This is a genomic window from Nocardioides luteus (assembly GCF_015752315.1).
In the GTDB taxonomy this organism is placed as follows: Bacteria; Actinomycetota; Actinomycetes; order Propionibacteriales; family Nocardioidaceae; genus Nocardioides.
Genome location: NZ_JADOVJ010000001.1, coordinates 4,422,339 through 4,480,009 on the forward strand (window position 1 = coordinate 4,422,339; position 57,671 = coordinate 4,480,009).

Sequence of the window (57,671 nt, forward strand, 5' to 3'; positions counted from 1 at the left end):
CAACGTCCATGCCTCCGGCGTGATCCCGCAGATCAGCCTGATCATGGGCAACTGCGCCGGCGGCCACGTCTACTCCCCGGCCGTCACCGACTTCACGATCATGGTCGACAAGACCTCCGGCATGTTCATCACCGGCCCCGACGTCATCAAGACCGTCACCGGTGAGGACATCACCATGGAGGAGCTGGGCGGCGCGCTCGCCCACAACTCCAAGTCGGGTGTGGCCCACTACATGGGCTCCGACGAGGAGGACGCGATCGAGTACGTCAAGGCGCTGCTCTCCTACCTCCCCTCCAACAACATGGAGGAGCCGCCGGCCTACGAGGAGGTCGCCGACCTGGAGATCACCGACCTCGACCGCGAGCTCGACACCTTCATCCCCGACGGCGGCAACCAGCCCTACGACATGCACGAGGTCATCTCGCACATCGTCGACGACGAGGAGTTCCTCGAGGTCCAGCCGCTGTGGGCGCCCAACATCATCATCGGCTACGCCCGCATCGAGGGCCGCCCGGTCGGCATCGTCGCCAACCAACCGATGCAGTTCGCCGGCACCCTCGACATCGACGCCTCCGAGAAGGCCGCCCGGTTCGTACGCACCTGCGACGCTTTCAACGTCCCGGTGATCACCTTCGTCGACGTCCCCGGCTTCCTGCCCGGCACCGACCAGGAGCACAACGGCATCATCCGCCGCGGCGCGAAGCTGATCTACGCCTACGCCGAGGCCACCGTCCCGCTCGTCACCATCATCACCCGCAAGGCCTACGGCGGTGCGTACGACGTCATGGGCTCCAAGCACCTCGGCGCCGACATCAACCTCGCCTGGCCGACCGCCCAGATCGCGGTCATGGGTGCCCAGGGCGCGGCCAACATCGTTCACCGCCGCACCCTGGCCGAGGTCGAGGCCGCCGGGGGCGACGTCGAGGCCAAGCGCGCCGAGCTCATCGACGAGTACGAGACCACCCTCGCCAACCCCTACATCGCCGCCGAGCGTGGCTACGTCGACGCGGTCATCCCGCCGCACGAGACCCGCGCCGAGGTCACCCGCGCGCTCCGTCTCCTGCGCACCAAGCGCGAGACCCTGCCCGCGAAGAAGCACGGCAACATCCCGCTCTGAGTGGGGCCCGAAGGGTCCCGCGAAGAGCGGATAGCGCCGAGTCGGCGCAAACGGACCGAAGCGAAGCGAAGCGAGCGAGGACCGGATTGCGCCGACTCGGCGAAAACCCGACGTAAGCCGAACCGAGAACGAAAGGTGGTCACGGAATGACCAGCCCCGAAGAGCAGAAGCCCCTGCTCAAGGTCATCGACCAGAACGCCACCCCCGAGGACGTAGCCGCGATCGTGGCCGTCTTCGCGGCCATGGGGTCGGCGGGCGATGCCCCGAAGAAGAAGGAGCGCTCCCTCTGGGCCACCCCCCAGCTGCGTACGCCGCTCCACCCCGGCCCCAACGCCTGGCGCGCCAGCGGCCTGCCCCGCTGACGAGGATCGCAATGTCATGATCGCTGCGTGATCACCTTCTCTCGGCGATATCTCCTGGTCACCCTGGCTTGGCTGGTGACCCGGGGATGGGTGGTGGTCCTCTACGGCTTCCCGGCCGCGGCCGAAGGCCTGGTCGGCTGGTGGGGCATGGAGTGGGGCGTCGTCGGCGACGTCAACTACTACCGCGACAGCCTGGACGCACTGGCCACGGACGGGGTGGCGGGGACGCTGGTCGAGTATCCGGTGCCGGCGCTGCTGCTGCTCTGGATCCCGTACGCCGCGATCGACCTGCTCCGCCTCGGCGCGGACGCCTACATCGTGGCGGTGCTGGCGATGGCCGCGCTGACCGACCTGCTCTTCATGCTGCTGATCGTCCGCAACCGTCGCGGGGAGCACCCGAGGCTGGGGGTCTCGGGCGGCGAGGCGCTGTGGCTGGCCGCCCTTCCGGCGCTGGGGGCGACGGCGTACGCGCGCTTCGACCTCTTCCCCGGGATCACGGTCGGCCTGGCGGTGCTCTACGCGGTCCGGAGGCCAAGGGTGGCGGCGGTGTTCGCGGCCTTCGCGACCGGCGCGAAGTACTGGCCGATCCTGGTCATCCCGGCCCTGGCGGCGAACCGCGCCGCCCGACGCGGGGTCATCCTGGTCGTCGGCGCCACCGGCATCGCGCTGGCCGGGCTGAGTCTCGTCCTCGGTGGCTGGGACCGGCTCTGGACGCCGCTGAGCTACCAGGGCGAGCGGGGCCTCCAGATCGAGTCGGTCTTCGCGACGCCGGCGATGTTCGAGTGGGGCCACGGCGGACCGGCGAGCGGCTACGCGATCGACTACACCGAGTGGAAGGCGTACGACATCAGCGGGCCGATGGTCGAGGCGCTGCTCCTCGCGGCGACGATCGCCTCCGTGGTCGTCGGGGCGCTCGTCATCGTCTGGTGGGTGCTCGCCTGGCGTCGTCTGCCCGGCGGGGAGAGGACCGAGGAGACGATCGTGTGGCTGGTGCTCGCGACCGTGGCCGCGTTCCTGGTGACCAACAAGGTGCTCAGTCCGCAGTACATGCTCTGGCTGCTCCCCGCCGCCTCCGCCGGGCTGGTCCTGCTCCGCGGCCGCGCGCGCCGACAGCTCGGGATCTGGTCGTTCGTGCTGGTCGCGGTGACCCTGCTGACCCACGAGATCTTCCCGCGGATGTACGGCTACATGCTCACCTTCAACGACATCGGCTCACCGTGGATCACCGAGGTGCTGGCCTGGCGCAACGGCCTCCTGGTGCTGCTCTTCCTCTACGCCGTCTGGCGCACTACTCGGTTGCTGGCCGCCCTCCCCGAGCGGGGGCGGCCAGCAGCCGAGGGTCAGGAGAGGCAGACCTTGGCGACGTCGCCCTGAGCCGAGTAGATCGTGACCGGATCCTTGGCGAACACCGGCCGGCAGGCAGCCGCGCTGAGCTCGTGCACGGTGAGCCCGTCGTAGAACCCGTGGTCCTCGCAGTTCTCGTAGTTGACGTAGACGTCACCGGGCTTGCCGTCGCGGAAGATCCGCAGGATGACGTACGCCGTGACCGGCTGCCCCGCGGCGCAGTTCTGCGGCGAGTTGGGGCCGGAGCGGGCCGGCGCGTCCCGGATCGCCTCCACGAGGCCGGAGGCGTCGGAGCCGGTGATCTCTCGCGAGCCGGTCAGCGACGCCGAGGACGGCTCGTACTCGCAGATCGCGATCGACTCCGGAGCATCGCCCTCCAGCGGTGAGGTCTCCGGCTCGGTCGTGGGCCGCACCGGGTCACCCGCGGCCAGCGGCGAGGCCGTGTCACAGCCGTAGGGGTCTTCCGGCGTCGTCCTCAGCGAGGCCTTGATGTCGGCGTTGACGTCGTCGTCGCCGGGACCGGTGAGGATCGAGGCGTACGCATCGTCGACCCGGACCCTGGTCAGCAGCCAGCCCTCGTGCTCCCAGGAGCCGGTCTCGAAGGTCTCACCCTTGTCGGGCTTCTGGATCAGGACATAGGGCTGCCACAGCGCGAACGGCACCTTGCCGAACTCTGCCGGGAAGTCGCGGTCGTTCGTCTCGTTGCAGGCGATCGCCGGGACGGGCTGGTTGGTGATGTTGGCGACGTAGGGAGTCCGCGGCACGGTGTCCCACTGGTCGCCCGGCTTCACGATGCACTCGGGCAGCGCCGGCGCGTTTGCGTCGGCCCACTCCTGGGGCACTTGGAAGGCGATGTCGTAGCGGACCGCCCAGCGCTTCCCCTCCGCGGGCGCGCCGAGGTCGGTGCGGCCGCCCTCGTCGTAGGTGCCCTCGGGGGCCGCTTCCTTCCCCGCGAACGGCTCGGGCGCGTCGCCGGCACTGTCCTGCTCCCCGACGGTGTCGCTCGCCGCCGTGCTCTCGTCGCTGCTTCCGTCGGGCTGCAGGTTGGCGATGACGCCACCCAGGCCGACGACGGCCAGCACCGCGGCTGCCGCGGCCAGGATCCAGGTGTACCGGCGGCGTACGGGTGCCTTCTCCTCGGCCGTCTCCGTCTCCGACTTCACTGACACGGCAGCCGGTCCGGACTCCTCAGCGTCCCCGGGGATCGCGAGCTCCCGCGGCTCGAAGCCGTCGGCGGCACGGGCCAGGGCGGCCCGGAAGGCCCGCTCCTCGCGCTCGAAGTCACTCATTGTCAACCCCCTCGTTCAATCGTTCCCTCAGCTTGGCCAGCGCCCGGTGCACATGGGACCGGGCGGTCGCCTCGGCGCAGTCGAGCACCGTCGCGATCTGTGCGAACGACAGGTCCTCGTAGAAGCGGAGCACCACGGCCGCTCGCTGGTTCGACGGCAGCGTCTGCACCAGGGCCCACGCCTCGTCCGCGTCGCGTTCCTCGGGGCCGGGCTCGTGCCTGGTGGCCATCGGCTCGACGTCCTCGACCAGCACCAGACGGCGCCGCTTGCGCCATCCGCTGATCGACCCGTTGACGATGCTCCTCTTCACGTACGCCTCCGCCGTCCCGGACGCCGCCAGCGACTCCCACCGCGGCAGCGCTCGGGTGAGGGCGTCCTGCACCAGGTCAGGAGCGTCGGCGTTGTTGCCGGTCACCAGGTAGGCGAACCGCTGCAGCGCAGGACCCCGCGAGGCCACCCAGGCACCGAAATCCGGCTCTGTCGCCTCATGGTCGGCATCCACAGACACCTCCTCTGGCACGTTCACACCCCCTCTACGCGAAGTCTGTCGAGTTCGTTGCGTGTAGCCAGGAATTGAGTTGCCCCAGCACGTCCCGGTCCTATGGTTGGCCGGGTGACCCGTGAAGTAGACGCCCGCACCGACCGCTATGTCGAGGAGCTCTGCGCTCTCGACCCGCTGACCGCAACCTACGTCGGTGTCGCCGGCCACGACGCGGAGCTCCCCGACCTGTCTCCCGACGGCATGCAGGCGGTGGAGGACCTCAACCGGGCCGCCTACGCCGACGTCGCCGCGATCAAGCCGGTCGACGAACGTGAGCAGGTGGCCAAGGAGGCGTTCCTGGAGAGGGTCGGGCTCGACATCGAGTTCGCCGAGGCGCAGCTGGACCGGAAGTTCGTCTCCGTCATCTCCAGCGGCATCCACAACCTGCGCGAGGTCTTCGACCTGATGCAGACCGACACCGAGGACGACTGGGCCGCGATCGGGTCCCGGCTGGCCGGGATGCCGGACGCGGTCGCCGGCTACACCGCGACCCTGCGCGAGGAGGCCGCCGCCGGCCGGGTCTCGGCGACGGCCCAGTATGCGAAGGTCGCCGACCAGATCCTGGGCTGGACCGGCCAGAAGGGCGCCGGTGACTTCTTCAGCGGCCTGGTCGCGCGCGCCCCGGAGGCCACACCCGCTTCGCTGCGCGCCGAGCTCGAGGCGTCGGCCGCGAAGGCCAACGAGGCGTTCGCCGAGTTCGGGCGGTTCATGGCCGACGACCTGGTCCCCAACGGGCTGCCCAAGGAGGCGGTCGGGCGCGACCACTACCGGCTCGCCTCCCGCCGCTACCTCGGCGCGGAGATCGATCTGGAGGAGACGTACGCCTGGGGGTGGGAGGAGCTCAAGCGGCTCTCCGACGACATGGAGGCCACCGCCGACCGGATCCTGCCGGGATCGAGCGTCATCGAGGCGGCGGCGCATCTCGACAACGACCCCGCACGGCAGCTGACCTCGACCGACGCGCTCAAGTCGTGGATGCAGAGCAAGGCCGACGAGGCGATCGCGGAGCTGGCCGACGTGCATTTCGACATCCCCGAGCCGGTCCGGCGGATCGAGTGCATGATCGCCCCGACCTCCGACGGCGGGATCTACTACACCGGCCCCTCCGAGGACTTCTCCCGACCCGGCCGGATGTGGTGGTCGGTGCCCGAGTCGGTGACCTCCTTCGGCACCTGGCGTGAGCTGACCACCGTCTACCACGAGGGCGTACCCGGTCATCACCTCCAGGTCGCCCAGACCGCCTATCGCGCCGAGCTGCTCAACCGCTGGCAGCGGCTGATGTGCTGGGTCTCCGGCCACGGCGAGGGCTGGGCGCTCTACGCCGAGCGCCTCATGGACGACCTCGGCTACCTCGACGACCCCGGCGACCGCCTCGGCATGCTCGACGGCCAGTCCTTCCGGGCCGCACGGGTCATCATCGACATCGGCATGCATCTGGAGCTGACCATCCCGGAGGACAACCCCTTCGGCTTCCATCCCGGCGAGGTCTGGACCCCTGAGCTCGGCCGCGAGTTCATCGGCCAGCACTGCCTGATGGAGGACGCCTTCCTCGATTTCGAGGTCGCCCGTTACCTCGGCTGGCCGGGCCAGGCGCCGTCCTACAAGGTCGGCGAGCGGATCTGGCTCCAGGCCCGCGAGGACGCTCGTACGCGGGCCGGGGCTGCCTTCGACATGAAGGCCTTCCACCGGGCCGCGCTCGATCTCGGGTCGCTCGGGCTCGATCCCCTGCGGGCTGCTCTTGGGCGGTTGTAGCTTCGGGGTTGGTCAGGGGCATTTGGTCGTTTGCGCGGGGCGCCCTTTTTGGTGTGGGCACTGTTCCCGCGGGGCTGGTCTGGGCCGCCGACCCTGCTCTCGAGTATTTCTCGACCTGCCCCGGAGTCAAGGACGGCCTGCGGCCGCCGGCTACGCCGGCCGCTTCGCGGTCCTTGACACCGGACCATGTCGAGAAAGATTTGGCTGGCTATCAGGGGCGGCGGCCCCAGTGTGGCCGGGAGACAGTCGCTCCTCGGGAGGTAGACGCTCCACGGTGAACGAAAATTCATTCACCCCCGGGGAGAAGACGCTCTCCTGGGTGAACGAAAATTCGTTCGCCCACCAATCCGCCCAGCCTCCTCCGTGTGAAAGAGAATTTTCTTTCACGGGCCGAGCCACCCTGGGGCCCGGTCGCGACAGCAGTGAACGAAAATTCGTTCACCCCAGATCCAAGCCCCTGCCCAACCCAGATCTCCGCGCCAAACCCCTGCCGCCGACCCGATAACCAGCCAAAAATTCTCAGCGACGTCCGGTGTCAAGGACCGCGAAGCGGCCGGCGAAGCCGGCGGCCGAAGGCCGTCCTTTACTCCGGACGCCGCTGAGAACACCCTCCCCGAAAGGGTCGGCGGCAAACACCGACCACAAAACACAGCAGCCAACGCGCGCCGAAAGAAGTCGCTAGCTCCGCCGAGTCAACACCCGCTGCGCGACAACAAACACGAGCACCAACACCCCGATCGTGATCCGCGTCCACCACGACGACAGCGTGCCGTCGAACGAGATGAACGTCTGGATGGTGCCGAGCACGAGCACCCCGAGCAACGAGCCGATCACGAAGCCACGACCGCCGGTGAGCAGCGTGCCGCCGATGACCACGGCGGCGATCGCGTCCAGCTCCATGCCGACGGCGTGCAGCGAGTAGCCCGAGAGCGTGTAGAGCGCGAACAGCAGTCCGCCGAGCGCCGCGCACAGCCCGCTGATCGCATACACCCCGACCTTGGTCGCCGCCACCGGCAACCCCATCAGCAGCGCCGACGGCTCGCTGCCGCCGAGCGCGTAGACGGTGCGGCCGAAGCGCGTCGAGGAGAGGACGTACGCAGCGACCGCGACGATCACCAGCGCGAACACGGCGGTCCACCCGAGGTAGTAGCCACCGGGCAGGGTGATCGAGCCGAACGCGATGGCTGAGAAGGTGTCGTCCTTGATCGGGATCGAGTCGACGCTGATCAGGTAGCACAGGCCGCGGGCCAGGAACATGCCCGCCAGGGTCGCGATGAACGGCTGGATGTCGAAGTAGTGGATCAGCAGTCCCATCGCGGTGCCGAGCAGGGTGCCGGTGAGGAGTACGACCCCGATCACCGCCACCACCGGCCAGCCGAGCTCGAGCGTCCTCGCCGCGATCAGCGTCGAGAGGGCGACGTTGGAGCCGACGGAGAGGTCGATCCCGCCGGTGAGGATCACGAACGTCATCCCCACCGCGAGCACGATCAGGAACGCGTTGTCGAGCAGCAGGGTCAGGAAGACCTGCGGGTCGGCGAACCCCTCGTAGCGGAGCCCGCCGACACCGAACATGCCGATGAACAGGGCGAACGTGCCGAGGACGGGGAGGTAGCGCCGCGGCGGGCTGAACCGCGCCACGTTCGCCAGGACACCCTGCGTTGGTGCGATGGTGCTCATGCGACCGCCTCCTCGCGGCTCGGGCCGGTCGGCGTACGGTCGCCGCGCCGTTGCAGCACCGCTCGCGCCTTCGGCGACTGCAGCAGGCACACGAGCACGACCACCAGCGCCTTGAACAGGTAGTTGGCCTCGGCCGGGATGCCGATGTTGGGGATGGTCCGGGTGAGGGTGGCGATCAGCATCGCGCCGACCAGGGTTCCGGTCAGCGAGAAGCGGCCGCCGGCCAGCGACGTACCTCCGATGACGACGGCCAGGATCGCGTCGAGCTCGATCCACAGCCCGAGGCTGTTGGCGTTCACCGAGTGGGTGTTGGCGGCGATGATCAGGCCGGCGGTGCCGGCGCACAGCGCCGCGAAGACGTATACGGTCCAGATGATCGTGCGGGAGCGCACGCCGACCAGCCGGCTCGCCTCGGGGTTGATCCCGACCGACTCGATGAGCAGGCCGAGCGCGGTGCGGCGTACGACGATCTGGGTGGCTGCGAAGACCCCGAGCGCGATCAGCGCGGCCACCGGGAGGGTGAGCAGGTGGCCCGAGGCCAGGGCGGCGAAGGTGTCGTTGTTGACGGTGGTGATCTGGCCGCCGGTGACCAGCATCGCGATGCCGCGGCCGGCGACCATCAGGACGAGCGTGGCGATGATCGGCTGGATGCCGATCACCGAGACCAGGAAGCCGTTCCACAGTCCCAGCGCGACGGAGACCGCGAGCGCCATGGTGATCGCCACGACCGCGGTGCCCGCGGCGCCGTCGACCGGGCTCTTGACGATGTAGACGCACGCGACCGCACCCGCGATCGCCGCCACCGCGCCGACCGAGAGGTCGATCCCGCGGGTCGCGATGACCAGGGTCATCCCGACGGCCACCAGCAGCACCGGAGCGCCGTTGCGGACGATGTCGATCAGGCTGCCGAAGAGGTGCCCGTCCTGGATGCGTACGTTGAAGAACGTCGGTGTCGCGATCAGGTTGACCACCAGCAGCGCAGCGAGCGCGGTCAGCGGCCAGAAGAGGTGGTGGGCCATCACGCGGGCCCGGAGGGCCTTACCCGTTCTGACGGTCTCAGGCATCTGCCCGCTCCTTCTCGGCCAGGCCTCCGGGCTCGCCGGTGATGATCTCGAGTACGTCGTTGACGTCGATGTCGCGGTTGGGCCGCTCGGCGATCTTGCGGCGGTCCTTGAGGATCACCAGCCGGTGGCTCAGCCGCAGCACCTCCTCGAGCTCGGCGGAGATGAACACCACGCTCATCCCCTTCTCCGCGAGGTCGGCGACGAGCTGCTGGATCTGGGTCTTGGCGCCGATGTCGATGCCGCGCGTGGGCTCGTCGAGAAGGAGTACGTCGGGCTCCGTGATCAGCCAGCGCGCCAGCAGGACCTTCTGCTGGTTGCCACCGGACAGGCTTCGCATCGGCAGGCTCGGGTCGGTGGGCCGGATGTCGAGAGCGGTCATGAACTCCTTGACCAGCGACGCGCGGGTGGCGGTCGGGATCGGCCGCAGCCAGCCGCGGCTGGCCTGCAGCCCGAGCAGCATGTTGTCGGCGACGGAGAGCTCTTCGAAGACCCCCTCGGCCTTGCGGTCCTCGCTGCAGAAGGCGAGCTTGCGGTCGATCGCGTGCCGCGGGCTCCGCAGCCTCCGTCGGCTCGACCCTCTCACCGTCAGCTCGCCGGTGTCGGGGGTGTCGGCACCGAAGAGCAGCCGGGCCAGCTCGGTACGCCCCGAGCCGAGCAGGCCGGCGATGCCGACGACCTCCCCGGCGTACAGGTTCAGGTCGGTGGCCTCCAGGTTCCCCTTCCGCCCCAGACCGACGGCGCTCAGCACCGGGAGACGCTGCTCGCCGGAGGCCTCCTCCGCCGCCTCCTGGACGGCATGGTCCAGACGGTCGAGCGCCTGGAGGTCGCGGCCGATCATCAGCTGCACCAGCTCCAGCTGGGTGGTCTCCGCGACCAGCCGCTCGCCCACCACGCGGCCGTTGCGCAGGATCGTCATCCGGTCGGAGATCTCGAAGACCTGGTCGAGGAAGTGGGAGACGAAGACGATGGCGGTGCCCTGATCGCGCAGCCTGCGCATCACCTCGAAGAGCCTGGCCACCTCGTCGGCGTCGAGGCTGGAGGTCGGCTCGTCGAGGATCAGCACCCGGGCATCGGTGTCGACGGCGCGCGCGATCGCGACGAGCTGCTGGACCGCGATCGGATGGCTGCCGAGCTCGGAGCCGGGGTCGACGTCGATGCCCAGGGCCAGGAGCGAGGTCGCCGCCCGCCGGTTCATCTCCCGCCGGTCGATCCGGCCGAGCCGGCGCGGCTCGCGGCCGAGCAGCATGTTCTCGGCCACGGTGAGGTTGGGCACCAGGTTGACCTCCTGGTAGACCGTGCTGATCCCGGCGTGCTGCGCCGCCGCCGGGGTGGCGAACTGGGTCTCGACCCCGGCGATCTCCACCCGACCGGAGTCGATCGTGTAGACCCCCGTCAGCGCCTTGATCAGCGTCGACTTTCCCGCCCCGTTCTCCCCCATGAGCGCGTGCACCTCCCCCGGGAGGAGACGAAGCGAGACGCCGTCGAGCGCTCGCACCGCCCCGAACGTGATGGAGACGTCGAGCATCTCCACCACCGGTCCGGGTGACTTCACTTCTGCCTGACTCATGTCGTGCTGGCTCCTGGGGGATCGGGGCGGCTGCGGCGGGTCGGATGCCCACCGAGGTATCTCGGTGGGCGCGCGCTTCCTTCGCGGAGTTCCACGAGGGAAGCGGCGCCTGACCGAGATAGCTCGGTGAACGGCGTCAGTACTTCCGGTCGGGCAGCGCCTCGGCCGCCTGCTCCGGGGTGAAGGTGGTCTCCACGGTGACGATGCGCTCGGGGACCTCCTCGCCGGCGACGACCTTCTCGGCGACGTCCATCAGCTGCGGGCCGAGCAGCGGGCTGCACTCGACGATGAAGTTGATCTCGCCCGCGGCCAGCGCGGTCATCCCGTCCTTGACCGCGTCGACGGTGATGATCTTGATGTCGGTGCCGGGCTTCTTGCCGGCTGCCTTGATCGCCTCGATGGCGCCCAGGCCCATGTCGTCGTTGTGGGCGTAGACGACGTCGATCTTCGGCTCGGACTGCAGGAAGGCCTCCATGACCTGCTTGCCGCCGTCACGGGTGAAGTCGCCGGTCTGGGAGGCGGTGATCTTGATCTTCGAGTCCGAGGAGATCACGTCCTCGAAGCCCTTCTTGCGGTCGATCGCCGGGGCCGATCCGGTGGTGCCCTGCAGCTCCACGACGTTGATCGCACCGTCCTTGTCGACGTCGGAGGCGTCGGCGTTGTCGACCAGCCACTGGCCTGCCTTCTCGCCCTCCTCGACGAAGTCGGAGCCGATGAAGGTCACGTAGAGCGAGGTGTCCTCGGTGTCCACGGCCCGGTCGGTCAGCACCACCGGGATCTTGGCCCGCTTGGCCTCCTGGAGCACCGCGTCCCAGCCGGTCTCGACGACCGGGCTGAACGCGATCACGTCCACCTTCTGCTGGATGTAGGACCGGATCGACTTGATCTGGTTCTCCTGCTTCTGCTGAGCGTCGGAGAACTTGAGCTCGATGCCGGCCTCCTTGGCCGACTCCTGGATCGAGGTGGTGTTGGCGGTGCGCCAGCCGCTCTCGGCCCCGACCTGGGCGAAGCCCATCGTGATCGAGCCGTCGTCGGCACTTTCGCTGCTACCGCACGCGCTGAGCGACATCCCGCCGATGGCGAGCGCGCACAGGGCGGTGAGGGTTTTCTTCACTGTCGTCCTCCAGTGTTCCCCTGCGGCGGCCAGTGTGACCGCCGTCACGATGCGACTCAGTGTGAGCGTTAACATCGGCGCGGTCAAGCGGAATCGGAAGATCGGTACGAATCGGCAGCAGGTCGTCCGGAACTCCCCATAGTGTGACGACCATGACGCTCACCCTGGCTCCGGAACAGGCGCGCCGGATCGCGGTCCGGGCGCAGCTTCTCGACGCCCGCCGGCCGGTGTCGCTGGTCGCGACCGTCGATCAGCTGACGCTCCTGCAGATCGACCCGACGAAGGCGATCGCGCCGAGCGCGGATCTGGTGGCGTGGTCGCGGCTGGGGGATGCGTACGACCATTCGGACCTCACCTTCGCCCTCGAGCAGGAGCGTTCGCTGGTGGAGTTCTCCAGCTTCATCGTGCCGATGGACGAGATCGAGACCGTCCTGGCCCTCTCCCCCGGCCGGATCCACCCCACGGCGGTCGAGTGGGTGGAGGCCAACAAGAGATTCCGTACGCAGATCCTGGATCGCCTGCGAGCCGACGGCCCGCTCGTGGCCGGCGAGATCGAGGACACCTCCGAGGTGCCGTGGGCCTCGACGGGGTGGACCAACGACAAGAACGTCCTGCGGATGATCGAGCTCCTCAACCGGATGGGCGAGGTCGCGATCGCGGGCCGCCGTGGCAAGCTCCGCACCTGGGACCTCGCCGAGCGCGTCTACCCCTCCGACCTGCGGCTGCCCTCGCCCGAGGAGGCGCTGAAGGTCGAGACGGTGCGCCGGCTCGCCTCGCTCGGGATCGCCCGCCCCGGACGGAAGGAATCCTCCGGTGGCGAGATGCTCGGCGCGGGGGACATAGGCGTCCCGTGCACCGTGACCGGGGTCGACGGCGAGTGGCGGGTCGACCCTGAGGCACTGGCCGCTCTCGAGGACGAGTTCGCGCCGCGTACGGCCCTGCTCTCCCCCTTCGACCGCCTCGTCTACGACCGCGACCGGGCGTTGGACCTGTTCGGGTTCGAGTACGTCCTGGAGATGTACAAGCCGGCCGCCAAGCGGCGCTGGGGCTACTTCGCCCTGCCGATCCTGCACGGCGAGCGGCTGGTCGGGAAGCTCGACGCGAAGGTGGACCACAAGTCGGGGCTGCTGAACGTCTTCGCCGTCCACGAGGACTTCCCGTGGACCCCGGAGATCGGGGACGCGGTGGACGCCGAGATCGAGGCTCTGGCGGCCTGGCTCGGCGTCGATGTGGCCCATCCCTGAAGTGGATGAGGCGACGCGGATTGCTCTTCTCAGCACCATGGCGCGCGCCTAGTGTGGGCAGCGGGGTCAGACATCGATCGAAGGAGATCAGCATGGGAACGCTCAACCCCTACATCAGCTTCAACGGCCAGGCGAAGGAAGCGCTCGAGTTCTACAGCTCGGTGCTCGGCGGCAAGGTCGAGATCATGACGTTCGGCGACATGCCCGAGATGGGCGCGCCCGCCGAGGCCACCGACCAGGTCATGCACGGCTCGCTCACGTTCGACGACGGCCGGGTGCTGATGGCCTCCGACACGCCTCCGGGCATGGACTACGTCGCGCCGACCGCTGGCGTCACCATCGCGGTCACCAGCTCCGACCCCGCCGACCACGAGATCTACGCCGACCAGTTCGCCAAGCTCTCCGAGGGCGGCACGGCCGGGATGCCGTTCGACCTGGCTCCCTGGGGCGACTACTTCGGCCAGTTCGACGACAAGTTCGGCGTGAGCTGGATGTTCGACGTCGCCGGCCCGGAGTCGGCGCCCGCCTAGTCAGACGAAGGTCGAGGTGAAGATCGTCCTTTCGTAGGAGGTGCGGTCGGCGACGGCACCGTAGCGTCTGAGGCATGCTCATCGCCGAAGACCTGCTGCTGCTCGTGCTCGACGACGAGAAGGGCACCCTCGCCTCGTCCTGGGTCCAGCAGGCGTTGGGCGGAGCGATCCTGACCGAGCTCGTGATGACGGGCTCGGCCCGAGTGATGCCCAGCTCAGGTCTCACCCCGGCCAAGGCCGTGGCGGTGCCCGGGCACCGGCCGGACGAGCCGGTCCTGGCCGCTGCGTACGACTCGCTGGCAGCCAAGCCGCTGGCGGCCAAGAACGCCGTGATCGACCTCGGCAAGGGCCTCCACGAGGCCCTTGCCGCTCGGCTCTGCGATCGCAACATCCTCAAGCGCCGCGACGAGAAGATCCTCGGCATCTTCCCGCGCACCACCTGGCCGGCAGCGGACTCGACCCACGAGAACGCCGTACGCGACCAGCTGGTCGCCGTCCTCGTCCAGGGCGCCACCCCGGACGCCCGGACCGGGCAGCTCATCGCGCTGCTCTCCTCCATCGACCTCGCCCACAAGGTGGTCGACACGCGGACGGTCGGCGCCGGAGCGGTCAGGAAGCGGGCGAAGGAGATCGCCCGGGGCGACTGGGCAGCCAAGGGCGTCAAGGACGCGATGGACGAGGTCACCGCGGTCATGACCGCGGTGATGGTCGCCACCACCGTCACCACGACGACCGCCTGAAAACGTGCTCGAGGATCGCAGCCGTGGGGGGACTGCGATCCTCGAGCTCTGCCCGGGCCTGTCAGGCGAAGAAGGCCTTCAGGTCGGCGGCGACGTCGGCGGGACGCTCCAGAGCCGCGAAGTGGCCGCCCTCGGGGAACTCCGACCAGTGCTGGATGTTGGCGTTGTCCCGCTCGGCCAGCGACCTGATGGTCTGGAAGTCGTCCTTGAAGACGGCGACCCCGATCCGACCCTGGGACACCTCCGGCTCACGCTCGGCGTGCCCCTCCTCGTAGTGGTAACGGGCGGCCGAGGCGTAGGAGTTGGTCAGCCAGTAGAAGGTCGCCTGCTCGATGACCTGCTCGGGGGTGACCAGCGAGGTGCCGTTCCCGAAGGACTCGAAGAGCTCGCTGTAGGCCAGCGTCCCCACCGGTGAGTCGGCCAGCGCCGCGCCGATGGTCTGCGGACGGGAGCCGTTCATGGCGTTGTAGCCGCCGACCGACTGGAACCACTGCATGTGCTCCAGCGCCGCGTACTCCTTCGGGCCGAAGCCCTCGAACTCGCTCGGGTCGCCGGACGGGAACGAGAAGAGCTGCAGGACGTGCGCGCCGAGGAAGCCCTCCGGGTTCAGGATCGCCAGCTCGCGGCCGACCATCGCGCCGCCGTCGCTGCCGTGCACCCCGTAGGAGTCGTAGCCGAGCCGGCGCATGAGGACGTCGTACGCCTCGGCGACCCGCTTCATCGTCCAGCCGGTGTCGACGACCGGCGTCGAGAGCCCGAAGCCCGGCATCTCCGGGATCACCAGGTGGAACTCGTCGGTCAGGGAGTCGATCATCGGGAGGAACTCCAGGAACGAGCCCGGGTAGGTGTGGGCGAGCAGCAGCGCCTTGGCGTCCGGGTTCGAGGAGGGTACGTGGACGAAGTGGATGACCTGGCCGTCGATCTCGGTCAGGTGGTTCGGCACCGCGTTGATGCGCTCCTCGACCGCCCGCCAGTCGAAGCTCTTCCAGCGCTCGACCATGTCGGCGAGGTAGGCCGTCGGGGTGCCGTAGTCCCAGGAGTCACCGGGCACGGCCGGGGCGAACCGGGTGCGGTCCAGGCGGGCGCGGAGGTCGTCGAGGTCGGCCTGCGGGAACTCGACGGTGACGGTGCTGATCTCGGCCTTGATCTGGTTGCTGACCTGGGTGTTCATGACTTCTCCTTGGTGGTTTCCGACCTTGTGAGACCTACGTTATGAACGGTTCCGGCAAGCCTGATTCCGGAATTTCGCTGGCTCGAGAATTTCTTTTGGAGCACTCTGAGTCCGTGCTGGAAACCTCCGCGAGACTCCTTGCGCTCCTGGGCCTGCTGCAGTCCTCGGCCGGCTGGACCGGCATCGACCTGGCCACCCGTCTGGACGTCTCCGAGCGCACCGTGCGCAACGACATGACCAAGCTCCGCGAGCTCGGCTATCCGGTGGAGTCCGTGCGCGGCCCGGGCGGCCGCTACCGGCTCGGTGCCGGCGGCAACCTCCCGCCGCTGCTCCTCGACGACGAGGAGGCCGTCGCGGTCGCCGTCGGGCTCCGGGCCGCGACCGGCATCGCCGGGGTGGCCGAGACCAGTGCCCGGGCGCTCGCCAAGCTCGACCAGGTCCTCCCCGACCACCTGCGCCGCAAGCTGGCCGCGGTGGTCGACGCCATGGAGGCCGGTCCGGTCAACACCGACAGCAACGTCCCCGACCCGGACGTCGACGCCGGCACCCTGCAGGCGCTGGCGACCGCGATCCGCGACGGTCAGGGCGTACGCGCCGACTACCGCGACGAGCCGATCGAGGTCGAGCCCTACCGGCTGATCTCCTGGCAGCGCCGCTGGTACCTCGTCGCCCGCGACCCCCGCGCCGACGCCTGGCTGTCGCTGCGCGTCGACTGGCTGCGCCTCAAGGTCCCCGGCGGCCGCCCGTTCCGTCCGAGCGACCCGGGCTTCGACCTGACCGAGTTCGTCGTACGCGAGGTCGCGCGCACCGGCTGGGCCGTCCACGCCCGCCTGGTCATCGCCGCCCCCGCCGACGAGGTCATCGCCCGCATCAACCCCGCCGTCGGCACCGTCGAGCCGATCGCCCCCGACCGCAGCGTCCTGGTCACCGGTGGCGACAGCCTCGAGGTCGTGGCCGTCTGGATCGGCATGCTCGGCCTCGACTTCACCGTCGAGTCACCCGCGGAGCTCCGCGACCACCTCGAGATCCTCGCGAAGCGCTACGCCTCCGCGATCACCCCACCCGAATGACGACGCCGTGCTGATCGCGGAGGACCTCGTGCTGCTCATGCTCGAGGACCTCAGCGGGCGCCCGGTCGGCGGGCTCGACATGGGGACGCTCGACCTCCTGGTGGGCGGTGCGCTGGTATCCGAGCTGGCGCTGTCCGGTGCGGTCCACCTGGTGGCGGAGCCCGTCGGCGGCACCATGGAGGTCCATCCGACCGGAGTCCGCGTTCCCGCAGATCCCTGCCTCCAACGCTCGCTCGTGCTCGCCGGCGGGCGAGCCCGCCCCGCTCCCCTGGTCAGGAGCTGCGGCATCCAGATGTTCGCGCATCTCGCCGACCGCCTCGTGCACCGCGGCCTGCTGCGTGGCGAGACGGAGCGGCGCCACCTCATCACCCGGACCATCTGGCCCGCCACCGAGATCAGCTACAAGCAGGACGTACGCCACCACCTCACCGCCGCCCTGTTCCACGGCGCGCAGCCGAGCCGACGCACGGCAACCTTGATCGGCCTCATCGCCGCCGCCGACCAGGTCGACCTGTTCTTTCCCTCCGCCACCGTGCCCCTGACCGAGGTCAGACGCCGCGCGGATCACATCGCTGCGGGCGACTGGGCCGCGACCACCGTACGCGGGATCCTCCGAGCCTCCCGCAGGCGCCGTGACTGGTTCGGCTGGGGCGACGGCGGCGGCGACGGTGGAGGCTTCTTCGGTGGAGACGGCGGGGGTGGCGGCGACGGCGGGGGTGGCGGCGGCGACGGCGGTGGTGGTGGTGGGGGCTGACGTCAGCTACGCGATGGCCCGCCCGAACCGCGCCACGTAGTGCCAGACCCGCTTGACCGACTGTGGGTCATGGTCGCCCGACCGTGCGGCGTCGCCCAGAAGATCAGGCGTGAGTACGTCACCCAGCGACCGTGCCAGGTGGACGTACTCCTGACCGCGGTAGCTCGGATCGAGGCCATCGGTGGCGACCCGGAACCCGCGATGCCACTCCACCGCGCAGCCGAGGTCACGAGCCGCCGACTCGACCTTCGTGTCCCGGAAGCACGGGTCGAGCACGACCGCCTCGACGTCCCGCTCGATCACGACGCCACCGTGCACGTGTGCCTCGACGCACTCGTCGAGGTCGTCGAAGCCTGAGGCGTCGGCCATCGCGGACAGCTGCGGCAGCACCTCCGGGCCACCGAAGTCGGTCGGCTCGAGGACCGAGTCGGGGAAGCAGAAGGTGCACCGCTCCAGCACGTCGGGCCGAAGCCGGAGGTAGGCGGACCCGAACCGGATCGCGCCGCCGTACGGATCCTCACGGCGGTTCCACGCTCCGTAGACCGGCCGCTCACCGGCCGGCGCGTCGTCGTAGCGCCCGCCGAACAGCCGGCTCTCCCAGCGCCACCGGTCCCCTCCCCGATGCGCGGTCAGCCCGCCGTTCGACGTGCCGGTCTCGAACTGCGACCGGTACCTCCCGTCGCGTGCCAGCGACTCGATCACCAGCCCGCCGGCGTACGGCCAGTCGGGGTGGAACTGGAGCGTGACGCTCATCGTCGGGCCACGACCGCGCTCACGAACGCTCGCACCAGCGGGTGGACCGGTGCGCCGGCCAGGGCGCCGATGTGGGGCTGGAACATGCTGGTGACGTAGAACGGGTGGTCGGGGAACTCCAGGACCTCCGCACCGGCGTCGTCCGCCGTGGCGCCGACGACGACACCGATCTTCTCCAGCGCGGCGACCGCGTCGGCGGTCGGGGCGTAGTTGCAGAAGTGCATCCCGACGAACGGCTCCGGCTGCCACCCGGCGAACCGGGTGCCGGGGACAGGGGTCACCAGCCGCTCCTCGCCGTAGAGCGAGCAGGCCAGCGCGGCCACGGCGTTGTCGTCTCCGGCACCGTCGGACTCGGCGTGGGTCGCCGCCGATCCGAGCACGTTGCGGGTCCACTCCAACACCGCGTACTGCATCCCTGCGCACACCCCGAGGAACGGGATCTCCCGCTCCCGCACCACGGTGAGAGCGTCGATCACCGCGGCATCGGAGGCGTAGGGCGAGCCGGGAACCAGCCAGACCCCGTCGTAGGCCGTGACGTCGAACCCGGAGTCGGTCGGCACCCACTCCGTCTCGACCCCGAGCTCGACCAGCTGCGGCCGCAGCGCGTTGAGCTCCTGATGACTACGGTGTCCCCGGTCGTCGCCGAGCAATGCGATCATGCGCCGAATCGTCGCAGCCACGCGGGGCTCGATCCAACCGATTACTCCGGCTTGACGCCCAGCCGGTCGAGCTCCTCGTCGATGACCGCGGGGTCCAGCTTCTGGAAGACCGGGGTGGGCTTGGCGACCGGGGTGCCGACGACGATCGGCTGGCGCTGCCAGGCGGGCGCGCCGGAGTAGTCGCCGGTGATGATCGGGTAGGGCTTGCCGGTGTCGAGGTCCTCGACCTCCTCGACGCGGGGCATCGGGGCCACCTCACCCTTGCCGCCGAGGGCCTTGTCGATCTCGTTGGCGGAGAACGGCAGGAACGGGGACAGGATCAGGTTGAGGTCGGCCACGCACTGCGCCATCACGTGCAGCACGGTGCCGAGACGCTCGCGGTCCTCGGGGGCCTTGGCGAGCTTCCACGGCTCGAGGTCGGTGACGTACTTGTTGACCTCGCCGACGGCCCGCATCGCCTCGCCGATCGCCTGCTTCTGCCGGTGGCGGCCGATCAGGTCACCGACCGTGGCGAACGCACCGCCGACGGTGTCCAGGATCGCCTTGTCCGCCTCGGTCAGGGTGCCGGCGGGCGGCAGCTCGCCGAAGTTCTTCGCGATCAGGGTGGCGGTGCGGTTGACCAGGTTGCCCCAGCCGGCGACCAGCTCGTCGTTCGTACGCCGCACGAACTCCGCCCAGGTGAAGTCGGAGTCGTTCGACTCGGGGCCGGCGGCGGCCACGAAGTAGCGGAACGCGTCGGGCTGGTAGCGCGAGAGGAGGTCGCGCACGTAGATCACGATCTTCTTCGAGGAGGAGAACTTCTTGCCCTCCATCGTCAGGTATTCGCTGGAGACGACCTCGGTGGGCAGGTTGAGGGTCTCGTAAGCCCCCGGCTGACCGCCCTTCGACCCCTGACCGTTGTAGGCGAGCAGCTCGGCCGGCCAGATCTGGGAGTGGAAGACGATGTTGTCCTTGCCCATGAAGTAGTAGGACAGCGCCTCCGGGTCGTTCCACCAGTCCCGCCACGCCTCGGGGTTGCCGGAGCGTCGGGCCCACTCGATCGAGGCGGACAGGTAGCCGATGACGGCGTCGAACCAGACGTACATCCGCTTGGTCGGGTTGTCGCGCCAGCCGTCGAGCGGCACCTTGATGCCCCAGTCGATGTCGCGCGTCATCGCGCGCGGGCGGATCTCCTTGAGGATGTTCTGACTGAACCGGATGACGTTGGGACGCCACAGGCCGGTCTGCTCGCGATCGTCGAGGAACGCGTGCAGCGCATCGGCCAGCGCAGGCAGATCGAGGAAGAAGTGCTGGGTCTCGATGAACTCGGGGGTCTCGCCGTTGATCTTGGAGACCGGGTTGATCAGCTGGTCCGGGTCGAGCTGGTTGCCGCAGTTGTCGCACTGGTCACCGCGGGCCCCGTCATACCCGCAGATCGGGCAGGTGCCCTCGATGTAGCGGTCCGGCAGCGTCCGGCCGGTCGACGGCGAGATCGCGCCCTTGGAGGTCTGCTCGACGAAGTAGCCGTTGTTGTAGACCCCGAGGAACAGCTCCTGCACCACCGAGTGGTGGTTGGCCGAGGTGGTGCGGGTGTAGAGGTCGTACGTCAGACCGAGCGAGGTCAGGTCCTCGACGATGATCCGGTGGTTCTTGTCGACGAGCTCCTGGGGCGTCATGCCGGCCTCGTCGGCGGCGATCAGGATCGGGGTGCCGTGCTCGTCGGAGCCGGAGACCATGAGCACGTCGTGGCCCGCCATCCGCATGTACCGACTGAAGACGTCGGAGGGCACGCCGAAACCGGCCACGTGGCCGATGTGGCGCGGGCCGTTGGCGTACGGCCAGGCGACTGCGGACAGAACATTGCTCATGGGCAGCATCCTAGTGAGCAGACGCCAGAGGGTTGATTCGCCGCCGCGTCAGTTGAACATCTGGTCGCGCTGGTAGGCGTACTTCCGGATCCAGGGCAGCCACTTGGCGAGCTGGGCGCCCGGGCAGGAGGTCTCGTTGGTGTGGAAGTGGCCGTCGATGACCCAGACCCGTACCCGCCGGCCGGCCGGGAACCGGTCGCTGCCCTGGGAGACGGTCTCGAGCGTGCCGCGCTCGTCGCGGCCGGCCATGTCGAGCTTCCAGGCCGCCATCCGCTCGGTCTTGATGAGGGCGTCGTCGGAGGGACGTACGTTCTCGAAGTTCCCGATCAGGGCGATGCCCATCGACTGGTGGTTGAAGCCACGCGTGTGCGCGCCCTTGACGAGCCGGTCGATGCCGCCGGAGCGACCCTCCCAGGCACGGCCGTACTTGTCGATGAGGAAGTTGTAGGCGATGTCGAACCACCCCAGTGACCTGGTGTGATAGCTGTAGATGCCGCGGATGATCCCCGGCACGTCGCCCTTGGAGTAGTTGTTGCTCGTGGCGGTGTGGTGGATGTGGACCTGCTTCAGCGAGCTGTTGTACTCCGGGCGGCCGTTGCGCCAGGAGTTGTTGGCGCCCCACTGCGACCGGGTGTAGATCACCGGCTTCGGCGCCCACCGCGGCCGCGACCGGGCGACCCGGCCGTTCACGGAGCTGCCGTCGGAGGCGCTGCCGTAGCCCAGGTCGTCGGACTCCCGCCTCGGCGCCTTGACGTCCTCCTGCGGGCCGGTGTTGATCAGGGTCAGCCGCAGGTCCTCGGGCTGCGCGCCCTCGACCCGCACCTGTACGCCGCTGGCCCGGCCGGTCCACACCGGCTGGGTGCCCCGGCGCTCGACCTTGCCGCGCGCGGCCACGGCCTCCTCGGCACCGTCGGGCAGGTCCTGCTGCAGCGGCAGCGGCTGCCACTCGCGCCACCGGTCCGACTTGCTCACCCGCACCTCGACCTGCGGCGTCTCCGCGCCGGTCCAGGACACCCCGACCATCGAGAACGTCGTCGTGTTCAGCTTCTCGGTCGCGGCCGCGCCGGCGGACCGCTCGGTCAGCCGCGGCGGCAGCTTCACGTCACGAGTCGCGATGCCGTCCTCGAGCCGCGGGAGCTTGATCAGCTTGCTGCCCTCCGCGGCTGCCGGATCCATCGACGACCCGATGGCAGGCACGAGCATCGACGCGCCGAGAACGACAGCGGTCAGGGTCACGGTGATGACGCGGGGGAAGCGGGCCATACCCTTGATTTTGAAGAACCGGCAGCCCGACATGCCGCAAACGCCTGTGTTCGGTGTGTCGTTTGAGGCCGCTGTGACTAGTGCGACGGTGCCGATCTCAGGGGCTCGCCACGAAACGGCACCGGCCGTCCGGCGTACGCCGCCAGGTGCTCGTAGGCATCCGACCCCTCGGGCGCCGAGAGCGCGTTGGCGAAGGCCCGCCCCTTGCGCTCCGGGCCGAGGATGCGGTCCATCGCGACGACGGCTCGCTGGGCGACCGCCTCGTCGAGGCCGTCGGTCGTCCGTCCGAGAGAGACCGCCAGGTCCCAGGTGTGGACCGCGATCTCGGCCGACTGCCAGTCGGGGTCGACCATCACCATGTCGTCGGGGCCGACCTCGCGCCACAGGTTGATCAGCGCGTTGCCCCGGGTGCGCAGCTCCTCGCCGAGGTTGACCGCGTAGTCCTCACGCCCGTCCCATCCGGGAGGCGAGCCCTGGAGCATCGTCACGAAGACCCGCGGCTGGGCGATCATGTGGTTGGCCAGCTTGCGCAGATCCCACTCCGGACACGGCGTCGGCCGGGTCAGGTCGTCCGCCGTGACGGTGTCGAGAAGCTCCGCTGCCTGCGTCAGTGCTCGCTGCAGCGCGAACACTCCCATCTGGTCAACCACACGACCATGGTCTCAGGAGACCTGCCGTCCGGCGAAAGCAGCCAGCCGCTCGTACGCTCCAGCCCCCTCGGGCGCCGTCACCTCGGGGCCGAACGCCCCTGAGCGCATCTCCGGCTTCAGGGTCGCCTGCATGAACTCGAGCCCCACCTCGGCCACCTCCGGGTCGAGCTGCGAGGACGGGACGCCGAGCGCCTGCGCCAGGTCCCAGGAGTGCACGGCGTACTCGGCCACGAGCAGACCGACCGGCACCGACGCGCCACCCTCTCCGCCGCCCGCGCCGGGGCCCTGGTCCCAGGCATGCAGCACGTCGTCGGCACCGACCCTGAACGTCGGCCCCCAGCTCTCGCCGACGTGTGCGGCCGGCGCGCTCCAGTCGGGCTGCCCACCACGAAGCATCGTGACGAAGTTGGTCCCGTCCGCGATCACGTGGTCGGCCAGCGTGCCGACGTCCCACTGCTTGCACGGCGTCGGCCGCGAGACGGTCTCGGCGTGCACCCGGTCGAGCAGGTCGCCGGTCTGGTCCAGCGCCCGCGAGAGAATCCCTGCCTCGTCAGTTGTGGCCATGCAGCCAACGTACGTCTTCGCGTCCAGCCCCGTCACCGCCAAATGCTCGGCTACTGCATGTTCTCGAAGTCGATCTGCTGACGGGGCTTCGGCGCGACGATCTTCGTGGGCTCGTCGAAGCCGCTGAAGGTCAGATCGGCCGCCTCCTTGCCGGTGCTGGACACCTTGACGACGTAATGAGGCTCCTCGGCCTGGACGTAGATCGTGCCCTGCTCGCTGCTGCGGTCCTCGAGCTTGATGACGGGCTGCCCGTCGATCTGGTCCTTCGACTTCTTGATGGTCAGGCCTTGGATGGTGCTGGGGACCAGGAACTCGAGGAACTCCTCGGAGAGCTCGTCCCAGTCGCAAAAACTGGTGAGGTCGCCGAGGTCTTCACCACCGGCGACCCACTTCTTCCCGACCATCGCGAGAACCGCGTCGGCATCGCTACCGGCGTTGGTCTTCCAGAACTTCCGGTCGGCCTTGAACCAGGCCTTGCCGCCGACGACGAGCAGGGTCATCTCCCCGTCGGGCGTACCGATGGTGCCGGTGCAGTCGCCCGCCGTCGAGACGGTCATGTCGATGCTCATCTCGTCGCCGTCGTCGAGGCCGGTCCCCGAGAGGTGGACCGACTCCAGCGAGCTCATCGACGCCTTGGCATCGGCAAGGATCTTCTTAGGGGACTCGTCGGCGTACGACGTGTCCTTACCCGAGGATGCAGTGCCTCCGCAGGCGGTCAAGCCGCCCAGCAGAGCAGCCAGTGACACGGTCAGTGTCATCCGGCGGCGCAATCCGTTCCATGTCATACGCGATGGTCCCACCGCCCCGACCCACCGGCGACCTCATATTCGGCGCCCTCAGCTGAAGTCGAGGTCGTGGACCCGGGCGCGCTTCAGCTCGTAGACGTAGGGGTAGGCGGTGATCAGCTGGAACCCGTCCCAGAGCTTCCCGGCCTCCTCGCCCTTGGGCGCCTTGGAGATGACCGGGCCGAAGAAGGCCGAGCCGTTCATCGCGATCGTCGGGGTGCCGACGTCGTTGCCGACCTGGTCCATGCCCTCGTGGTGGGACTTCGCGATGGCCTCGTCGTAGCCGGAGTCGTCCATCGCGTCCGCCAGCTCGACGGGCAGCCCCACCGAGGCCAGCGCCTCCTCGATCAGGACCCGGTCGAAGTCGCGACCCTCGACGTGGCGGCGGGTGCCGAGCGCGGTGTAGATCTCGGCCAGCTTCTCCTGCCCGTACTCGTTCTGCACCGCCATGCAGACCCGCACCGGGCCCCACGCGGTGGAGAGGAAGTCGCGGTACTCCTGCGGGATGTCCTTGTCCTGGTTGAGGTACGCCAGGCTCATGATGTGCCACGTCACCTCGACGTCGCGCACCTTCTCCACCTCGAGGATCCAGCGCGAGGTGATCCAGGCGAACGGACAGGCAGGGTCGAACCAGAAGTCGGCGGCGGTCTTCTCAGCGGTTTCGGACGGCGCAGCGGGAGTGGTCTGTGTCATATAGACACCGAACCACTCCCGCCACGGATCTGTTCCTGCCGTCAGCTGACGGTGGTGAAGTCACCCCCACTGGCCCAGTAGGCGACCTCGTCGCCGCTGTAGGCGGCGGTGACGGCGTACTCGCCCTCGGGGAGCTTGACGAACGTGACCCCTGCCGCCCCGCCGCTGAGCGTCTTGGTGACCGTACGTCCCCCGTTGGTCGTGATCTTGACCGTCCCGGTCGGCTGGTAGCCCGGCGCGGTGACCTCGACGGCCACCTCCGCCTGACCGGAGCCGCCGGTCGCGGTGACCTCGACGCTCGGCTTCACGCGCACCCGGCCGCTCGGGCCGTACGTCTCGGTGAGCGTCTCGCCGTTGCGGGAACGGGCGACCACGGTGACGCTGAGCCGGTGACCGACGTCGGAGGCCGTCGGGTAGTACTTGTGGCTCGTCGCACCGTCGATCGGCGTGCCCTCACGCGTCCACTGGTAGGAGAGGTCGACCTCCTCGCTGTAGCTGCCCGGGTCGACCTGCATCAGGCCGCCGAGACGGGTGCCGCCCTTCACGAAGCCGGCTGCCGTCTGGGCGAGCGTGCCGCCGGGCGGCGGCTCGACCGGCTCCATCGGCTGCTGCGGGGCCTTTCCACCACCGACCAGGGTGTCGGCGAAGGCGTACGACTGCTTCGGACGGTAGCCCTCCTGGACACCGACGACGACCGCGCCGATCCTCTTCCCGGAGGCCGTTGCGGGCACCTTCAGGAAGCGGGACGTGCTGCGGGAGATCAGGGTCTTGTCGGCGTACCACCGGATCTCGCCGATCTTGGCCGACGGCTCGTAGTCCGCTCCGCCGACGGCGACCGTCGAGCCGACCTTCTGGGTGCCGGTGATCTTCGGCTGCGCCAAGACCTTGAACGTGCCCTGCTTGATCGGTGGCAGAATCTCGCTCATCGTCTTGGCCTCGCTGTAGTCACGGCGGACGCCGGTGAGCACCGCCGCGATCTGCTTGCCGGCGAGGTAGCCGGGGATGCGGAAGGTCTTGTTGGTCGCACCCGGGATCGGCTTCTTGTCGACGATCCACTGGTAGCGGATCTTGTTCGGGTTCGGGCTCCACGAGCCGGTGTTGACCGTGACCGCCTTGCCGACCTGCGCCGTGCCCTCGATCGTGGGCCGCTTGGTGACCGAGAGCCGCTGGTCGTTGAAGTGGATGAACCCGGTCGGGTAGTTCACCGAGTCCTTGCCGATCCGGCGCCAGCTGATGTCGCTGCCGTAGTTGGACTCCGAGATCGTGATCGAGTTCTCGCCGACCCGCTCGACGATCGCGACGTGCCCGAAGCGACTCGCGCTCGGGTGCGAGGAGTGCCACCAGGCGACCGACCCGACGGTCGGGGTCCGGTTCGTCAGCCTGCTCAGCGCGATGCCCCAGTTGGTCGCGTTGCCCTCGCCCGACCAGGGGCGAGCGTTCGGCAGACCGGTCTGGATGAGCTTGTACGCGACGTAGTTGGTGCAGTTGCGACCGGCGTACATGCGCCAGTACATGCTTCCCCAGGCACTTTCGTAGCCGGCGGTGGAGTAGCCCTTGCTGCGGCAGTCCGAGAAGCCGGAGCAGAGCGTGATGGAGCCCGCGTGCGCCGGTGATGCCAACTTAGGGATGACTTGTACACCGAGGCCGACGAGCAGCAGGACCGCGCCGGTGACCAAGGTCCGGCGCAGCGCCCCGCCAGGCTTCCCCACCCGGCGCGGCTTCTGTGAATACTGGTGTTCCTGTGACTTGAGGGGCACAAGAGCACCCTAGAGAAAGTTGTCAACCATTGATACCGGTGTGTCGGAATTACAACACTGTATTTTTACTTTCCACGCTCAGGGACTCCCAAGAACGGGCAACAAGCGCGATATAAATGTCTCGAATTCCGGGCAGAATGAGAGGATCCAGCCATGCCTGGAACCAATCTGACGCGCGCCGAAGCCACCGCGAGGGCCGCACTTCTTGACGTCCTCTCGTACGACATCGAACTCGACCTCACCACGGGCACCGAGACCTTCGGTTCGACGACGACGATCACCTTCACCTCCACCGAGGCCGGCGCCTCGACCTTCGCCGACCTCGTCGACGCGACCGTCCACGAGATCACGCTCAACGGCGTCGCGCTCGACCCCGCGGTGGCCTACCAGGACTCCAGGATCCAGCTCGACGGCCTCGAGGCCGAGAACGTGCTGGTCGTCAAGGCCGACTGCACCTACTCCCACACCGGCGAGGGCCTGCACCGCTTCGTCGACCCCGCCGACGACCGCGTCTACCTCTACTCCCAGTTCGAGGTCCCCGACGCCCGCCGCGTCTACACCACCTTCGAGCAGCCCGACCTCAAGTCCGTCTTCACCTTCCACGTGACCGCCCCCGAGGGCTGGAAGGTCGTCTCCAACGCCGTCACGCCCGAGCCGAAGCCGCTGGGCGACGGCCGCGCGACCTGGGACTTCGAGCCCACCAAGAAGATGTCCACCTACATCACCGCGCTGATCGCCGGTGAGTACCACGAGGTCCAGGACGTCTACGAGGGCAAGTTCGGCACGATCCCGCTGGGTCACTACTGCCGCCAGTCGCTGGTCCCCTACCTCGACCGCGACGAGGTCGTGAAGATCACCAAGCAGGGCTTCGAGTTCTTCGAGGACGCCTTCGACTTCCCCTACCCCTTCGGGAAGTACGACCAGCTCTACGTGCCGGAGTACAACATGGGCGCGATGGAGAACGCCGGCGCCGTGACCCTGCGCGACGAATACCTGCCGCGCTCCAAGCAGCCGCGCTCCTTCTACGACTTCCGCGCCTCGGTGATCCTGCACGAGATGGCGCACATGTGGTTCGGCGACCTGGTCACCATGAAGTGGTGGGACGACCTCTGGCTCAACGAGTCCTTCGCCGAGTGGGCCTGCTACCACGCCCAGGCCAACGCGACCGAGTTCACCGACGCCTGGACCGGGTTCACCAACGCGCGCAAGCAGACCGGCTACCGCCAGGACCAGCTGCCCACCACGCACCCGATCGCCGCGGACAACTACGACCTGCAGGCCGTCGAGGTCAACTTCGACATGATCACCTACGCCAAGGGCGCCTCGGTCCTGAAGCAGCTCGTGGCGTGGGTCGGCCTGGAGCCGTTCCTGGAGGGCCTGAAGGCCTACTTCAAGGAGTTCGCCTACGGGAACTCCGAGTTCAAGGACCTGCTGCGCCACCTCGAGGCCGCCTCCGGCCGTGAGCTGCAGGGCTGGGCCCAGGAGTGGCTGCAGACCGCCGGCGTCAACACCCTCGCGCCCGAGTTCACGCTCGCCGAGGACGGCTCCTACGCCTCCTTCGCCGTCAAGCAGACCGCCGCTGCGGACTGGCCGACCCTGCGCCGCCACCGCATCGGCCTCGGCCTCTACGACCTGGTCGACGGCGCGCTCGTGCGTCGCGACGCGTTCGAGATCGACGTCACCGGTGAGCTGACCGAGGTCCCGCAGCTGGCCGGGGTCAAGCAGCCCGACCTGCTGCTGCTCAACGAGGGCGACCTGACGTACGCCAAGATCCGGCTCGACGAGCGTTCGCTGGCCACCGCGCTGTCGTCGCTGTCGGCGCTGGACGACTCGCTCTCGCGCGCGCTGATCTGGGGTGCCGCGTGGGACATGACCCGCGACGCCGAGATGCGGGCCAGCGACTTCGTCGAGCTCGTGCTCGCCAACATCGGCCAGGAGACCGACGCCTGGGGCGTCACCCGGATCCCTGTCTTCGCCGCCCAGGCGGTCAACTCGTTCTCGGCCCCGGCCAACCGCGACGCCCTCAAGGCGCGCTGGGAGAGCGGGCTCAAGAGCCTGCTGGACAGCGCCGCGCCGAGCAGCGACCACCAGCTGACCTTCGCCCGGACGTACGCCGCGGCCGCCCGCTCCGAGGCCGCGATCGCCGACCTCCAGGGGCTGCTCTCCGGCGACCTGGCCTACGACGGTCTCGAGATCGACCAGGACCTGCGCTGGGCGCTGGTCACCGGTCTGGCGGCCTCGGGCACCTTCGGTGAGGCCGAGATCGACGCCGAGCTCGAGCGCGACAACACCATCTCCGGCAAGGAGAAGGCCGCCGCCGCCCGCGCCGCGCAGCCCACGGCCGAGGCCAAGGAAGCCGCCTGGGACGCGGTCGTCGTCCGCACCGACGTCGCCAACGAGACCGCCCGCTCGATCGTGCTCTCGTTCCAGCGCAGCGGCCAGGACGAGGTGCTGGCGCCCTACATCGACCGCTACTTCGAGGCCGCCGACACCCTCTGGGACCACCTCGGCACCCACCGCGCCTCGACGGTGCTGGAGTTCATCTTCCCGAAGCCCGCCGCCTCCCCCGAGCTCCTGGAGAAGGCCGACAAGTGGCTCGAGACCTCTCCCGCCGAGCCCGCCGCCAAGCGGTTCGTCCGCGAGGGACGTGACGAGGTCGCCCGCGCCCTCGCCGCTCAGGAGCGCGACGCGCAGTAGATCGCACACGAAAGGACCCCCAGGCGCAGGTCGCCTGGGGGTCCTTCGCGTCTGCGGCGAAAACCACGAATGGAAGGGATCTCTCCCTTCCACTAACAACTTTATAGCGCAGATAGGGGCTTGCCGCAAGGCCCCCGGATTGGGGCAGAATCTCCTCCTCGAACAGGTAAAGTGCCTGTTCAGACAGGGGATTCAACGTTGCAAGCATTCGATCTCGCGGGCCGTCACGATGCCAAGGCGGACCCGGCACTGATCGCCGATGACGAGCAGCACTTCGCTGCCATCGGGCAGAGTCTCGAGGAGCAGATCTCCGAGCTGAACGAACGGCTGGACGACGTACGCCGCCGGCCGGGTGGGCACGGGCAGGAGGCGATGGACCGCGATCTGGAGGTGCACCGGATCGGCGGGCAGCTGCGGATGCTGCGGAGGTTCAGCCTGGATCTGTGCCTGGGGCGGATCGTCACCGAGTCCGGCAGCACGATCTATATCGGGCGGCTCGGGCTCACCGCCAGCGACGGCCGGCGGCTGCTCGTCGACTGGCGCTCGCCGGCCGCGGAGCCGTTCTTCGCGGCCACGCACGCCGATCCGCGCGGGCTGCTGAGCCGGCGCCGCTACCGCTGGACCAACGGCCGGATCACCGACTACTGGGACGAGGTGTTCACCGCCGAGGGGCTCGAGGGGCACGCCGCGCTCGACGACCAGTCGGCCTTCATCGCGACCCTCGGCAGCAGCCGCTCCCCGCGGATGCGCGACGTCCTGGGCACGATCCAGTCGGACCAGGACGCCATCATCCGGGCCTCGTCCCGGGGCGCGCTGGTCGTCGACGGCGGCCCGGGGACGGGCAAGACCGTGGTGGCGCTGCACCGCACCGCGTACCTCCTCTACTCCGACCCGCGCCTGGGCGAGGGCAAGGGCGGGGTGCTGTTCGTGGGACCGCACGAGCCCTATCTCTCCTACGTCGCCGACGTGCTGCCGAGCCTGGGCGAGGAGGGTGTACGCACCACCACGCTGCGCCGGATGATCCCGGAAGGCGACGCGCTGGCGCCCGAGACGGATCCGGAGGTCGCCCGGCTCAAGGCCGATGCCCGGATGGTCGCCGCGATCGAGCCCGCGGTCGCGCTCTACGAGAAGCCGCCGTCGAAGCCGACCCTCGTCGAGACCCCCTACGGCGACGCGGTGATCAGTGTCAGCGACTGGGCCGAGGCGATCGCCGCCGCGGAGCAGGGTACGCCGCACAACGACGCCCGCGACCAGGTCTGGGACGCGCTGCTGAGGATCGTCACCGACAAGATCCAGGCGAACGCCGGCGACGACCCCGACCGCGACTACGACGCAGACGCCGACCTCGACGACTGGGGCGACCCGGACCCGGAGGAGGACGAGTTCGACGCGTACGGGCTGGTCGACGAGGACGCGGTCGACGCCCTCCGCGCCTCGCTGGAGACCAACGCCGGGCTGCTCGACGTCTTCGGCCAGGTCTGGCCGCGGCTGCGGCCGGCCGACATCGTCGGCGACCTGTGGGAGGTGCCGGCGTTCCTGCGGCTGTGCGCGCCGTGGCTCACGCCCGAGCAGGTGAAGCAGCTGCAGCGGGAGGACCCGCAGGCGTGGACCGAGGCGGACCTGCCGCTGCTCGACGCCGCCCACCGCCGGCTCGGCGATCCCGACGCCTCCCGACGCCGCAGCGCCAAGAAGGCGGCCGCGGCCGCCGACCGCAAGGCGAAGGCCGAGATCGTCTCGGACCTGATCAGCCACGACGACTCCGAGATGAAGGTGATGTCGATGCTGCGCGGCCAGGACGTGCGCACGGCGCTGCTGGACGACTCGGTGCGTGAGCCCGAGGAGCTCGACCCGTACGCGGGGCCGTTCGCGCACATCGTCGTCGACGAGGCCCAGGAGCTGACCGACGCCGAGTGGCAGATGCTGATCAGCCGCTGCCCCTCGCGCAGCTTCACGATCGTCGGCGACCGCGCCCAGGCGCGCCACGGGTTCACCGAGTCGTGGCAGCAACGGCTCGAGCGCGTGGGGCTGGACCGGATCGAGATGGCCGGCCTGAGCATCAACTACCGCACGCCCGAGGAGGTGATGGCCGAGGCCGAGCCGGTCATCCGCGCCGCACTCCCCGACGCCAACGTGCCGACGTCGATCCGTGCCTCCGGCATCCCGGTCGCCCACGGCCCTGTCGCGGACCTCGACACGATCCTGGACACCTGGCTAGCCGAGCACGACGAGGGCATCGCCTGCGTCATCGCGGCAGGTTCGAGCGACCAGAACGAAGGCCGCGTCCGCCGGCTGAGCCCCGAGCACGCCAAGGGGCTCGAGTTCGACCTGGTTGTGCTCATCGACCCCGAGACGTACGGGACCGGGATCGAGGGTGCCGTGGACCGCTACGTCGCGATGACCCGGGCCACCGAGCAGCTGGTGATCCTCACGAGCTGACCCGTGCGCGAATTGCGAAGCAATCGCCAACGACCCAGCGCTGTAGCGCTCCTCGTCTGGACGCAGCGCAGTGAGGAGCGCAGCGACGAACGGAGCGGAGGAAGACGAGGATCAAGCGAAAGCGCTGCGCGAATTGCGAAGCAATCGCAAACAGCTCAGTGCGTCGCGGCGGGGAGGTTGTCGTCGGAGGGCTTGTGAGGCTTCGGCAGCAGCCCCTCGCCGCGGAGCACGCCGGGCAGGAGCACGACGAGCGAGATGACCACCATCAGGATCACCGGGATGAGCAGGATGAGCAGGAGCAGACCGGAGGCGGTCATGTCCTCGGCGATCGGCCAGCCGTTGGGAACCTCGGCGCTGGCGGGGCCGGCGGTAGCAACAGAGGCGACGACGGCGGCGGAGGCGGAGGCGCCGAAGAGGCCGGCGCGGCGCAGGATCTGGTTGCTCACGGGGCAGATACTAACCGGCGTACGTCAGGGTTCTCATCTCTGCCCTCACGTCTGGGACAGCAGAAGTTGCCCGCCGGGGATTGGCAGCCGACCTTGAAGGCGCTGGATACTGGAACCCATGTCCATTCCCCCGAACCCCCCATTGCTCTCGGTCTCCTGGTCGAAGCTCGGCGAATGGGTGATCGGCATCCCGCTGCGCATCCTCGGCCTGATCCTGCTCGCCGTCGTGCTCCGCTGGGTGCTTCACCGGGTGATCGACAAGGTCGTCCACCGTGCCGTGGAGGCACCGGCGCTGGCCGGGAAGATCACCAAGATGCACGAGCCGGGCGAGGAGATCCACGCGAGCTCCCGTCGCAGCCAGCGTGCCCAGGCGATCGGCTCGCTCTTCAAGAGCGTGGTCACCGGCGTCCTGGTCGCGGTCTTCGCCACCATGATCCTGGACCAGCTCGGCATCAACATCGCCCCGATCATCGCCTCGGCCGGGATCGTCGGTCTGGCGCTCGGTTTCGGCGCGCAGTCGTTAGTGCGCGACTACCTGTCCGGCATCTTCATGATCATCGAGGACCAGTACGGCGTCGGTGACAGCATCGAGGTCAACAACATCAGCGGCACCGTCGAGGCGGTGACCCTGCGGATCACCCGGCTGCGCTCGCTCGACGGCACGGTCTGGTACATCCCCAACGGCGAGATCCTCACCGTCGGCAACCACAGCCAGAACTGGGCCCGCGCCGTCATCGACGTCGGCGTCGGCTACAACGAGGACCTCAACAAGGTGCAGCGCGTGCTCCGCGAGGTCTCCCACGACCTGTGGATCGACGAGGACTTCAAGGGCCAGATCATCGAGGAGCCCGAGGTCACCGGCGTCGAGGCGCTCGCCGCCGACGCGATCACCGTGCGGGTGCTGGTCAAGACCCTGCCGCTCAAGCAGTGGGCGATCGCCCGCGAGATGCGCCAGCGGATCAAGGCGCGCCTCGACTACGAGGGCATCGAGATCCCCTTCCCGCAGCGGGTCATCTGGCACCGCGAGGAGAAGAACGCCGCTGCCCAGGAGCAGAAGGCCAACGCCTGACCCCTCCGTTTCGTCGGTCGAGCCGCGAGCGCCAGCGAGCGTGTCGAGACCAACACAGTCCTGTCGAGCCCTGATGGGACCGTGTTGGTCTCGACACCGGCTCGCTGGCGCTCGCCGGGCTCGACCAGCGGTGGATCAGGCGAGGGCGGCGTCGAGGGTGATCGTGGTGCCGGCGAGCGCCTGGCTGACCGGGCAGCCGGCCTTGGCGGCCTCGGCGAGGCTGACAAAGGTCTCGTTGTCGAGGCCCTCGACCACACCGCGGGTGGTGAGCTTGATGCCGGTGATGCCCTTGCCCGGGGTGAACTCGACCTCGGCGCTGGTCTCCAGGCTGGTCGGCGGGGTGCCGTTGTCGGCGAGGCCGTTGGAGAAGGCCATCGAGAAGCAGGACGAATGGGCGGCGGCGATGAGCTCCTCGGGGCTGGTCTTGCCGCTGGGCTCCTGCGAGCGGGCCACCCAGGTGACGTCGTACGTCCCCAGGCCCGAGGAGTCCAGCGTCACCTTGCCGGCGCCCTCGAAGAGCGAGCCCTCCCAGACGGTGGTGGCGGTGCGGGTGGTGGCCATCTTCATCTCCCAAAGATCGAGTGTGTGCGTACGCCCCCGATCCTGCCACGGGCCCGTGGAAGACGCAGCGTGGAAGGCCGCGTGGAACAATGGTTCAAGTGACGTTCTATGAGGAGATCGGCGGGATGGACACCATCCGCACGATCGTGGCCAAGTTCTACGAGGGCGTGGCGACCGACGAGCTGATGCGGCCGATGTATCCCGAGGAGGACCTCGGTCCGGCCCAGGAGCGGCTGACCCTCTTCCTGGCGCAGTACTGGGGCGGCCCGACGACCTACTCCGAGCAGCGCGGCCACCCGCGGCTGCGGATGCGTCACGCCCCCTTCGAGGTCACCTCGGAGGCGCGTGACCGCTGGCTCCAGCACTTCCGCGAGGGCCTCGACGCCGCCGGGCTGACCCCCGAGCAGGACGCGCAGTTCTGGGCGTACGCCGAGCATGCCGCCAACTTCATGATCAACACCCCGAGCTGAGCTGACCCCGGAATGGGCGCTCAGCCCACGTGGACGTGCGGCCGCCGTGACCTGTCCGGCTCAGCGCGGCGGAGCACCTCACGGGTGGTCGGCGCGACCTCGCCGCCCCCGATGAACAGGAACCGCAGCAGGTTGACGACCGGGTTGCCCTCGGTCCACTCGAAGTAGATGTGCGGCACCACGCCGGTGACGTCGCGAATGTGGAGCAGCAGGGCCGCCAGCGCGTTGGGCACGGACGGGGCCTCCAGGCGCAGCACCCGGCGGCGTCCGGTCACCTCGCCGCGTACGGTCAGGGTGCCTTCGAAGTCCGACGGGTCGGTGACGAGCACCTCGACGAAGATGAGGTCGGTCTCGTCGGCCAGGTCGTTGTCGGCCACGATCTGACGAAGCTTGTCCTCGTACTCCTCGGGACCCTCGGTGCCCTCGTGCTCGTTGGCGATCAGCCGGATCTGGCGGCGGGCACACTCGCGCAGGAACGACTCGGCCCTCCTGTCCAGCTCGACGCCGGTCACGCGCAGCTCGAAGGAGCGCATGATCCGGGAGACCAGCGAGACGCCGATGATCGCGGCGATGAAGCAGGCGGCGATCTTGACGCCGTCGGGCCGCTCGATCACGTTGGAGACCGTGGTGTAGGCGAACACGGCCGCGATCAGGCCGAACAGCACCGTCCGGACCCGTTGGCCGGCCTTGCGCGCGGCCAGGGTGACCGCCACCGCGGCCGACAGCATCAGCACGAGCACACCCGTCGCGTACGCCCCGCCCTGGGCATCCACGTCGGCGTCGAAGATCCAGGTGATCAGGAACGCTGCCGCGGAGATGGTCACGACCAGCGGCCGGGTCGCGGCCGCCCACTCCGGTGACATCCCGTAACGCGGCAGGTAGCGCGGGATCAGGTTGAGCAGGCCGGCCATCGCCGAGGCGCCGGCGAACCAGAGGATGAGGATCGTCGAGATGTCGTACGCCGTCCCGAACGCGCTGCCGAGGTAGTCGTGCGCGAGGTAGGCCAGCGCCCGGCCGTTGGCCTCGCCGCCCTCCTCGAACGCCTCGGCGGGGATCAGCAGGGTGGTCACCCAGGAGGAGGCGATCAGGAACACGCTCATCGTCAGGGCGGCCGCGGTGAGCAGCTTCTTGGTGCCCCGGACCCGGCCGGCCGGGTCCTCCTCGGTGTCGCTCGGGTCGCCCTCGACCTGCGGCATCACCGCGACGCCGGTCTCGAAGCCGCTCATCCCGAGGGCGAGCTTGGGGAAGACCAGGAGCGAGACGGCGATCATCGTGGTGACGTTGCCGTGCTCGACGAAGAGCGCGTCGTTCCAGCGGGTGAAGACGCTCGGGTCGCTGAACACGTGCACCAGGCCGACGGCGATCACGATGGCGTTGAGGGTGAGGAAGGTGACCACCAGGCCGACCGCGATCCCGATCGCCTCCTTGAACCCCTTCAGGAAGACCGCGGCCAGGGCGGCCAGCAGCACCAGGGTGATCACCATGTTGTGCCCGTGCCAGGTGGACGGGAAGAGCGGGTTCTCCACCACGTGCGCGGCGCCGTCGGCAGCCGAGAGGGTCATGGTGATGATGAAGTCGGTGGCCGCGAAGCCGAGCAGGGCGAGCACGAACGCCTTGCCGCCCCAGCGGGACAGCAACCGCTCCAGCATCGCGATCGAGCCCTGCCCGTGCGGGCTCTCGGCAGCGACGCGGCGGTAGACGGGCAGCGCGCCGAGCAGCGTCAGCCCGACCAGCACCAGTGTCGCGATCGGCGAGAGCAGCCCGGCGGCGAGGGCCGCGATGCCCGGCTGGTAGCCCAGCGTCGAGAAGTAGTCGACACCGGTCAGGCACATCACCTGCCACCACGGGTGCTTCTTCTCGGGGGTCTCGGCGAGCTCTTCTGCGCCCGAGACGCCGCTCTCGGTGGTCACTGCGGTCACCCGATCAATTCTTCAGACCGACCGGCCGCGATACCTCATCCGAGCCCCGCGGGAAGGCGTAAGGATTCCGTCAAGATTCCGTGGGGCGGGTGTCAGCGGAGCGTCCAGAGCCCGGCACGGGGTCCAATACGCGCCCACGCTGGTCGAGTGGAGCTGCTACTCCCCCGGGTCGAGGGTGTAGCCGACACCCGGGGTGGTGACGAGGTAGCGCGGGTGGGCGGGATCGTCCTCGAGCTTGCGGCGGAGCTGAGCGGCGTAGACCCGCAGATAGTGGGTCTCCTTGGCGTAGGCCGGACCCCAGACCTCCTTGAGGATCTGGTCACGGGGCACCAGGCGGCCGACGTTGCGGGCCAGGAGCTCCAGGAAGGACCACTCGGTCGGCGTGAGGCGTACGTCGTCCCCCGCCCTGTGCACCCGCTTGCGGGCGAAGTCGATCTCCAGGTCGCCGACGCTCAGGGTGGTCGCGGCGGGCGGCGCGGACTCCTGGGAGCGGCGAACGGCCGCACGGAGCCGGGCCATCAGCTCGTTCATCGCGAACGGCTTGGTGACGTAGTCGTCGGCACCCAGGTCGAGCGCCTCGATCTTGTCGTCGCCGTGCTGACGCGCGGAGAGCACGACCACCGGCACCTGGGTCCAGCCCCGCAGGCCCTCGATCACCTCGGTGCCGTCCAGGTCCGGGAGCCCGAGATCGAGCAGGACGACGTCGGGGTGCGTCGCCGCCGCGGCGGCGAGCGCCGAGCGACCGTCGACCGCGGTCTCGACCTCCCAGCCGGCGGCGCGCAGGTTGATGGCGAGCGCGCGCAGCAGCGCAGGCTCGTCGTCGACGACGAGTACCCGGCTCATCGGGCTCCCTTCGCGCGCGGGACCGCGACGACCATGGTGAGCCCGCCGCCGGGGGTGTCCTCCGCCGACAGCCTGATCCCGAGTGCCTCGCTGAGTCCCTTGGCGACGGCGAGGCCGAGCCCCAGCCCGACGGCCGAGGTGTCGTCGAGGCGCTGGAACGGCTCGAACATGCGCTCCCGCTGCTCCTCGGGCACCCCCGGTCCACGATCGACGATCATCACCTCCACAGTCTCCGCCGTCTCGTGCGCGAGCACGCGTACCGGCTCGCCGGAGCGGGGTCCCTGGCCGCTGGCCCGGACGGCGTTGCTCACCAGGTTCGCGACGATCCGCTCCAGCAGGCCGGAGTCGGTGCGTACGAGCGGGGCGTCCTCGCCGACCTCGAGGGCCACCGATCCGGGCGGGAGACCGGCCACGGCGAGAGGAAGGGACTCCTCCAGGCTGACGTCGCGCAGCACGGGGTGCACCAGACCGGCCTCGACCCGGGAGAGGTCGAGCAGGTTGTCGATGAGCGCCTCGAGCTGGTCGGCGGACGTGGCGGCCGACTCGACCAGCTCCTTACGGTCCTCCTCCGGAACCCGGCCCACGAGCAGGCCGTCGAGGGCTGCGCGCATCGTGGCCAGCGGCGTACGCAGGTCGTGCGAGACCGCGCGGAGCAGCGCCGTCGAGGTCTGCTCGGCCCGTTCCAGGGCGAGTGCGCGGTCGGCCTGGTCGCGCAGCCGGCGATGCTCCAGCACCAGCGACGTCTGGACGGCGAAGGCCTCCAGGACCCGCCGGTCGCGGGCCCGCAGCGGGGTGCCGCGCAGGACGATCACATGGGTGTCGTCGACCGCGACCTGGGCGTCGCCCTGGTCGGGGTCGGCCGGATAGCCGATCCCGGCGCCCGCCAGCCGCACCCACCCCTGCGGTGTCTCCTCCAGCAGGACCACCGCCTGCTGGGCGAAGGTCTCGCGCACCCGGCTCACGATCGCCTCAGCGGTGTCCTGACCGGTGAGCACCGAGCGGGACAGTGCTCCCATCGTCGCCGCCTCGCCCTTGGCCTGGCGCGCTTCGTCCGCCCGCCGCGAGGCGCGGTCGACGACGGTGGCGACGCCCACCGCGACCGCGACGAAGATCACCAGCATCACCAGGTTGCGCGGCTCGGCGATGGTGAACCGGTGCACCGGCGGCGTGAACCACCAGTTCAGGTGCGCGAAGCCCGCCAGGGCCGCGACCACGGCGGGCCATCGCCCGCCGACCATCGCGACCAGGACGGTCGCGGCCAGCAGGAGCATGCTGGCCAGCGGGAGCTGGCCGGAGATGGGGCCCTCGATGCCGTCGTTGTGCAGCAGCCACACCAGGCCCACCGGCACCAGGAGGGCACTGATCCAGCCCAGGGCCTGCCGGGTGCGGCTGAGCGGTGAGCCGAGGCCGCCCCGGACCCGTGCGCCACGGGCGATCTCGTCGTGGGTCACCAGATGGACGTCGATCGAACCGGCCGCGGTCGCGATCCGGTCACCCGTGGTGCCGGTGAAGAATCTCCGCAGGCGTCCGTGACGGGAGACGCCGACGATGATCATGGTGGCGTTGGCGCCGGTCGCGAAGTCGACGACGGCGGACGCCGCATCTTCGCCGACGACGCTGTGGAAGGTCCCGCCCAGCGACGCCGTCAGCGCCTGCACGCGTTCGATCGACCCGGCCTCCGGCCGGGTCAGCCCGTCGGCGGTGACCACGTGCACCGCCAGCAGCTCGGACCCCTTCGCCCGCTGGCACAGCCGGGCCGCTCGCCGCAGCAGCGTCTCCGACTCCGGGCCGCCGGTGACCGCGACGACGATCCGCTCCTTGGTCGGCCAGGGGTGCTCGATCTGATGCTCGCGCCGGTAGTCGCCGAGCGCGTCGTCGACCCGGTCGGCCAGCCACAGCAGGGCCAGCTCACGCAGCGCGGTCAGGTTGCCGACCCGGAAGTAGGAGGTCAGGCTCGCGTCGATGTTCTCCGGCTTGTAGACGTTGCCGTGGGCCATCCGCCGCCGCAGCGCGTCGGGCGCCATGTCGACGAGCTGGATCTGGTCGGCGGTGCGGACCACCTCGTCCGGTACGGTCTCCCGCTGGCGTACGCCGGTGATCCGCTCGACCTCGTCGTTGAGCGACTCCAGGTGCTGGATGTTGACGGTCGTGATCACGTCGATGCCCGCCGCCCGGATCTGCTCGACGTCCTGGGCCCGCTTGGTGTGGCGGCTGCCGGGGACGTTGGTGTGTGCGAGCTCGTCGATGCAGACGACCTTCGGGTCACGGGCGATCACCGCCTCCACGTCCAGCTCGGTGAAGGTCGTCCCGCGATAGCGGAGCTCCCGGCGCGGGATCAGCTCGAGTCCGTCCAGCATCTCCGCGGTGTGCACGCGGTCGTGGGTCTCCACGAACCCGACGACCACGTCGGTCCCGCGGGCCACCCGCCGCCTCGCCTCGCCCAGCATCGCGTACGTCTTCCCGACCCCCGGCGCCGCGCCGAGGTACACGGTGAGCCGGCCGTGCCTGGGCACGGCCGGCTTCTCCGTCCTGCGATCGATGCTCACGAGGATCAGTGTGCCGCCTGCTTCACCGCGATGTTGAGCAGGAGCACGTTGACGCGCGCCTCGCCGAGCACGCCCCACGTACGTCCCTCGGTGCTCTCCTCGACGAGCTCACGCACCTTCGCCTCCGGGAGGTCGTTGGCCTTGGCCACCCGTGCGACCTGGAGGGAGGCGTACGCCGGGGAGATGTGCGGGTCGAGGCCGGAGCCGGAGGCGGTCACCGCGTCGGCGGGCACCTGGTCGGCCGGGACGCCCTCGCGGGCGGCGATCTCGGCCTTGCGCTCCTTGATCGCGTCGATCAGCGCCGGCTCCTCGGGACCGAGGTTGGACCCGTAGGTGGACATCGTGTCGTAGCCGTCGCCGGCGGCCGAGGGCCGTGGATAGAACAGCGCGGAGTCGTCGCTGACCTGCCCGAGCAGGGCAGAACCGGCGGCCTCGGACGGGTCGGTGGTGTGGCTCCCCTCGGCCGTCACCAGCGAGCCGTTGGCCTGCCAGGGGAAGGCGACCTGGGCGACGCCGGTGACGAGGAGCGGATAGCCGAGACCGAGCAGGAGGGTGGCCGCGAGGAGCACCCGGAGCCCTGCCCAGGAGTGCCGCAGAAGGGCGTAGATGTCGTTCATGGCAGTGATCACAGTCCTGGGATGAGAGAGAGGACGAGGTCGAGGAGCTTGATGCCCACGAAGGGAGCGATCAGGCCGCCGACGCCGTAGAGGAGGATGTTGCGACGCAGCAGCTCGACCGCCGACGAGGGCCGGTAGCGCACGCCGCGCAGCGCCAGCGGGATCAGCGCGATGATGATCAGTGCGTTGAAGACGACCGCCGAGACGATGGCGGACTCCGGCGTGGAGAGCCGCATGACGTTGAGCACCTCGAGCTGCGGGAAGGCGACCACGAACATCGCCGGCAGGATCGCGAAGTACTTCGCGATGTCGTTGGCCACCGAGAAGGTGGTCAGCGCGCCTCGGGTGATGAGCAGCTGCTTGCCGATCTCGACCACGTCGATGAGCTTGGTCGGGTCGGAGTCGAGGTCCACCATGTTGCCGGCCTCCTTGGCCGCGGTGGTGCCGGTGTTCATCGCCACCCCGACGTCGGCCTGGGCGAGCGCGGGAGCGTCGTTGGTGCCGTCGCCGCACATCGCGACCATCCGGCCGCCACGCTGCTCCTTCCGGATCAGCGCCAGCTTGTCCTCCGGGGTCGCCTCGGCGAGGAAGTCGTCGACCCCCGCCTCCTTGGCGATGGCCGCGGCGGTGGCGGCGTTGTCGCCGGTGATCATCACCGTGCGGATGCCCATGGCGCGCATCTCGTCGAACCGCTCGCGGATGCCGTCCTTGACGACGTCCTTGAGGTGCACGATGCCCAGCACCCGCGCCCGCTCGCGGTCGCGCTGCTCGGCGACGACGAGCGGCGTACCGCCCTCGGCGCTGATGTCCCCCGCGATCACGTACGTCTCGGGCGGAACGGTGCCGCCGTTCTCCTCGACCCAGGCGGCCACGGCCGAGGCAGCGCCCTTGCGGATCTTGAGGTCGGGCGCGTCCAGGCCGCTCATCCGGGTGGTCGCGGAGAACTCGACCATCGTGGCGCCGGCCGGGCCGGCGGCGCTGCGCCCGACGAGGTGCAGGATGCTGCGCCCCTCCGGGGTCAGGTCCGCGAGGCTCGCCTGCACCGCGGCGTTCTCGACGGCGGTCAGGGTGACCCCGGTGACCGGGAGGATCTCGGTGGCCTGCCGGTTGCCGTAGGTGATCGTGCCCGTCTTGTCGAGCAGGAGGACGTCGACGTCACCGGCCGCCTCGACCGCCCTTCCTGACATCGCCAGGACGTTGCGGCGTACGAGCCGGTCCATGCCGGCGATGCCGATGGCGCTCAGCAGGGCGCCGATGGTGGTCGGGATCAGGCAGACCAGCAGGGCGATCAGCACCAGCCACGACTGGTGGGCACCGGAGTAGTCGGCGAGGAAGTAGAGCGTCCCGCAGACGACCACGAAGATCACCGTCAGGGTCGAGAGCAGCACGTTGAGCGCCATCTCGTTGGGCGTACGCTGCCGCTCCGAGCCCTCGACCAGCGCGATCATCCGGTCGACGAAGGAGTGACCGGGATCGGAGGTGATCCGCACGACGATCCGGTCGGAGAGCACCGTGGTGCCGCCGGTGACCGCGGACCGGTCGCCGCCCGACTCCCGGATCACCGGTGCGCTCTCGCCGGTGACCGCCGACTCGTCGACCGAGGCGACCCCCTCGATGATGTCGCCGTCGCCGGGGATCCGCTCCCCTGCGCTGACGACGACCGTGTCACCGGCCCTCAGCGACGTGGAGGGGACGGCCTCCTCGCTGCCGTCCGGGCGCAGCCTCCGGGCGGAGGTCTCGGTCTGCAGGGCGCGCAGGCTGGCCGCCTGGGCCTTGCCGCGGCCCTCGGCCACCGACTCGGCCAGGTTGCCGAAGACCACGGTCAGCCACAGCCAGGCCGTGACCAGCCAGCCCATGACGCTCGGGTCGAGGATCGACAGCACGGTGGTCACCGCGGCACCGATCTCGACCACCAGCATGACCGGGGTGGCGATCAGCAGGCGCGGGTCGAGCTTGCGGAAGGCGCCCGGCACCGCCTCCTTGATCTGGGCGAGCGAGAGCACCCCGCTCGCCGCCGGCACCGGGTGCCGCTCGTGGTGGTGCTCCTGGGCCTCGTCGGTGTCAGGAGTGGGGGAAAGAACGTTGAACTGGGTCATGACAGCGACTCCACGATCGGACCGAGGGCAAGAGCAGGGACGTACGTCAGGCCGACCACGACCAGCGCGACGCCGGTGAGCAGCGCGACGAAGAGCGGCCGGTGGGTGGGCAGCGTGCCGGCGCCGGCGGGCAGGTGCTGCGCGGTGGCGAAGCGACCGGCCAGGCCGAGCACGAAGACGATCGGCAGGAACCGCCCGAAGAGCATCAGCAGCCCGAGCAGGGTGTTCCAGAACGGGGTGCCCGCGGTCAGCCCACCGAAGGCGGAGCCGTTGTTGTTGGCGGCCGAGGTCACGGCGTACAGCGCCTCGGAGAAGCCGTGGGCGCCCGAGTTGAGCATGCCCGCCGGTCCGGCCGGAAAGCTGACCGCGATCGCGGCCCCGCCCAGCACGAGGATCGGCGTGGCCAGGATGTAGAGGGCGACCAGCACGATCTCGGGTCGACCGATCTTCTTGCCCAGGTACTCCGGCGTACGTCCCACCATCAGGCCGCACAGGAAGACCGTGACGACGGCCAGCATGAGCATCCCGTAGAGCCCGGAGCCGACGCCGCCGGGCGCCACCTCGCCGAGCATCATGTTGAACATCGCGATCCCGCCGCCCGGCGCGGTGAGGCTGTCGTGCATCGCGTTGACCGCGCCGGTCGAGGTGCCGGTCGTCGAGGACGCGAAGAGCGCCGAGGCGGCCTCGCCGAAGCGGGTCTCCTTGCCCTCCATCGCGCCACCGGCGAGCTGCGGGGCGGTGCCGGGTCCGGCCATCTCGGCCCAGGTCAGCAGGGCGACCGCACCGAGCCACAGCGTCGCCATCGTGGCGAGCACCGCGCCGCCCTGACGCCGGTCCTTCACGATCAGCCCGAACGCCCAGGCCATCGCGAACGGGATCACCAGGAGCAGGAAGATCTCGAGCAGGTTGGTGAACGGGGTCGGGTTCTCGAACGGGTGCGCCGAGTTCACGTTGTAGGGGCCGCCACCGTTGGTACCGAGCTCCTTGATCACCTCCTGGCTGGCGATCGCACCGGAGGTGAGGATCTGCTGCCCGCCATCCAGCGTGGTCATCGCGAGGTCGGCGCGGAGGTTCTGGATCGCCCCGAAGCCCACGAGCACGAGCGCCCCGACGAACGAGATCGGCAGCAGGACGCGCAGGGTGGTGCGGACGAGGTCTGCCCAGAAGTTGCCGACGCGGCCGTTGCCGCGCCCACGGGCGAGCCCGCGCGCGAAGGCTGCCGCGACCGACATGCCGACGGCGGCGGAGACGAAGTTCTGCACGGTCAGGCCGGCCATCTGGAGCAGGTTGCCCGCGGCGGCCTCACCGGAGTACCACTGCCAGTTGGTGTTCGTCACGAACGAGACCGCGGTGTTCCAGGCGCCGTCGCTGGGGAACGGGTCGAAGCCGAGGCTCAACGGCAGCCACTGCTGCGTCCGCGTGAGGAGGTAGAGGAACAGCACCCCGACCAGGGAGAACCCGAGCACCGCGAGCGCGTACGAGCGCCAGCGCTGGTCCGCGTCGGGGTCGACGCGCAGCACCCGGTAGACCAGCGTCTCGACGCGCAGGTGCTTCTCGGAGGTGTAGATGTGGGCGAGGTACCTGCCCAGGAACGGGACCGCGAGAGCCAGCGCGGCGATCAGGGCGACGATCTGCAGGACGGCGGCGGTGACGGCGTTCATCGGCCCACCGTCCGCGGCTCTGTCTCAGTGGGGGCGACGTCGGTGTCGGAGGGTTCGCCCAGTCGTCGGTCGATGACTCCGACCAACGCGGCGAGCCCGGCGAAGGACACCAGCGTGATGAGGATGTAGACGAGATCTAGCACGGCTCCATTGCATCCCCGCGCGTGGGCGTGGAGGCCCCGCCTTGACGGTTCCCTGACGGCGTACGCCGCGCGATTGACGCATCCTTGACCCGGTCGTCCCGGAACGAGCCGAGCGCCGGACGTACCCGGGTACGTCCGGCGCTCGCGAGCTCTACGGCCTAGAGGACGACCAGCCGCATGAGCACGCTCAGGGCGGTGGCGACCAGTGCGGCGACGGCGACCATCAGGGCTCCGCCGTACCCGGGCCCGGCGGTCATGCGGCGACCTTCTCGACGAGGACGGCGGGCGAGCCGGGACGGCGGCGGGAGGCTGCGTGAGCCCCGCCGTCGTCCGGCCCTCCTCGGGTTCTTCGTGAGCGGTCGGCCGGTGCATCGTGGAACGGGACTCGTAGAGACACACCTGCGACGCTAGGCGCGTTGGGGCGTCGGATCCGTTCCGCTGACGCATCGCTGACGGTGACGGCGTCCGCGTTGATGGTTCCCTGATGCCTCCACGACTACCTGAGCCGAGCGTGCTGGACCTACGATGTCCCGGTGCGGACGTGGATCCGTACGAACGAGGCATCCGGGCTGCAGCCCCGCGAGCGAGGAAGAGAGAGGAGGTGGCCGGCATGGACGGTCAACCTCCGAGTACCACCTCGCCCTGACCGGTCCGGACACCTGGAGAACGTGCCCGGGCCGGCGCGACGCGTCTGTTCGTCGCCGTCCCGCTCGCTCGCAGCATCCAGGAGGCCACCATGTCCGAGCGCCCGTTCAAGTCCCTGCGCGCCCTCACCAAGCAGCGCCGCTCCGACCCGCCGAAGGTCCCGCCGACGACCTCACCGCAGGGCGGAGGCGGTCGGTCCTCGATGCCGACGCCGGTGACTCGCGGCAGCATGATCGACAGCGCCGTCTACGTCGGCGGCGACCGTGTCGACTCACCCTCGACGCTGGCCGACACCTACCGCTCGCTCCACGAGCACGACGACGCGATGGCCTGGATCGGTCTCTACCAGCCCAACCAGCACGAGCTGGCCTCGCTGGCCGACGAGTTCGGCCTGCACGAGCTCGCCGTCGAGGATGCGATCCTGGCTCACCAGCGGCCGAAGATCGAGCGCTACGACGACACCCTGTTCGTGGTGCTGCGGGCGGCCTGGTACGTCGACGAGACCGAGGACATCGACTTCGGTGAGCTGCACCTCTTCGTCGGCCCCGACTTCGTGCTCACCGTGCGCCACGGCGCCCAGCCCGACCTCTCCCCCGTACGCCGCCGGATGGAGAGCAACCCAGATCTGCTCCGGCTCGGCCCGGAGGCGGTGCTGTACGCCATCCTCGACCGCGTCGTCGACGGCTACGCGCCGGTCGTGGCCGGGCTCGCCAACGACATCGACGAGATCGAGACCGAGATGTTCCGCGGCGACACCCAGGTCTCGCGCCGCATCTACGAGCTCTCCCGCGAGGTCGTCGAGTTCCAGCGGGCGACCCGTCCCCTGCTGGGCGTCGTACGCTCCCTGGCCGCCGGCTTCTCCAAGTACCGCACCGACGAGGAGCTCCAGCGCTACCTGCGCGACGTCGAGGACCACGTCATCGGCACCGTCGAGCAGATCGACGAGTTCCGCAACCTGCTGCGCGACATCCTCACCGTCAACGCCACCCTGGTCGCCCAGCAGCAGAACGAGGAGATGAAGGCGCTCAGCGAGCTCAGCGTGCAGCAGAACGACGAGGTCAAGAAGATCTCCGGCTGGGCGGCCATCCTGTTCGCCCCCACGCTGGTCGGCACGGTCTACGGGATGAACTTCGACTTCATGCCCGAACTGCAGTGGCGCTACGGCTACTTCATGGCGCTCGGGCTGATGCTCACCGTCAACGTCGTGCTCTACATCCTCTTCCGCCGCCGCAACTGGATCTGACGGGGCCGGGCACCGGAACCGATCCGCTGCCCGGGCCCGCCGGGCCGTCGGCAACAATGTGCCCCATGCTGAAGCTGCGGATCACTTCGCCGACGCACCTGACACCCTCGGTTCTCGAGATCCTCACCGCCGATCCCGCGGTCAGCGAGCTCTCGTCGCTGCCGGGGGCCTCCCTGCGTCCCGAGGGCGACGTGGTGCTCGCCGCGGTCGCCCGGGAGGCGGCCAACGACATCATCGACCGGCTCCGCGGGCTCGGCATCCCCCGGGAGGGCAGCCTTCACGTCGAGCCCGTGCAGACCTGGATGTCCGAGGCCGGCCTGGCCGCCGACCACCTCGCTCCGGGAAGCAGCGCCGACTCGGTGGTGTGGGCGGACGTGACACAGCGGGCCTACGACGACACCGAGGCCAACTGGTCCTTCCTCAGCCTGATCAGCCTGGCCACGATACTGGCCGGCATCGCGATCGTCCTCGACTCCCAGATCCTCGTCATCGGGGCGATGGTCATCGGGCCGGAGTTCGGCGCGATCGCCGCACTCGGGGTCGCCCTGGTACGCCGCCGCTTCGGGTTGCTCGGCCGGTCGCTGCGTACGTTGCTGGTGGGGTTCGCGGTCGGCATCGCCGTGACTACGGCGGCCGCGCTCGTCGCCCGCACACTGGGCTGGGTCACGACCGCGCACGTCACCGCCGAGCGGCCGGGCACGGCCTTCATCTACACCCCCGACAAGTGGTCCTTCATCGTCGCGCTGATCGCGGCGGCCGCGGGCGTGCTCGCGGTGACCTCGGCCCGGGCCGGCAACCTGTCCGGGGTGTTCATCTCGGTCACCACGATCCCCGCGGCCGCCAACGTCGCGCTCGGGCTCGCCTTCGGGCTCGGCGAGGAGATCTGGGGCAGCGCCCTGCAGCTCGTCGTCAATGTCGCCGGGATGGCGCTCGCCGGATGGCTGACGCTCCTGGTCCAGCAGTTCGTGTGGCAGCGCATCTCCGAACGTCGCGCGCTGCTGACGGCGCGGCTCAGGAAACGCTGACAAAGGTCCCGTTTCTCGACAACTGCCGCATGCACTGAGAGGCTACTGGACTCAAGCACAACATTCTGCCGATCAGAGCCATCTCGGAGGGCGCATGCAGGCAATTCAGCGGGCCATCGTCGGAGTCGGGCTTGTCCTCGTCGCCGTGGTCGCGATGGCACTGCTCATCCCACGTCTGGCGGGACCGGACCCGTCCGGCCAGCCCCCGGCGCAGGCCACCGGCCCGCAGGTTCCGCTCGCGGACGGACCCGCCGGACCACCGGAGCCCGTCGACGCCGCCGAGGACACCTCGGTCGGGACGCTGCCTCCCCCGGACGCCTCGCGCGCCACCGAGCTGGTCTCCCGTGACCTCCTCGCGCCGTCCGCCCCCGCTCAGGACTCGCGGGACGCCCAGACGCCGAGCGACGACGATTCGCTGAGCGCGCGGAAGGCGCGCCCGGCCGAGAAGCCGGCCGAGACCTCCGCCCCGGCGTTCCCCCAGCACGACTTCACGATCAGCCAGGACGGCTGGGAGTGGGGCGACTGGGACGGCGACGAGCGCGACAGCGACAGCGACTGCCGGCGCGGGGACCGCTACGACCGGTATGACCGCCGCTACGACTGCGACGACCACGACTGGCGCAACTGAGGCCTACAGCACGCTCTCGATGGCCGCGCGCACCTCGGCGCTCGGCTCGACGGCCTTCCCGGACGCCAGGTCGTAGAAGACCAGCGTGACCTGACCGCGGGCGAGCCTGAGGTCACCGTCGGCGATCTCGGACTCGATCGTCATCGACTTGGTGCCCAGCCGGGAGACGTGGCTCCACACGTCGTACGGCTCGGAGCGGGCGAGGATCGGCGCGTGGTAGGAGACGTCGGTCTGGGCGACGACGACGGACGGCCAGGTGTCGAGGCCGTGGTGCGACCTGAGCCGCTGCATCAGCGCCACCCGCGACTCCTGGAAGTACTCGAAGTACTTCACGTTGTTCACGTGCCCGTAGGCGTCGACGTCGGAGAACCGGACGAAGAGCGGGAAGCGGCCCTGCTCGAGGCGCTTCGGCTCACCCAGGGCCAGCGGCTTCGGCGCCCAGCCGTCCGGATCGGTCTCGAGGTAGGGCTCGAGGTTGGCCTTCTCCCCCGCCTTGAGCCGGCGCGGCGACTCGGTGGAGAAGACGTACGGCGCCAGGACCGTGCTCGCCCGCAGGAAGACCGTGCGGGTGCCGTCCGGCGCGGTGCGGAAGATCTCGTAGGCCATCGTGAAGCTCGCCGCCCGGATCTCGGTCACCCAGGACTCCACGTAGACCGGCGTGAAGTCGAAGAGCAGCGGGGCGACGTACGTGACCTGGTGGCTGGCCACCACGACACCCTCGGCCAGCCCCTGGGTCTGCGGGCTTCGGGCATGCGTGCGCAGCATGTCCACGCGCGCCTCTTGGAGGTAGTCGACGTAGACGACGTTGTTGACGTGGCCGAGCATGTCGAGGTCGGCCCAGCGCATGGGGCATTCGTAGAGGTGGCGCACGTGGCCGATCCTTCCAGACCATCTTGGGCACTGGGCCTGGTCACCACGGAGCGGGCGGGCGAGTATGGTGTCGACCACAGTCCTCTACTCATCAGTAACCGGGAGTCTTCATGCCTGAGGCAGTCATCGTCGCCGCCGCCCGCACCCCGATCGGGCGAGCCAACAAGGGATCTCTGAAGGACTTCCGTCCCGACGACCTCGCCGCCCTGATCACCAAGGAAGCCGTCGGGAAGGTAGAGGGTCTCGACCCCAACGACATCGACGACCTGCTGCTGGGCTGTGGCCTGCCGGGCGGTGAGTCCGGCAACAACATGGGCCGCGTGGTCTCCGTGCTCAACGGCTGGGACAAGGTGCCCGGCGCGACCATCACCCGCTACTGCTCCTCCTCGGTGCAGACCTCGCGGATGGCACTGCACGCGATCAAGGCCGGCGAGGCCGACATCATCGTCTCGGCCGGCGTCGAGACCGTGTCCCGCTTCGTCAAGGGCACCTCCGACCACCTGCCCGACACCGTCAACCACCTCTTCGACGACGCCCAGTCGCGGACCGCCGCGACCGCCGCCTCCAACGAGAAGTGGCACGACCCGCGCGAGGACGGCCTGCTGCCCGACGTCTACATCGCCATGGGCCAGACCGCGGAGAACCTCGCCACCTCGCGCGGTATCTCCCGCCAGGAGATGGACGAGTTCGGCGTACGTTCGCAGAACCTCGCCGAGAAGGCCATCGCCGACGGCTTCTGGGCCCGCGAGATCACCCCGGTCACCACCCCCGACGGCACCGTCGTCTCGGCCGACGACGGCCCCCGCGCCGGCGTCACCCTGGAGGCCATCTCCGGCCTCAAGCCGGTCTTCCGCGAGGACGGCACCGTCACCGCCGGCAACTGCTGCGCCCTCAACGACGGCGCCGCCGCCGTCGTGGTCATGTCCGACACCAAGGCCGCCGAGCTCGGCGTCACCCCGCTCGCGCGGATCGTGTCCACCGGCGTCTCCGGCCTCTCCCCCGAGATCATGGGCCTCGGCCCGGTCGAGGCGACCCGCAACGCGCTGAAGTACGCCGGCATGTCGATCGGCGACATCGACCTGGTCGAGATCAACGAGGCCTTCGCGGCCCAGGTGATCCCGTCCTACCAGGACCTCGGCATCGACATCGACCGTCTCAACATCAACGGTGGCGCCATCGCCGTCGGTCACCCCTTCGGCATGACCGGCGCCCGCCTGCAGAACACCATGCTCAACAGCCTCGACTGGCACGACAAGACCACCGGTCTGATCACCATGTGCGTCGGCGGCGGCCAGGGCATGGCGATGATCCTCGAGCGCATCTGACAACCACGCCGACTCGGCGCGTCTGCCCCAGGCAAGCGCGCCGAGTCGGCGCGTCTGTCCCAACTGAGCGCGCCGAGTCGGCGCGTCTGTCCCAGCTGAGCGCGCCGAGTCGGCGCGTCTGTCCCGGTGTCAGCGCATCTCGATGCCGGGACGGTCGCTGATGAGATGGTCCGAGACGGCGTTCATCACGCGCCCCAGCGCGGCGAAGTCCTCCGGGCTGACCAGATCGATGAGGTACTCGCGTACGCCGGTGACGTGGACGTGGGCCGCGTCCCGCAGCAGCGCGAAGCCACGGTCGCTCAGCGTGGCGACGACGCCCCGGCCGTCCTCGGCCGAGTTGCGACGCTCGACGAGCCCCGCACGCTCCATCCGGGTGATCGTGTGGGTGACCCGGGAGCGCGAGTGCGCCAGGGAGTCGGCGAGCTGAGCCATCCGCATGGCACCGTCGTTCTCGGAGAGACGTACGAGGATCTCGTACTCCGGGAGCGAGATGTCGAAACGGGCGCGTAGATCGGCATCCAGGCGGTCATCGAGCAGGGTCATCCCCATCATCAGCGCACGCCAGGAGCGCTGTTGCTCTTCGTCCAGCCACCGAGTCTCATCACCCACGGGGCATTACGTTAGCCCGGCGTCCGCACCGATCCATGCACTGGCACCCATTTAAGGGTCACGAAATCGTCACCGGACGCCCGATCGAGACCTGGGACGAGAGCCCTGTCACGGTTGGGACCAAGGCCAGAACTCGGCCGGGACCTTAGCCCGGCCCCGCGGACGCGAGGCGCACTAAACAATTCGCCACCGATTCAGGTAAAGGCGAAGATTGTGCGGTGTCGACTCCCCCTGCTCTCGGACTCCGTGACTTCCTAGCCGCCCTTCCGCGCGAGGGCCGCTGGCTCCTGGCGACGGTCGCGATCCAGCTTCTCGGCCGCGGCATGACACTGCCGTTCACGATCATCTACCTGCACGAGGTACGCGGCTTCGACCTCGGCCTCGCCGGCACCCTGATGGGCCTGATCGCCATCGTCGGCTTCGTGGTCACCGGCCCGGCAGGCTCGCTGATCGACCGCTACGGAGCCCGCCCGGTGATCCTCGGCGGCCTGGTCTGCGCGATCGCCGGCGACATCATCCTCGCCTTCGCCGCCACACCGGTGCTCGCCGCGGCGGCGCTGGGCCTGCTGGGCGTCCAAGCCGGGGTCTCGTGGCCCGCGGCCAACGCGTTGGTGGCCACGGTGGTCGAGGGTGAGCTCCGACAGCGCTACTACGGCGTGAACTTCGCCCTGATCAACCTCGGCATCGGCGTCGGCGGTGTGATCGGCGGCCTCTTCATCGACGTGACCCAGCCCGAGACGTTCACCTACGCCTTCCTCGGCAACGCCGCCACCTTCACGATCCCGGCCCTCGTCCTGCTCGGCCCGCTGCGTCACCTGCACGGCCGGGCCGCGCGGCCCGCCGCCGACGAGCCCCACGCGACCGCGTCGTACGCCACGATCCTGCGCCGCCCCGAGGTCATCTGGCTGGTGGTGATCGGGGTGCTGCTCTCGACCCTCGGCTACGGCCAGATCGAGAGCGGGTTCCCGGCCTACTCGCGGCAGATCTCCGAGGTCTCCACGCGGGTCGTCGGATTCGCGTTCGTGGTGAACTGCGCGGTGATCGTGCTCGCCCAGTTCTGGGTGATGAACCGGGTCAGCGGCCGGCGCCGCACCCGGGTGCTGATCGCCACCGCGGCGATCTGGGGCGTTGCCTGGGCGGTGTTCGGGGCGACCGGCCTGGTGCCGGGCTCGGTGGCCGCCATCGTCGGCGTCGTCGCCTTCCAGGGCCTGTTCTTCGCGCTGGGCGAGACGCTGATGCAGTCGGCGTTCCCGGCGCTGACCAACGAGATGGCTCCCGACCATCTGCGTGGGCGCTACAACGCGATCAACTCGGCGTCGTTCCAGACCGGGGCGATCGTCGGCCCGATCCTGGCCGGGTTCCTGCTCGAGCACGGCCAGTCGACGGTGTTCATCGCGCTGATGGTGGTCGGCTGCCTCGGGATCGTCGCCGGCTCACTGCGACTCGAGCGCCGAATCACTCCCGCCGTGAACGGCGTACGTCCCGCCCTGATCGCCGAGTCGGCTCAAACTGAACCCGACGCCGGCCGAGTCGGCTCGTCATAACGCGCCGACTCGGCACCGGTTTCGGTCACAACGCGCCGACTCGGCGCGTCCGTACGAGACAGACGCGCCGAGTCGGCAGGGGTTCGATCAGTCGCGGGTGAGGCGACGGTGGGTGACGCGGTGGGGACGGGCGGCCTCAGGACCGAGGCGCTCGATCTTGTTGGCCTCGTAGGACTCGAAGTTGCCCTCGAACCAGAACCACTCGCCCTCCTTCTCCTCGGTGCCTTCCCAGGCGAGGATGTGGGTGGCGACGCGGTCGAGGAACCACCGGTCGTGGGAGGTGACAACGGCGCAGCCCGGGAAGTCGAGCAGCGCGTCCTCGAGGGAGGAGAGCGTCTCGACGTCGAGGTCGTTGGTCGGCTCGTCGAGCAGCAGCATGTTGCCGCCCTGCTTCAGGGTGAGCGCCAGGTTGAGACGGTTGCGCTCACCACCGGAGAGCACGCCGGCCTTCTTCTGCTGGTCGGGGCCCTTGAAGCCGAACGAGGCGACGTAGGCCCGCGAGTTCATCTCGAAGTTGGCGACCTTGATGAAGTCCAGGCCGTCGGAGACGACCTCCCAGACGTTCTTGTTGGGGTCGATGCCGCCGCGGCTCTGGTCGACGTAGGAGATCTTCACCGTCTGGCCGACGTTGAGCTCGCCGGCGTCGGGCGTCTCGGAGCCGGTGATCATCCGGAACAGGGTGGTCTTGCCGACACCGTTGGGGCCGACGACGCCGACGATGCCGGCGCGCGGGAGCGAGAACGAGATGTCGTCCCACAGCGTGCGGCCCTCGAAGCCCTTGGTCAGGCCCTTGGCCTCCATCACCACGTCACCCAGGCGCGGGCCCGGCGGGATGTTGATGTCGGCGGTATCGATCTTGCGGGCCTTGTCGGCCTCGGCAGCCAGCTCCTCGTAGCGAGCCAGACGCGACTTCGACTTCGTCTGGCGAGCCTTGGCGTTGGAGCGGACCCACTCCAGCTCCTTCTCGAGCATCCTGGCGCGCTTGGCGTCCTTGAGGCCCTCGACCTTGAGACGCTCCTTCTTGGTCTCCAGGTAGGTGGAGTAGTTGCCCTCGTAGCCGTGGATCGAGCCGCGGTCGACCTCGGCGATCCACTCGGCGACGTTGTCGAGGAAGTAGCGGTCGTGGGTGACCGCCAGGACGGCACCCTTGTAGGTCTTCAGGTGACCCTCCAGCCACTGCACCGACTCGGCGTCGAGGTGGTTGGTGGGCTCGTCGAGCAGCAGCAGGTCGGGCTCCTGCAGGAGCAGCTTGCACAGCGCGACCCGGCGGCGCTCACCACCGGAGAGGTTGTCGACGATCGCGTCGCCCGGAGGGCAGCGGAGCGCGTCCATCGCCTGCTCCAGCTTGGAGTCGATGTCCCACGCGTTGATGTTGTCCAGGTAGGTCTGGAGCTCACCCGTCTCCGCCATCAGGGCGTCCTGGTCGGCGTCGGGGTCGCCCATCTCCATGTAGGCGTCCTCGAGGCGCTTCATCTTCGACTTGATCTCGCCGACCGCCTCCTCCACGTTCTCGAGGACGGTCTTGCCCTCGGTCAGCGGCGGCTCCTGCTGGAGCATCCCGACGGTCGCGTCCTGGTCGCGGACGATGTCGCCGTTGTTGGGGTGGTCGAGCCCTGCCATCAGCTTGAGCAGCGAGGACTTACCCATACCGTTCGGGCCGACGACGCCGATCTTGGCACCGTGCAGGAACGAGAGAGTGACGTTGTCGAGGACGACCTTGTCGCCATGGGCCTTGCGCACATTGCGCAGGGAGAGGATGTAGTCGGCCATGGGGCCCACCCTAATGAGGGAGAGGCACGCCGGTACAACCGGCGCACCCCGCCGCCGACCCGGCGCGCGGCCCGACCCACCTCAGGCCGCCACGGAGCTTTCCGTCTCGGCGGTCTCCTCGGCGTCGTCGGCGGTCGCAGGCTTCTCCTCCCACGGGTCCGATCCGGGCGCACGCCAGTCGGCGATCGGGTCGCGCTCGGGGTCGTCGTCGCGAGCTTCGGGGCCCGGAGCGGCAACCGCGGCCAACGAACGCGGGTTGCGCGAGAGGCTGGTCATGCCGCGGTTGAGATCGTGGCCGACGACGTTCGCCTCGACCTCGAAGGTGTTGACCTCGAGACCGTCCTTGTTGACGTAGCTGCGGGCCGTCAGCCGGCCCTGGACGACGACGGGGTCGCCCTTGCGCAGGGAGCGACCGACGTTCTCCCCCAGCTGGCGCCAGGCACTCACCGTGAACCATTGGGTCACGCCGTCGCTCCACTCCCCGGACGCCCGGTTGAACTTCCGCGGGGTGCACGCGATCCGGAAGTTGGCCACCGACACCTCACCGACGCTGCGCACGATGGGGTCGGCGCCGACGTAGCCACGCAGGGTGATGATCGAGTCGTTCATCGTTGTCTCCTCAGTGTTCGCGCCCGCCTGGTGCGGGCCTCGGAGACAACCCTGCGCTCGACCACCGACAGTTCCGGGCGGCGTACGTCTGCCTGTGGACAACCCCGGATCGAACCGTCCCTGTGGACAGTGATCGGCCCGACCGCCAGGTCAGCGCAGCGCCTTGGCCACCCCGTGCCGGAGCGCGGTGTAGGCCGCCAGCTCGGTCTCGATCGGGTCGACGACGAGCTCGCGGGAGACCTCGGCGACCGCCGTACGCAGCCGCGCATCGGCCACCCGCGCCCGCCGCCGAGCGGTGCTGATCACCAGCAGGTGACACACCCACCACAGCAGCACCCCGAGCCCGACGCCTCCGATGAGCATCACGTAGGGCAGCTCGACCCCGGCGACCGACGGCGTCACCTCTCCGACCTGGGCGGCCCCAGAGAGCAGCAGCGCCACCGACCACACCAGCCCGACGCCGGCGACGATGATCAGCAGCCACTGGAGCGCCTTGACCAGCCCGGTCCACAGCGGCAGTCGCTCGGCGTTGAGGTCGACACCGCCGACCGAGGCGTCGAGCCTGTCGGCGAGATCCCCCATCCGCGAGACCGAGGCCCGCCGGATCGCGTCGCGCCACGGCGAGGCGAGCCCGGCACCGGCCTCGTCGGCCAGCTGACGCACCTCGGTGTCGACCCTCGCCCGCTCGACCGCGGTGGTCTGCGGCAGGGAGGTCCGGGCGCGCCCGGCCAGCTGGGTCGCCTCCTCGCCCAGTGCCAGGTGAAGTCGCTTCAACGGGTCCGGCTTCAGCCGGGAGACCCACGAGACCAGCGGCCAGCCGGTGGCCGCACGTGCCCGGGTGCGTACGGAACGCTCGACCGCGTCGACCACGGTCGGCACTCCCGCCGCCTCCGCGATGGCGTCCTCGAGGGCCTCGACCCGCGGCTTGGCCAGGGAGCGCGGTTTGGCGTCGCCGGAGGCCTTCGCGAGCTTGACCGCGGCGGACCTGATGTCGGCCGAGAGCCGGGACTTGTTGGCGCGCTTCGCCGCGGCCCGCTGGGCGATCTCGGTCTTGAGCTGCGGAATCCCCCAGCCGAGCTTGGCCGAGACCGGGATCACCGGGACGTTGCGCAGCCCGTCCTGATCCAGCAGCCGGCGTACGTCACCCAGCATCGACTCGCGACGGTCCTCGGGAACACGGTCGATGTGGTTGAGCACCACGACCATGATCTCGGAGTGGGTGCGGAGCGGCTGCAGGTAGCGGTCGTGGATGGCCGCGTCGGCGTACTTCTGCGGGTCGAGCACCCACACCAGCATGTCGGCGAGCTCGACCAGGCGGTCGACCTCGAGATGGTGGGAGACCTCGGTGGAGTCGTGGTCGGGGAGGTCGAGCAGCACGACGCCGTCGAGCTCGTGCCCCTCGCGGCGGGTGTCGAGCATCGAGTCGCGGGTGGTCTGGTGACGCTCGGGGATGCCCAGCCACTCGAGCAGCTCCTGAGCACCCTCCGAGCCCCACACGCACGCGGTCGCCCACGACGTGGTCGGCCGGCGGACGCCGACGGCGGAGAGCTCCAGCCCGGTCAGGGCGTTGAACGTGGACGACTTGCCCGACCCGGTCGCCCCGGCCACCCCGACGACCGTGTGGTCGGCGGAGAGCTTCAGGCGTCCCTGGGCCTTGTTGACCACGGTGCGCGCCTCCTCGACGAGCCCGTCGTCGAGGCGTCCCGTCGCGGCGGTGGTCGCAGCGGTCAGTCCGTCCAGTCGATCACCGAGGTCTCCACCCCGGCTGACCAGGTTCTTCGCACCTTCGAGCAGGCCGCTCAATGGTCCCCCTTCACGTCTTGGTCAGACACAGTCTGACAAGTCTCAGTCGTCGCCGCGCTGGCTGGCGAACCGGGCGTCGCCGACCTTACGCGCGGCGTGCCGCAGTCGCTCCGGTGCACCCTGATCGATCTGCAGCGCGTCGACCTGTCCTGTGTAGCGCGCACGCTCCTCGTCAACGAGCCCCACGATGCGTACCTCCAGCGCCTTGCGCGCCTTGGAGGCCAGCCCGCGCACGGCCTGGTCGCCGAAGACCGCCTCCAGCAGCTTCTGGCCGAGCAGGAGCGTGCCGCCGGCGATGCCCACCTCGGCACCGACGAGCGCTCCTCCGGTCGAGGCGAAGACGACCACCATCAGCGCGACGCCGAGGCCGTTGACCCCGTAGGAGAGGAACTTCGCCGTCGTACGCTTGTCCTGGCCCTCGCTGCGGACCATGTCGAGCACGTCCTGCTGCCAGTCGCGCACCGCGCGCTCGGCCTTGGGCCGCAGCGCTCGCGAGGCCCGGCCGAGGTCGGCGGGGCCGGCTGCCAGGAGCCCGCGTCCCGCCGGGCTCATCTGCCAGGCGGCCTCGGCCCTCTCGGCGGCCGCCTCGCACTGCTCCAGGATCAGCATCTCCAGGCCACCCTGCACGGCCGCGGTCACCCGCTCGGCCTGCTGGGGCTTGCCCTTGATCGAGCCCAGGATCCGGTCGCGGATCATCCCGACCCGGCTCTCGAGCGCCTTGAGGATCTCGCCGGTGCCGACGAACTCCTGCCAGCGGGCGAGCACCTCGCCGCGCAGCAGCGTGCCGTCGGCGGTCGCCGCCATGATCGACCTGAGCGCCTCGTCGTAGGCCATGTCCGCATCCGCACGCAGCCGCCGCGCCGCCTCTCCCTGACCGTCCGCGGTGTCGGCGATCGGGTGGACCTCGAGGGTCAGCGCCCGCACCGCACCGTCGAGCGTCTGGGTGACGACCTGGTGCCGGGCGGTGGCGTCGTCGGCGAGCATGTCGAGCCAGGCGCGTACCTCCGCGACGTGCTCGGCCGGCAGCAGCCCCTTCTCGGAGACCTCGCCCTCGTGGACGATGAAGAGCGGGGAGTCCTTGAGGCCGCGCGAGGCGAGCATCCGGGCCAGGTGGCCGGCGACGGTCTGGACGGCTTCGGTGGGGGTGCGGTCGAGCACGACGGCCACCGCGGTGGAGCGGTTGGCGGCGAGCTGCAGGAACTCCCACGGCACCTGGTCGGCATAGCGCGCGGCCGAGGTGACGAAGATCCACAGGTCGGCTGCGGCGAGCAGCTCGGCCGCGAGCACCCGGTTGGCCTCCTCGACCGAGTCGACGTCGGGCGCGTCCAGGATCGCCAGGCCGGGGTGGAGCCGGTCGCTGGCGACCAGCTGCAGCGCACCGGGGTCGTTGGTCGGGTGGTCGACCCGCTCCAGCTCGGGAAGCAGGCGGTCCTGACCGAACCAGCGGCCGTCCTCCGGGTTGTGCACCAGCACGGGCGAGCGCGTCGTCGGCCGCAGCAGCCCCGGCGTGGTCACCTTCGCGCCGACCAGCGAGTTGACCAGCGTCGACTTGCCGGCGCCGGTGGAGCCGCCCACGACCGCGAGCATGGGCGCGTCGATGGTCATCATCCGCGGGATGATGTAGTCCTCGAGCTGCTCGACCATGGTCTGCCGGGCCGCGCGCTGCTCCTCGGCGCCGGGCAGGTCCAGCGGCAGGGTGACCTCGGTCAGCGCCTGGTGGAGCTTCACCAGCGCGGTGACCATCCGGTTGCTCTCGCCGCCGGCGGCCAGGATCGCCGCCCGGGCGGCC

At 69.6% G+C, this 57,671-nt stretch carries 48 protein-coding genes (2 of these 48 cut by a window edge); 18 read left to right on the top strand and 30 right to left on the bottom strand.

The features are described 5' to 3' along the window. The 3 genes from HD557_RS21215 to HD557_RS21225 all read left to right on the top strand — a co-directional run. A protein-coding gene (locus HD557_RS21215) for an acyl-CoA carboxylase subunit beta (RefSeq protein ID WP_196875350.1) crosses the window boundary here: on the top strand, positions 1 to 1,117 show its 3' portion. It extends 503 nt beyond the left edge of the window; the window shows 1,117 of its 1,620 coding nt (coding positions 504–1,620); the start codon falls outside the window, past its left edge; the stop codon is at positions 1,115 to 1,117. A gap of 146 nt (positions 1,118 to 1,263) precedes the next feature. Next, a complete protein-coding gene (locus HD557_RS21220) occupies positions 1,264 to 1,479 on the top strand; it encodes an acyl-CoA carboxylase epsilon subunit (RefSeq protein ID WP_196875351.1) in 216 nt (71 codons plus the stop codon). Positions 1,480 to 1,506: 27 nt separating this feature from the next. Then, positions 1,507 to 2,853, top strand: a complete 1,347-nt coding sequence (locus HD557_RS21225; protein ID WP_196875352.1) for a hypothetical protein — start codon at positions 1,507 to 1,509, stop codon at positions 2,851 to 2,853. Here HD557_RS21225 and HD557_RS21230 read toward each other — a convergent pair. Next, positions 2,820 to 4,112 (bottom strand): hypothetical protein, encoded by a 1,293-nt coding sequence (locus tag HD557_RS21230; protein ID WP_196875353.1) that lies wholly within the window; start codon positions 4,110 to 4,112, stop codon positions 2,820 to 2,822. The two genes, HD557_RS21225 and HD557_RS21230, sit on opposite strands and share 34 nt — an antisense overlap. Further along, positions 4,105 to 4,614: a SigE family RNA polymerase sigma factor gene (locus tag HD557_RS21235; RefSeq protein WP_040757209.1), complete on the bottom strand. Its 510-nt coding sequence runs from the start codon at positions 4,612 to 4,614 to the stop codon at positions 4,105 to 4,107. The genes HD557_RS21230 and HD557_RS21235 overlap by 8 nt, the downstream gene beginning before the upstream one ends. Positions 4,615 to 4,725: 111 nt before the next feature. Between HD557_RS21235 and HD557_RS21240 the strand changes: the two genes are divergently transcribed. Further along, positions 4,726 to 6,405, top strand: a complete 1,680-nt coding sequence (locus HD557_RS21240) for a DUF885 domain-containing protein (RefSeq protein ID WP_196875354.1) — start codon at positions 4,726 to 4,728, stop codon at positions 6,403 to 6,405. 678 nt (positions 6,406 to 7,083) lie between these two features. Here the strand turns inward: HD557_RS21240 and yjfF are convergent. The 4 genes from yjfF to HD557_RS21260 form a co-directional block, all read right to left on the bottom strand. Further along, positions 7,084 to 8,082 carry a galactofuranose ABC transporter, permease protein YjfF gene (gene yjfF, locus HD557_RS21245; protein WP_196875355.1) on the bottom strand — a complete coding sequence of 333 codons (999 nt, stop codon included), beginning with the start codon at positions 8,080 to 8,082 and terminating at the stop codon, positions 7,084 to 7,086. Next, a complete protein-coding gene (locus HD557_RS21250; protein WP_196875356.1) occupies positions 8,079 to 9,146 on the bottom strand; it encodes an ABC transporter permease in 1,068 nt (355 codons plus the stop codon). The genes yjfF and HD557_RS21250 overlap by 4 nt, the downstream gene beginning before the upstream one ends. Further along, positions 9,139 to 10,713 carry a sugar ABC transporter ATP-binding protein gene (locus HD557_RS21255; protein ID WP_196875357.1) on the bottom strand — a complete coding sequence of 525 codons (1,575 nt, stop codon included), beginning with the start codon at positions 10,711 to 10,713 and terminating at the stop codon, positions 9,139 to 9,141. The genes HD557_RS21250 and HD557_RS21255 overlap by 8 nt, the downstream gene beginning before the upstream one ends. A 136-nt stretch (positions 10,714 to 10,849) precedes the next feature. Beyond that, the gene (locus tag HD557_RS21260; protein ID WP_196875358.1) at positions 10,850 to 11,827 is read right to left on the bottom strand and encodes an ABC transporter substrate-binding protein; all 978 of its coding nucleotides are present in this window, start codon (positions 11,825 to 11,827) and stop codon (positions 10,850 to 10,852) included. 152 nt (positions 11,828 to 11,979) lie between these two features. On the opposite strand from HD557_RS21260, the gene HD557_RS21265 reads away from it, so the two are divergent. The 3 genes from HD557_RS21265 to HD557_RS21275 all read left to right on the top strand — a co-directional run bounded on the left by HD557_RS21265 (position 11,980) and on the right by HD557_RS21275 (position 14,341). After that, positions 11,980 to 13,071, top strand: a complete 1,092-nt coding sequence (locus HD557_RS21265) for a DNA glycosylase AlkZ-like family protein (RefSeq protein ID WP_196875359.1) — start codon at positions 11,980 to 11,982, stop codon at positions 13,069 to 13,071. Between the two features lie 92 nt (positions 13,072 to 13,163). Continuing rightward, entirely contained in the window at positions 13,164 to 13,601 is a 438-nt protein-coding gene (locus tag HD557_RS21270; protein ID WP_008363484.1) for a VOC family protein, read from the top strand. Between the two features lie 74 nt (positions 13,602 to 13,675). Beyond that, positions 13,676 to 14,341 (top strand): GOLPH3/VPS74 family protein, encoded by a 666-nt coding sequence (locus HD557_RS21275; protein WP_196875360.1) that lies wholly within the window; start codon positions 13,676 to 13,678, stop codon positions 14,339 to 14,341. A gap of 61 nt (positions 14,342 to 14,402) precedes the next feature. On the opposite strand, the gene HD557_RS21280 is transcribed toward HD557_RS21275, so the two are convergent. Further along, complete coding sequence (locus tag HD557_RS21280) at positions 14,403 to 15,512, bottom strand: epoxide hydrolase family protein (protein WP_196875361.1); 1,110 nt, start codon at positions 15,510 to 15,512, stop codon at positions 14,403 to 14,405. Positions 15,513 to 15,625: 113 nt separating this feature from the next. Between HD557_RS21280 and HD557_RS21285 the strand changes: the two genes are divergently transcribed. Then, complete coding sequence (locus tag HD557_RS21285) at positions 15,626 to 16,582, top strand: helix-turn-helix transcriptional regulator (protein WP_196875362.1); 957 nt, start codon at positions 15,626 to 15,628, stop codon at positions 16,580 to 16,582. Positions 16,583 to 16,589: 7 nt separating this feature from the next. Next, positions 16,590 to 17,336, top strand: a complete 747-nt coding sequence (locus HD557_RS21290; protein WP_196875363.1) for a GOLPH3/VPS74 family protein — start codon at positions 16,590 to 16,592, stop codon at positions 17,334 to 17,336. 6 nt (positions 17,337 to 17,342) lie between these two features. On the opposite strand, the gene HD557_RS21295 is transcribed toward HD557_RS21290, so the two are convergent. The 9 genes from HD557_RS21295 to HD557_RS21335 form a co-directional block, all read right to left on the bottom strand. Beyond that, positions 17,343 to 18,089 (bottom strand): DUF3626 domain-containing protein, encoded by a 747-nt coding sequence (locus HD557_RS21295; RefSeq protein ID WP_196875364.1) that lies wholly within the window; start codon positions 18,087 to 18,089, stop codon positions 17,343 to 17,345. Further along, positions 18,086 to 18,748 (bottom strand): glutamine amidotransferase-related protein, encoded by a 663-nt coding sequence (locus HD557_RS21300; RefSeq protein ID WP_196875365.1) that lies wholly within the window; start codon positions 18,746 to 18,748, stop codon positions 18,086 to 18,088. The genes HD557_RS21295 and HD557_RS21300 overlap by 4 nt, the downstream gene beginning before the upstream one ends. A gap of 41 nt (positions 18,749 to 18,789) precedes the next feature. Continuing rightward, positions 18,790 to 20,595, bottom strand: a complete 1,806-nt coding sequence (gene metG / locus HD557_RS21305; protein WP_196875366.1) for a methionine--tRNA ligase — start codon at positions 20,593 to 20,595, stop codon at positions 18,790 to 18,792. Positions 20,596 to 20,643: 48 nt separating this feature from the next. Continuing rightward, positions 20,644 to 21,858: a peptidoglycan recognition protein family protein gene (locus HD557_RS21310; protein ID WP_196875367.1), complete on the bottom strand. Its 1,215-nt coding sequence runs from the start codon at positions 21,856 to 21,858 to the stop codon at positions 20,644 to 20,646. A gap of 77 nt (positions 21,859 to 21,935) precedes the next feature. Further along, the gene (locus HD557_RS21315; protein ID WP_307785676.1) at positions 21,936 to 22,508 is read right to left on the bottom strand and encodes a maleylpyruvate isomerase family mycothiol-dependent enzyme; all 573 of its coding nucleotides are present in this window, start codon (positions 22,506 to 22,508) and stop codon (positions 21,936 to 21,938) included. Between the two features lie 12 nt (positions 22,509 to 22,520). Further along, positions 22,521 to 23,072 (bottom strand): TIGR03086 family metal-binding protein, encoded by a 552-nt coding sequence (locus tag HD557_RS21320; protein ID WP_231380397.1) that lies wholly within the window; start codon positions 23,070 to 23,072, stop codon positions 22,521 to 22,523. Positions 23,073 to 23,122: 50 nt separating this feature from the next. Continuing rightward, positions 23,123 to 23,830, bottom strand: coding sequence for a hypothetical protein (locus HD557_RS21325; RefSeq protein WP_196875369.1), 708 nt, complete (start codon positions 23,828 to 23,830; stop codon positions 23,123 to 23,125). Between the two features lie 78 nt (positions 23,831 to 23,908). After that, positions 23,909 to 24,550, bottom strand: coding sequence for a mycothiol-dependent nitroreductase Rv2466c family protein (locus HD557_RS21330; RefSeq protein WP_196875370.1), 642 nt, complete (start codon positions 24,548 to 24,550; stop codon positions 23,909 to 23,911). Positions 24,551 to 24,591: 41 nt separating this feature from the next. Beyond that, positions 24,592 to 26,259 carry a CHAP domain-containing protein gene (locus tag HD557_RS21335; RefSeq protein ID WP_196875371.1) on the bottom strand — a complete coding sequence of 556 codons (1,668 nt, stop codon included), beginning with the start codon at positions 26,257 to 26,259 and terminating at the stop codon, positions 24,592 to 24,594. 201 nt (positions 26,260 to 26,460) lie between these two features. Between HD557_RS21335 and pepN the strand changes: the two genes are divergently transcribed. Continuing rightward, a complete protein-coding gene (gene pepN / locus HD557_RS21340; protein WP_196875372.1) occupies positions 26,461 to 29,004 on the top strand; it encodes an aminopeptidase N in 2,544 nt (847 codons plus the stop codon). A 198-nt stretch (positions 29,005 to 29,202) separates the two neighbouring features. After that, positions 29,203 to 31,440 (top strand): RNA polymerase recycling motor ATPase HelR, encoded by a 2,238-nt coding sequence (gene helR, locus HD557_RS21345; RefSeq protein ID WP_196875373.1) that lies wholly within the window; start codon positions 29,203 to 29,205, stop codon positions 31,438 to 31,440. Between the two features lie 155 nt (positions 31,441 to 31,595). On the opposite strand, the gene HD557_RS21350 is transcribed toward helR, so the two are convergent. Then, on the bottom strand, positions 31,596 to 31,886 hold the full coding sequence (locus tag HD557_RS21350) for a hypothetical protein (protein ID WP_196875374.1): 291 nt from the start codon (positions 31,884 to 31,886) through the stop codon (positions 31,596 to 31,598). Between the two features lie 118 nt (positions 31,887 to 32,004). Between HD557_RS21350 and HD557_RS21355 the strand changes: the two genes are divergently transcribed. Next, positions 32,005 to 32,955 (top strand): mechanosensitive ion channel family protein, encoded by a 951-nt coding sequence (locus HD557_RS21355; RefSeq protein WP_196875375.1) that lies wholly within the window; start codon positions 32,005 to 32,007, stop codon positions 32,953 to 32,955. A gap of 135 nt (positions 32,956 to 33,090) precedes the next feature. Here HD557_RS21355 and HD557_RS21360 read toward each other — a convergent pair whose 3' ends face one another. After that, positions 33,091 to 33,516, bottom strand: coding sequence for an OsmC family peroxiredoxin (locus HD557_RS21360; RefSeq protein ID WP_040757269.1), 426 nt, complete (start codon positions 33,514 to 33,516; stop codon positions 33,091 to 33,093). Positions 33,517 to 33,605: 89 nt separating this feature from the next. On the opposite strand from HD557_RS21360, the gene HD557_RS21365 reads away from it, so the two are divergent. Further along, positions 33,606 to 33,986, top strand: a complete 381-nt coding sequence (locus HD557_RS21365; protein WP_008363455.1) for a globin — start codon at positions 33,606 to 33,608, stop codon at positions 33,984 to 33,986. Positions 33,987 to 34,006: 20 nt separating this feature from the next. Here the strand turns inward: HD557_RS21365 and HD557_RS21370 are convergent, their stop codons facing one another. From HD557_RS21370 to kdpA, 6 genes are all read right to left on the bottom strand, one after another. After that, positions 34,007 to 35,905, bottom strand: a complete 1,899-nt coding sequence (locus HD557_RS21370) for an amino acid transporter (protein WP_196875376.1) — start codon at positions 35,903 to 35,905, stop codon at positions 34,007 to 34,009. Between the two features lie 156 nt (positions 35,906 to 36,061). Next, positions 36,062 to 36,748 (bottom strand): response regulator, encoded by a 687-nt coding sequence (locus HD557_RS21375; RefSeq protein WP_196875377.1) that lies wholly within the window; start codon positions 36,746 to 36,748, stop codon positions 36,062 to 36,064. Next, positions 36,745 to 39,294, bottom strand: a complete 2,550-nt coding sequence (locus tag HD557_RS21380; protein WP_196875378.1) for a DUF4118 domain-containing protein — start codon at positions 39,292 to 39,294, stop codon at positions 36,745 to 36,747. The genes HD557_RS21375 and HD557_RS21380 overlap by 4 nt, the downstream gene beginning before the upstream one ends. A 5-nt stretch (positions 39,295 to 39,299) precedes the next feature. Then, positions 39,300 to 39,911: a potassium-transporting ATPase subunit KdpC gene (gene kdpC / locus HD557_RS21385; RefSeq protein WP_196875379.1), complete on the bottom strand. Its 612-nt coding sequence runs from the start codon at positions 39,909 to 39,911 to the stop codon at positions 39,300 to 39,302. Between the two features lie 8 nt (positions 39,912 to 39,919). Next, entirely contained in the window at positions 39,920 to 42,007 is a 2,088-nt protein-coding gene (kdpB, locus tag HD557_RS21390) for a potassium-transporting ATPase subunit KdpB (protein WP_231380398.1), read from the bottom strand. Continuing rightward, positions 42,004 to 43,668 carry a potassium-transporting ATPase subunit KdpA gene (kdpA, locus tag HD557_RS21395; RefSeq protein WP_196875380.1) on the bottom strand — a complete coding sequence of 555 codons (1,665 nt, stop codon included), beginning with the start codon at positions 43,666 to 43,668 and terminating at the stop codon, positions 42,004 to 42,006. Before kdpA ends, kdpB begins: the two co-directional genes overlap by 4 nt. Before the next feature lie 879 nt (positions 43,669 to 44,547). Between kdpA and corA the strand changes: the two genes are divergently transcribed. The 3 genes from corA (at position 44,548) to HD557_RS21410 (ending at position 47,352) form a co-directional block, all read left to right on the top strand. Further along, complete coding sequence (gene corA / locus HD557_RS21400) at positions 44,548 to 45,699, top strand: magnesium/cobalt transporter CorA (protein WP_008363443.1); 1,152 nt, start codon at positions 44,548 to 44,550, stop codon at positions 45,697 to 45,699. Positions 45,700 to 45,764: 65 nt separating this feature from the next. Continuing rightward, positions 45,765 to 46,724 carry a DUF389 domain-containing protein gene (locus HD557_RS21405; protein WP_196875381.1) on the top strand — a complete coding sequence of 320 codons (960 nt, stop codon included), beginning with the start codon at positions 45,765 to 45,767 and terminating at the stop codon, positions 46,722 to 46,724. A gap of 94 nt (positions 46,725 to 46,818) precedes the next feature. Further along, positions 46,819 to 47,352 (top strand): hypothetical protein, encoded by a 534-nt coding sequence (locus HD557_RS21410; RefSeq protein WP_196875382.1) that lies wholly within the window; start codon positions 46,819 to 46,821, stop codon positions 47,350 to 47,352. A 3-nt stretch (positions 47,353 to 47,355) separates the two neighbouring features. Here HD557_RS21410 and HD557_RS21415 read toward each other — a convergent pair whose 3' ends face one another. Next, positions 47,356 to 48,198 (bottom strand): acyl-CoA thioesterase, encoded by an 843-nt coding sequence (locus HD557_RS21415; protein WP_231380399.1) that lies wholly within the window; start codon positions 48,196 to 48,198, stop codon positions 47,356 to 47,358. A gap of 134 nt (positions 48,199 to 48,332) precedes the next feature. On the opposite strand from HD557_RS21415, the gene HD557_RS21420 reads away from it, so the two are divergent. After that, the gene (locus HD557_RS21420; protein ID WP_008363437.1) at positions 48,333 to 49,547 is read left to right on the top strand and encodes an acetyl-CoA C-acetyltransferase; all 1,215 of its coding nucleotides are present in this window, start codon (positions 48,333 to 48,335) and stop codon (positions 49,545 to 49,547) included. A 129-nt stretch (positions 49,548 to 49,676) separates the two neighbouring features. Here the strand turns inward: HD557_RS21420 and HD557_RS21425 are convergent, their stop codons facing one another. Next, positions 49,677 to 50,156: a MarR family winged helix-turn-helix transcriptional regulator gene (locus tag HD557_RS21425; protein ID WP_196875384.1), complete on the bottom strand. Its 480-nt coding sequence runs from the start codon at positions 50,154 to 50,156 to the stop codon at positions 49,677 to 49,679. A 218-nt stretch (positions 50,157 to 50,374) separates the two neighbouring features. Here HD557_RS21425 and HD557_RS21430 point away from each other — a divergent pair, with 218 nt between their 5' ends. Continuing rightward, a complete protein-coding gene (locus HD557_RS21430; protein WP_196875385.1) occupies positions 50,375 to 51,700 on the top strand; it encodes an MFS transporter in 1,326 nt (441 codons plus the stop codon). Positions 51,701 to 51,787: 87 nt separating this feature from the next. Here the strand turns inward: HD557_RS21430 and ettA are convergent, their stop codons facing one another. The 4 genes from ettA to HD557_RS21450 form a co-directional block, all read right to left on the bottom strand. Then, positions 51,788 to 53,470 (bottom strand): energy-dependent translational throttle protein EttA, encoded by a 1,683-nt coding sequence (ettA, locus tag HD557_RS21435; protein ID WP_196875386.1) that lies wholly within the window; start codon positions 53,468 to 53,470, stop codon positions 51,788 to 51,790. Between the two features lie 81 nt (positions 53,471 to 53,551). After that, complete coding sequence (gene ssb / locus HD557_RS21440) at positions 53,552 to 54,079, bottom strand: single-stranded DNA-binding protein (protein ID WP_196875387.1); 528 nt, start codon at positions 54,077 to 54,079, stop codon at positions 53,552 to 53,554. A gap of 150 nt (positions 54,080 to 54,229) precedes the next feature. Further along, positions 54,230 to 55,882: a GTPase family protein gene (locus tag HD557_RS21445; protein ID WP_008363432.1), complete on the bottom strand. Its 1,653-nt coding sequence runs from the start codon at positions 55,880 to 55,882 to the stop codon at positions 54,230 to 54,232. Positions 55,883 to 55,924: 42 nt separating this feature from the next. Continuing rightward, a protein-coding gene (locus HD557_RS21450; RefSeq protein ID WP_008363431.1) for a GTPase domain-containing protein crosses the window boundary here: on the bottom strand, positions 55,925 to 57,671 show its 3' portion. Its footprint extends 119 nt past the window's final position; only the last 1,747 of its 1,866 coding nucleotides appear in the window; its start codon lies beyond the right edge, outside the window; its stop codon occupies positions 55,925 to 55,927.

Bases quoted from the DNA above. Each gene is read 5' to 3' on its own strand.
- HD557_RS21300 (WP_196875365.1), bottom strand. From the start codon at position 18,748: ATGATCGCATTGCTCGGCGACGACCGGGGACACCGTAGTCATCAGGAG.
- HD557_RS21330 (WP_196875370.1), bottom strand. From the start codon at position 24,550: ATGACACAGACCACTCCCGCTGCGCCGTCCGAAACCGCTGAGAAGACC.
- kdpA (WP_196875380.1), bottom strand. From the start codon at position 43,668: ATGAACGCCGTCACCGCCGCCGTCCTGCAGATCGTCGCCCTGATCGCC.
- HD557_RS21265 (WP_196875359.1), top strand. From the start codon at position 11,980: ATGACGCTCACCCTGGCTCCGGAACAGGCGCGCCGGATCGCGGTCCGG.
- HD557_RS21310 (WP_196875367.1), bottom strand. From the start codon at position 21,858: ATGGCCCGCTTCCCCCGCGTCATCACCGTGACCCTGACCGCTGTCGTT.
- HD557_RS21250 (WP_196875356.1), bottom strand. From the start codon at position 9,146: ATGCCTGAGACCGTCAGAACGGGTAAGGCCCTCCGGGCCCGCGTGATG.
- HD557_RS21355 (WP_196875375.1), top strand. From the start codon at position 32,005: ATGTCCATTCCCCCGAACCCCCCATTGCTCTCGGTCTCCTGGTCGAAG.
- HD557_RS21420 (WP_008363437.1), top strand. From the start codon at position 48,333: ATGCCTGAGGCAGTCATCGTCGCCGCCGCCCGCACCCCGATCGGGCGA.
- yjfF (WP_196875355.1), bottom strand. From the start codon at position 8,082: ATGAGCACCATCGCACCAACGCAGGGTGTCCTGGCGAACGTGGCGCGG.
- kdpB (WP_231380398.1), bottom strand. From the start codon at position 42,007: ATGACCCAGTTCAACGTTCTTTCCCCCACTCCTGACACCGACGAGGCC.
- HD557_RS21220 (WP_196875351.1), top strand. From the start codon at position 1,264: ATGACCAGCCCCGAAGAGCAGAAGCCCCTGCTCAAGGTCATCGACCAG.
- HD557_RS21405 (WP_196875381.1), top strand. From the start codon at position 45,765: ATGCTGAAGCTGCGGATCACTTCGCCGACGCACCTGACACCCTCGGTT.
- HD557_RS21360 (WP_040757269.1), bottom strand. From the start codon at position 33,516: ATGGCCACCACCCGCACCGCCACCACCGTCTGGGAGGGCTCGCTCTTC.
- HD557_RS21275 (WP_196875360.1), top strand. From the start codon at position 13,676: ATGCTCATCGCCGAAGACCTGCTGCTGCTCGTGCTCGACGACGAGAAG.
- pepN (WP_196875372.1), top strand. From the start codon at position 26,461: ATGCCTGGAACCAATCTGACGCGCGCCGAAGCCACCGCGAGGGCCGCA.
- kdpC (WP_196875379.1), bottom strand. From the start codon at position 39,911: ATGAACGACATCTACGCCCTTCTGCGGCACTCCTGGGCAGGGCTCCGG.
- HD557_RS21375 (WP_196875377.1), bottom strand. From the start codon at position 36,748: ATGAGCCGGGTACTCGTCGTCGACGACGAGCCTGCGCTGCTGCGCGCG.
- HD557_RS21325 (WP_196875369.1), bottom strand. From the start codon at position 23,830: ATGACACTGACCGTGTCACTGGCTGCTCTGCTGGGCGGCTTGACCGCC.
- HD557_RS21270 (WP_008363484.1), top strand. From the start codon at position 13,164: ATGGGAACGCTCAACCCCTACATCAGCTTCAACGGCCAGGCGAAGGAA.
- metG (WP_196875366.1), bottom strand. From the start codon at position 20,595: ATGAGCAATGTTCTGTCCGCAGTCGCCTGGCCGTACGCCAACGGCCCG.
- HD557_RS21410 (WP_196875382.1), top strand. From the start codon at position 46,819: ATGCAGGCAATTCAGCGGGCCATCGTCGGAGTCGGGCTTGTCCTCGTC.
- HD557_RS21415 (WP_231380399.1), bottom strand. From the start codon at position 48,198: ATGCGCTGGGCCGACCTCGACATGCTCGGCCACGTCAACAACGTCGTC.
- ssb (WP_196875387.1), bottom strand. From the start codon at position 54,079: ATGAACGACTCGATCATCACCCTGCGTGGCTACGTCGGCGCCGACCCC.
- corA (WP_008363443.1), top strand. From the start codon at position 44,548: ATGTCCGAGCGCCCGTTCAAGTCCCTGCGCGCCCTCACCAAGCAGCGC.
- HD557_RS21295 (WP_196875364.1), bottom strand. From the start codon at position 18,089: ATGAGCGTCACGCTCCAGTTCCACCCCGACTGGCCGTACGCCGGCGGG.
- ettA (WP_196875386.1), bottom strand. From the start codon at position 53,470: ATGGCCGACTACATCCTCTCCCTGCGCAATGTGCGCAAGGCCCATGGC.
- HD557_RS21230 (WP_196875353.1), bottom strand. From the start codon at position 4,112: ATGAGTGACTTCGAGCGCGAGGAGCGGGCCTTCCGGGCCGCCCTGGCC.
- HD557_RS21365 (WP_008363455.1), top strand. From the start codon at position 33,606: ATGGTTCAAGTGACGTTCTATGAGGAGATCGGCGGGATGGACACCATC.
- HD557_RS21255 (WP_196875357.1), bottom strand. From the start codon at position 10,713: ATGAGTCAGGCAGAAGTGAAGTCACCCGGACCGGTGGTGGAGATGCTC.
- HD557_RS21320 (WP_231380397.1), bottom strand. From the start codon at position 23,072: ATGGCCACAACTGACGAGGCAGGGATTCTCTCGCGGGCGCTGGACCAG.
- HD557_RS21280 (WP_196875361.1), bottom strand. From the start codon at position 15,512: ATGAACACCCAGGTCAGCAACCAGATCAAGGCCGAGATCAGCACCGTC.